Source organism: Nocardia alba NBRC 108234 (genome assembly GCF_001612665.1).
Classification (GTDB): Bacteria; Actinomycetota; Actinomycetes; order Mycobacteriales; family Mycobacteriaceae; genus Nocardia; species Nocardia alba.
In genome coordinates this window covers 1-57671 of the sequence record NZ_BDAX01000007.1, presented here as the reverse complement: position 1 = coordinate 57671, position 57671 = coordinate 1, and the positions used below count along the sequence as shown (strand labels likewise).

Here is a 57671-nt window from a genome sequence, read left to right as displayed (position 1 = left end):
CGGGTGAACGAACGGGTTCCCTCCGGCGCGACCCCGATCGAGAGCCCGGCACGCAGGGTCGAGACCACCGGGGCCAGTGAGGCTTTCGCGCGCTCGGTATCGGTGCGGTCGATGAAGGTGACCCCGACGAACCGCATCAGCGGGCCGAACAGCGGGTGGTTGGCGAGTTCCTTCTTGCCGATGCCGGTCACCGCGCCGTCGAGGACCTTCGGGACGATGATCACGTCGAACTGGCTCTGATGGTTGAAGAGGAAGACCGCGGGCCTGGGCGCGCGGGCATTCTCGGCGCCGACCACGCGCAGTTGGACGCCGATCGCGCGCAGGGTGGCGGTGGTGGCGTCGTGCATGAGCGCGTCGGCCATCGACTGGCGTCGTCCGGTGTAGGACTTGCGGAGTACGCCGATCAGCGCGCCGCCGATGAGTCCGGCGAAACCGGCGACGGTGCGCAGGTAGTCGACGGGGCGTGGGGCTCGGCGCGGGCGGAAGGTCAGGGTGCGCCAGTCGTTGCCGATGGCGATCGCGGCCAGGGCGGGGTCGGGGTTTATCACGGTCGGCCGCGTGGCGAGTTCCAGCAGGGGCAGGTCGGTCACGCTGTCGGCATAGACGTAGCCGACCTCCAGGTTCGCGGCGAATTCGACTACCGCCGTCGCCTTTGCGCTGCGCCACAGCGGGGCGCCCGCGGGGTGACCGGTGAGGACACCGTCCTCGACGGCGAGTTCGGTGCACAGCACGGTGTCGATGCCGAGTCGCTCGGCGACCGGCTGGACCTGGAACCGCGTGAGCTCGCTGACCAGGAGCACCGTGTGCCCGGCCGATCGGTGCGCCTGAACCAGCTCCCATGCCTCGGGGAACAGCCGCCCGTAGATCTGCTCGGCGAAGGCCTTGCGACCCAGCCGATCCAGCTCGGATTCAGCGACGCCCGCCCACGACTGCTCCACGGCGTGCAGAAAGCGGCTGTAGTCACCGTCGTTGCCGCCGCGCTGGATGCCGCCGAGCAGGGTGGCCGGCCGGCGCTCGCCTCGGCGCGACGCTCTGCGCGCCAACCCACGTCGTGGCAGACCGTCGACGACGGTGCCGCCGAAATCGAACACCGCGGCGACCTGTGCGCCCTGCGGGCCCGATCGGATCGCGGCCACGGCTTCGGCGAGTGAGCTCATCAGTTCGTGTTCCTGTTCGACGGGTCGAGCGAGGCCGCGCGGGCGATGCGGTCGCCGAGCTCACGCAGTCGGTCGGCGAATTCCTGTCTCTTGTCGCGCAATTCGGCCTCCGCACCCGGGGCGGCGGGCGCGATGAGGCCGTGGTTGCCCGCCAGTTTCCACGCGCTGGTGAACAGTTCCGACGATACCGATTCCGGGCTGTGCAGTCGCTGCTGCAACAGCATCTGCTTGCCGACCGCCACGCACTCGTCGATGAACTCCTTGCGATCGATCGGCTCGTCGGCAGGGCGGGCCACCAGCCGCTCGGCCACCACCAACTGCGCGTCGAAGAACGAGCGCAACACCCGGTGCGCCATCACGAACCCGGATTCGGTGACGGCACCGAGGAATTGGCGATCGAGCCGGTCGTCGGGGGTGTGCTCGTCCCATTCGGGCACGATGAGGCGCACTTCCTCGATGATCTGCGCGGCGAACTCCTGCCGTTCCGGGAAGAAGAATTCGAACTTGAGCAGATCGCGCAGCGCGAAGGCCGCCTTCCACGCCGCCCGCAGCGGGTCGTCGCCCGGCTGCTCCACCGCGGTCAGCGCGGCCAGTTCGAGGATGGCGCGGTTGACGAACCAGTGCACCGCGCTGTTGCGGTAGAAGGCGGCCTCGAGATGCGCGCCGGGTTCGATCGCGTAGACCGGTTCCAGCCCACCGCGATACACGGTGACCACGCCCGCCAGCGCGAGCTGCTCGAGCACCACCCGCAGGCCCTGTTCATCGCGCAGCGTGGAGAGTTCGCCGCTGGGCAGCCCGCGCCCGGCGATATAGGCGAGCACCGGGTCGAGCACCGTACGCACCTGGCCGAGGGTGAGCGCGCGTACGTGCACGCCGAGTAGGGCGAGGGTGACCAGCGCGTTGACGGTGATCGGGGTGACCTCGTTGATCCCGACGGCGACGTCGAAGGCCAAGCGCTGCACGGCTTTGTGCTCGGCAGCGGCGAGTTCGGTCTCATCAGGGGTGCTGGCCGTTCCGGTCTCGGCGTCGCGCAGCGGAATGGTCACGGGCCGCAGATCCAGCGGGTCGCCGTGCACGCCGAGCCGTTCCCGCGCCGAAATCGCCGCGCCGAAGCGCACATACACGCGTCCGGCCGAATGTTGCTGAAGGCGAACGTATTTCGCCAGCCAGCCGATGCCCTCGGCCTTCTTTGTGCCGCCCGCCTGTTCGCTGGCGATCGCGCCGAGCTCGTTGAGCCGCTCGTAGGTGATCGATACCGGCACCAGCATCACATCGTCGACGCGCCGCGAACGCACCGCGGCGGCGAGATAATTGAGTAGTCCGTAGCGCGGCGGGCGAAGCTTCCCCGTTCTGGTGCGCCCGCCCTCGAAGTACCACTCCATATTGAATCGCTTGGCCAGCAGATAGGCGAAGTACTCCTCGACGACCGCCTTGTAGACCTCGTCGTCGCCGAAGCTGCGCCGGATGAACACCGTGCCCGTGCGTCGGGCGATCGGTCCCATCGGCCAGAAGTTGAGGTTCGCGCCGCCGATCACGTGGTTGGGCGGAAAATCGTTGCGCGCCAGCACGTCACCGAGGACGAACGCGTCGACATAGGAGCGGTGCGAGGGCAGGAACACCAGTGGGTGTTTGCGGTTGAGCTTGCGCAGCGCGTCGAGGCCGCCCAGATCGGTGTCGACCTTCCAGGTCGAGGCGTGTACCGGGCGCATCGCCTGGGTGAACAGGTCCGAGACCAGCCTGCTCTGCGCGGCGACCAGTTCGCGCAGTGCCCGCTCCGCGTTGCGATACACCTGGTCGGGTTCGGAGCCGATCTCGTCGGCGATGTAGTCGAGCTTGCGCTGGAATTCGGGGGAGTCGAGGATCTCCTCGGCCACCAGCTGGGGCACCTTGTACCGATCACCGATGACGGTGCGTTCGGCGCGTTCGAGCGCGACCACCGCGGCGCGCACCACCGCGCGCGCGAACGGGTCGGCCGAGCCGGCGCGCAGCAGGGCCGCGGCCTCGGGATTGTTGGCGCGCAGGGCGCTGAGCCGGGCGGGAGCGCCGACGAGCACGCGGTGGCGGTCGGGTTCGGTGCGCAGCAGTCTGCGCTGAACCAGCCGGTTTGGCTTGCGTGGATTGGTGAGCATCGCCAGATCGGCGAAGGTCACCCGGCGCACGCCGTCACGTTCGGGCGGCAGCCACAGCACCCGGACGGGCACCACCAGCGGGTCGTCGTGCCTGCCGACGAGTCGCTTGGTGATGGCTTTGGCGTCGAGGTCGAGCTGGGTCACCGGGGCCGTGGTGTCGATCTCCGCACCGAGACCACCGCGGGCGATCCAGTCGCCGATCACTTCCCGTTCGACGGCGGAGGCCGCGTCGACGAGGGCGACTACCGAGTCTGCCTGCGGGCCGCTCCGCCCACCTGTGTCGATCATTGCTCCATTCAAGCCGCAGATACGGTTCGGTGTATCGAACTTGGTCCACAGCGCGTTGCGCGGCGTGTGCGGGCAACGCGATATCCGGCGTGTGCGACGGTGCTGGCTATTTGCTCGATAGCGCGGAAGTGGTGAAGAATACCCAACACCGGTCTGCTCTAACGGCGAGGTAATGCTAACCTAACTCAGAATAGTTAGGTCAGCTTTACCTTGGAGGATCGTTGTCGTCGACGGAACAACCCGTGCGGGTGGAGTATGTAACCGACCCCGCGGCAGCGATGGCACGCCTGGCCATCTCGGATCGATTCGGTGAGTACGTGATGTACGAACAGCCCGGTGTGTGGGTGTTCGCCGCCGACCCGCTCGGCAGTGTGGAACTCGATGCCGGCGAGTTGCGCACCGTCTGGGATGGTGAAACCACCGCTCGCGCCTGGACCGGCAGCCCGGCTACGGCCATCGACGCCGCGCTGGCCGCGCTGCCGCTCGACGGCCGTAATGCCTACGGCTGGATCGGATTCGAGTTCTGCGCCTACTCGCTGGCGGCGACCCACTACCTCAATCCGCTGACCTCGCTGGCGCACCTGATGATCCCGCGGATCGAGGTGCGCGTCGACGCCACCGGCGTGCGGATCAGCGGCGCCACCCCGAGTGAGGCGTGCGACATCCACGACCTGATCGCCGGCTCGCAGAATGCCGAGCTGCCCACCGCGACGCCGATCGACGTCCGCGCCGACCCGACCGACTACGAAGGGCGCGTGGCCAAGGCCGTCGCCGAAATCCGTTCCGGCAGCTATCAGAAGGTGATCCTCTCCCGCAAGGTCGACCTGCCGTTCCCGGTGGACGTGCCGGCGACCTATCGCCTCGGCCGGGCCGGCAACACCCCCGCCCGTTCGTTCCTGCTGCGGCTGGGTGGGCTCGAAGCGGCCGGGTTCAGCCCCGAACTGGTGGCCTCGGTCGACGACGATCGCATCGTCACCACCGAACCGCTGGCGGGTACGCGGGCGTTCGGGCTCGGGGCCGAGGCCGACGACGCCGCCCGCGCCGACCTGCTCGCCGACCCGAAGGAGATCGTGGAGCACGCGATCTCGGTTCAGACGTCCTTCGCCGAGATCACCGAGGTGGCCGTGCCCGGCACGTCCGCGGTCTCCGACTTCATGGCGGTGCGCGAGCGCGGCAGCGTGCAGCACCTGGCGTCCACCGTGCGCGGCACCCTGGCGCCCGACCGCACCGCGTGGGATGCCCTCGAAGTCCTGTTCCCGTCGGTGACCGCCTCCGGTATCCCCAAGCGCGCGGGCGTCGACTCGGTGTTCCGCAACGATCACGACCCGCGTGGGCTGTATTCCGGTGCGGTGGTGTGTGTCTCGCCGACCGGCGCGCTCGAGGCGACGCTGGTGCTGCGGGCGATCTACCAGACCAGCGAGGGCGCGTGGTTGCGCGCCGGTGCGGGGATCGTGGGCCAGTCGCGTCCCGAGCGTGAGTTCGAGGAGACCTGCGAGAAGCTGGGCAGCGTGGCGCCCTACGTGGTCAAGGCGTTCAAAGCCTGACATCGGATTCGATACGGCGGCTCACCCTTTCGGGGCGGGCCGCCGTATCGCGTTTCCGGTGTCAGCTGTGTGAGGCGCGCAGGGCCTTCTTGTCGATCTTGCCGACCGCGGTGATCGGCAGGGCGTCCGCCCGGCGGATCAGGTCGGGGAGCTTGTAGGTGGCGAGGCCGCGTTCGGTGAGGAAGACCTTGATCTCGCCGAGGGTCGGCAGTTCGCCGGTGACGACGAGGACCACACAGGCCTTCTCGCCCAGCGAGGCATCGGGCAGGCCGACCGCGGCGGCATGGCGGACGGCGGGGTGGGCGAGCAGGTGCTCCTCGAGTTCGTCGCAGGAGATGTTCTCGCCACCGCGGTTGATGACGTCTTTGATCCGGCCGCTCACGACGAGGTGGCCGCTGGGTAGTTGTCGGACGAGGTCGCCGCTGCGGTAGAAGCCGTCGGCGGTGAAGGCGCGCGCATTGTGTTCGGGCGCACGGTAATACCCGCGCAACGTGTAGGGGCCGCGGGTGAGCAGTTCGCCCTCCTCGCCCTCGGCCACGTCGTTGCCGTCGGCGTCGACGACGCGCAGCTCGTCGGCGGGGGACAGCGGTCGGCCCTGGGTGGTGTAGACCAGTTCCTTGTCATCGTCGAGACGGGTGTAGTTGAGCAGCCCCTCGGCCATGCCGAACACCTGCTGCAGGGTGCACTCCAGCGCGGGCTCGACCTCGCGTGCGTTCACCTCGGCCAGGCGCGCACCGCCCACCTGGAGCAGGCGCAGCGAGCTCAGGTCGGCGTCTTCCCAATCCACCGCCGCACTCCACAATTGGGCCAGCGGCGGGACGACGCCGGTGACGCTCACCCGGTGCCGCTCGATCGCGGCGAAGGCGGCCTCGGGGCTGGGGTCGAGCGTGAAGGCGACGGCGCCGCCGGTCGCGATGGTGCCGAGGATGCCGGGGCAGGCCAGCGGGAAGTTGTGGGCCGCGGGCAGGGTGGTGAGGTAGACGTCGTCGGGGGTGAGTTCGCAGACCGCGGCGCTGGCGGTCGCGTTGTAGACGTAGTCGTCGTGGGTGCGCGCGATCAGCTTCGGCAGGCCGGTGGTGCCGCCGGAGACCAGCATCACCGCGATGTCGGACGGGTCGACCTCGGGCAGCGAATCACCTTCGCGAGCAACCGAATCGAGGGCGAGGAACCCGGCCGTGGCGCCACTGCCCTGGTCCGGATCGCCTGCGACCAGGACATGGCGCAGGCTCGGCACCGCCTGGCGCACGGTCGTGGCCAGCTCGCGGTAGTCGAAGTCGCCGAGGCGGTCGGGGATGAGGTAGGCGACCGCTTCGGACAGCGCGGCCAGGTGTTCGATCTCGGCGCGGCGGTGCGCGGGCAGTGTGAGGACGGGGATGATCCCCGCGCGCAGCACGCCGAACAGGGCCGTCGCGAACTCGGGAATGTTCGGCAGCTGGACGATCACGCGGTCGCCGGGAGCGATGCCGAGGGCGAGCAGCCCGTGCGCCATCCGATCGGCGGCGGCGTCGAGTTCGGCATAGGTCCGCGTACCGGCGTCGCTGAGCACGGCGGGTCGGTGTGGGCGGTTCCGCGCGGTGTCGCGCAGGAGGTCGCCGAGCGTGCGCCCGGTCCAGTAGCCCGCGCCTCGGTACTCCCGCGCGGCGGCTTCGGGAAAGGGGACATAGCCATCGCGGTGGCCGGTTGCCGATGTCACGTACTGCCTCACTGGATTTCGGCGGCTGCTGCCGCAGGTTCGCCGCGGTCGGACCGCAGATATTGCTGCATAGGTTAGGCAACCCTATCTCAATGGAGTAGGCTGCCGCCGGGGAGTACCGAATTCGCCCCGTGACGGGGCGGCGAGCAAGGAGTGATCGGCAGATGCAGACAGCACCCGCAGGCGGCGCCGGGATCGACCGCACCGAGATCCGTGCCGCGATCGCCCGCCATCTCGACATCACCCCCGATGCCGTCGCCGGGGCCGACGATCTGATCCAGCTCGGTCTCGACTCCATCCGCACCATGAAGCTCGCGGGCGCCTGGCGCAAACGCGGCATCGCCGTGAACTTCGCGCTCCTGGCCGCCCACCCCACGGTCGACGCCTGGTACGCCCTCCTCAACGGGGCCGACCCCGAAAACCTGTCATTAGACGGTGCCCTACCGGGCGTCGTCGACTCGGCAGCTCTCCCGAACCTCGTGGACTTGCCAGACGGTGTCCGACCGGGCCCCGTCGACTCGGCCGCCGGGCACGCCGCACCCACGGACGACACCGCCGCGAGCGAACCGGCGATCGTTCCCGACGACGGCACGCCGTTCGCCCTCGCCCCCATGCAGCACGCGTACTGGATCGGACGCTCCGACGCGCAGGAACTCGGTGGCGTCGCGGCGCACCTCTACGTCGAATTCGACGGCGCCGACGTGTATCCCGAGCGGCTCGAGCAGGCGGTCGGGCAGCTGCTGTCGCGCCATCCCATGCTGCGCACCCGGTTCCTGCCCGACGGCACCCAGCAGACGCTCGACCGGCCCGGTCGCGCGGTGTTCGGCGTGACCGATCTGCGCGAGGTACCAGCTGTCGAGGCGCAGCGGCGGCTCGAGGAGCTGCGTGGCGCGCGCACGCATCAGCGGATGGCGGTGGAGGACGGCCAGGTGATCGATATCGCGCTCACCCGTCTCGCCGACGGCCGCACCCGCCTGCACCTCGACGTAGACATGCTCGCCGCCGACGCGATGAGCTATCGCATCCTCATCACCGACCTCGCCCGGCTCTACCACGGCGAACAGCTACCGCCGCAGGACTACACGTTCCGTCAGTACCTGGCCGAGCACCGCCACGACAGCACCGCGACCCAGCAGCCGGACACGGTCGCGGGCGCAGGGCAGGGCGCGAGCGCCATCGCCGACGAGCGAACCCGTGACCGCGCCTGGTGGCAGGACCGCCTGAGCGAGCTGCCGGGTGCGCCGGAACTGCCGCTGGCCCAGCACATCTCGGAGCCCAACCGGACGATCCGCCTGCACCGCTGGCTCTCCCCGCAGGCCAAGGCCCAGGTCTTCGACGCTGCCCACGCCCGGGGCATCACCCCGGCGATGGCGCTGGCCTCGGTGTTCGCCGAGACCATCGGCGGCTGGTCGGCCCAGCGCCGCTTCTTGCTGAATCTGCCACTCTTCCACCGCGAACCGGTGCACCCGCAGGTGGACGGCGTCGTCGGCGATTTCACCTCCTCGGTCCTGCTGGAAGTCGACGTCACCGAGCCCGCCACCGTCGCCGACCGGGCCCGCGCCCTCCAGCAGCGCCTGCACGAGGCGGGCGCGCACTCGGCGTACTCGGGTCTGGAGGTCCTGCGCGATCTCGGCCGTCATCGCGGGGAACCGGTGCTGGCTCCCATCGTCTACACCAGCGCCCTCAACCTCGGCGAACTCTTCCCCGACACCGTCACCGCCACCTTCGGTGACCCCGTCTGGATCATCTCCCAGGGCCCGCAGGTCCTGCTCGACGCCCAGATCACCGAGGTCCGTGGCGGTCTGCTGCTGAACTGGGACATTCGCGAATCGGCCTTCCCCGCCGGCGTGGTCGACGCCATGTTCGCGCGCTACATCGAAGCGATCGAACGGCTCGGCGGCCAGCCTTCCGAGTTCGCCGAGGCCGGTTCGTCGGAGTCCGGCGGTGCCCAGCCGAGGGAGACCGAGCAGGTCTCGCCGGTGGTGCCCGCCGACGCGGCCGGACGCGCTCGGTTCACCGGGGGAGCCGGGTGGCAGGCCGAGGCCGGGGTGCGAATCCCGGTGGAGCAGGCAGCTACTCGGGCGCGCGTCAACGCCACCGGGGGGCCGGTGAGTGGCGGACTGTTGCACACCGGGTTCTTCGCGAATGCTGCCACCAACCCGTCCGCGCCCGCTGTGCTGTGGGAGCCGACCGGGCAGCTGACCTACGGCGAGCTGGCCGCCGACGCGCTCGCGGTGGCCGGTGCGTTGCGGGAAGCCGGTGTGACACCGGGTGATTCGGTGGCGGTGCAGCTGCCGAAGGGGCCCGATCAGATCGTCGCGGTGCTCGGGGTGCTCGCGGCGGGTGCGGTGTACGTGCCGATCGGGTTCGATCAGCCTGCCGCTCGTCGCGCCGAGATCCTCGGCACCGCGGGTGCCCTCGCCGTGCTCACGGTCGGCGGTGCACGGATTCCCGACGTGCGCGCGATCGACCTCGCCGAGGCCCGCACACACCGGGAACCGTTGGCGCGCCCCCTCTTCGGTGACCCGGAGAACATCGCCTATGTGCTGTTCACCTCCGGCTCCACGGGTAAGCCCAAAGGTGTCGAGGTGTCCCATCGCGCCGCGATGAACACGATCGACGACCTCAACGAACGTTTCGCCCTCGGCCCGGCCGACCGCGCGCTCGGCCTGTCGGCCCTCGAATTCGATCTCTCCGTCTACGACATCTTCGGCCTGCTCGCCGTCGGTGGCGCGGTGGTCACCGTCGACGAGGCGCAGCGCACCGACCCCGCCGTCTGGGTCGAACTCGTTCGCCGCCACCAGATCTCGATGCTCAACTGCGTTCCGAGCCTGCTCGACATGCTGCTCACCGCCGCGCCGAGCACCGAGTCGCAGCCGCTTGCCTCGCTGCGCGCGGTGATCCTCGGCGGTGACTGGGTCGACGTAGCCCTGCCCGCACGGCTGGCCGCGGTGGCCCCGAACAGCCGTTTCGCCGGACTCGGCGGCGCCACCGAGACCGCGATCCACTCCACCATCTGCGAGGTCGTCGACGCGCGGGTGCCGGTCGAATGGACCGCCGTTCCCTACGGCACCCCGTTGCGCAATGTGCAGTGCCGCGTCGTCGGCCCGGCGGGCAACGACTGCCCCGATTGGGTCAGTGGTGAGCTGTGGATCGGTGGGGATGGTGTGGCCACCGGCTACCGCGGCGATCCCGAACGCACCGCCGACCGCTTCGTGACCCACGAGGGTCTGCGCTGGTACCGCACCGGCGACCTGGCCCGCTACCTGCCCGACGGTGGCCTGGAATTCCTCGGCCGCGCCGATCACCAGGTCAAGATCCGGGGCTACCGGGTGGAACTGGGTGAGGTGGAGAGCGCGCTGCGCGCCGTGCCCGGTGTCCGCCACGCGGTCGCCGCGGTGGTCGGCACGGCCGCGCCGAAGCTGGTGGCGCTGGTGGTGCCGACTCCCGGCACGGCCATCGATGTCGACACGGTGCTGGCCGCGACCGCCGAACTGGTCCCGGTCTACATGGTGCCGACCCGGCTCGAACTGCTGGCCGAGTTGCCGCTCACCTCCAATGCCAAGCCCGACCGCAAGGCCATTCGCGCGGTGCTCGACAAGGGTGAGGGCACCGACGAATTCGTCGCTCCGCGTACCGATCTCGAACGCGCGCTCGCCGCGGTCATCGCCGAGGTGCTGGTCACCGAGCAGATCGGTGTCACCGACGACTTCTTCGCGCTCGGCGGCGATTCGGTGCTCGCCACCACCGCCGTGGCCCGCATCCGCGAATGGCTCGACGCCCCCGACACCATCGTCGCCGACCTGTTCACCGCCCGCACCGTCGAAGGTCTCGCCGCGCGCATGTCGCAGCGGGAGGCCGAGTCCGGTGACACGGGCAGGTTGGCCGCGGTCGCCGCGCTGTATCTGGAAGTCGCGGCGATGACCGATGACGAGATCCTCGCGCAGTCCTGATGACCTGCGACGCTGCGGCGAACCCCGTACCGGCCCTTGTCGATTCGCGTATCCGCCCAGCGTCGCTACACTTTCGCCAGTGAGCAAGTGGACTACCGCGAACCTGCCGGACCAAACCGGCCGCACGATCGTCGTCACCGGTGCCAACAGCGGTCTCGGCGCCGCCACCGCGCGGGCGTTGTCGACGGCGGGTGCGCGCGTGATCCTGGCCTGCCGCGATACCGCGAAGGCCGAGCGGGTGGCCGCAGGGCTGCCCGGTGCCACCGAAGTGCGTGAACTCGATCTGGCGAACCTGAATTCGGTGCGCGCCTTCGCCGACTCGATCGAGCGGGTCGACGTGCTGATCAACAACGCCGGCGTCATGGCCCTGCCGTTGCGCCGCACCGCCGACGGTTTCGAAATGCAGTTCGGCACCAACCATCTCGGCCACTTCGCGCTCACCAACCTGTTGCTCGACCGCATCACCGATCGCGTGGTGACGGTGTCGAGCGTCGCGCATCGCACCGGCAGGATCGATCTGGCCGACCCCAACTGGGAGCAGCGTCGCTACGACCGCTGGCTGGCGTACGGCCAGTCCAAACTGGCCAACCTGATGTTCGCCTTCGAACTCCAGCGTCGGCTGGCGGGTGAGGGCGCCGCGGTGATCTCGGTGGCCGCGCATCCCGGTTACGCCGCCACCGACCTCATGTCGCACACCGAGTCCATCCAGGACGCGATCATGTGGGTGGGCAATCGCACGCTCGCCCCCACCGCCGAAGCGGGCGCGCTGCCGACGCTGTTCGCCGCCACCGCCGCCGTGGCGCCCGGCGCGTTCTACGGTCCCGACGGCTTCCTCGGTCTGCGCGGCTACCCCGCCCGCGCGGGCAGCGCGCGCTCGGCGCGGGATCGCCGGGTCGCCGCCGAGTTGTGGGAACTCTCCGAGAAGCTCTGCGGCCTGATCTGATTCGGTGATCGGCGTCACACGCGCCGATGTCACACCGTGTGCGGCTGCCTCGTCGTCTCTGTGAACCCCACGACGAAGGAGTCATCATGGAAGCGCGCTTCAACCTCTACGGCAACCCCATCACCGCGAGTTTCAGCAAGCGAATGGTCATGGCGGGCAAGGTTATCGACGATTCACCGCTGCCGAAGGCCACCTACGAACTGGTGAAGATCCGGGCCTCGCAGATCAACGGCTGCAGCTACTGCGTCGACATGCACACCAAGGACGCCGCCCACGCGGGCGAATCCTCGGTGCGGATCAACCTGGTCGCCGCGTGGCGCGAGACCAATGTCTTCACCGAGGCGGAACGGGCCGCGCTGGCCCTCACCGAGGAGGCGACCCGCACAGCCGACGGCGGCCACGTCAGCGACGACACCTTCGCCCAGGTCCGCAAGCACTACGACGACGACCAGATCGCCGGTCTGATCGCCGCCATCGCGATGATCAACGCCTGGAACCGGCTCAACGCGATCGCCCACACTCCCGCCGGTGACTACGTCCCCGGGCAGTGGGGCTGATCAACAGGTACTCGTGCTCGGCCGCCCCACCACGAGGGTCGGCCGAGCATCCGGCGCTAACGTCGGGGGCGGTATTCCAGCTGTTCACAGCGCCCGCGTCGGCCTTCGACCCCCGAACGTCGCGAGCCGTTCGCGGGGGCGCGATGTGACGGTCCACACGTCGGGCGACCGTAGCTCACCTTCCGCTCTTTCGCCGGTGGTAAGGTTCCCTCATGCAGCGCGCATATTTCTGGTTTAGCGGTCCGGCCCTGGGTGGGCCGGTCAGCGACCCTGCGCGCTGACTTCTTCCACCTCGAGCCGGATAACGCCCGGCTCGACGGTAGCGATTTCCGTGGGTCGGCCTCTCAACGCAAAGGACCCACATTCTCATGACCACCGCAGCTGATGTCGATTCACGCCATTCCGATCTCGACGACCAGCGCACGCTCAGCGTCAGCCCCCTGCGCTCGCCCGCCGAGGTCCGCATGGTCCACCGGATCACCGACGACCTCGCCGACACCGTGCGCGCGGGCCGCAAGGCCACCGTCGACGTGCTCAACGGCGGCGACGACCGCCTCATGGTGATCGTCGGCCCGTGTTCGGTGCACGACCCCGCCGCCGCGCTCGAATACGCCCGCAAGCTGGCCGAGAAGGCCGAGGAGCTGAGCGACCGGCTGCACATCGTGATGCGCGTGTACTTCGAGAAGCCGCGCACCACGCTGGGCTGGAAGGGTCTGATCAACGATCCGCACCTGGACGGCTCGTTCGACGTGAACACCGGCCTCGGCATCGGTCGCAAGGTGCTCGTCGACATCACCGCCCTCGGCCTGTCGGTGGCGTGCGAGTTCCTCGACCCGATCACCCCGCAGTACATCGCCGACCTCGTCTCCTACGGCGCGATCGGTGCCCGCACCGCCGCCAGCCAGGTGCACCGTCAGCTGTCGAGCGCGCTGTCGATGCCGGTCGGCATCAAGAACGGCACCGACGGTGACGTGCAGGTCGCGGTCGACGGTGTGCGTGCCGCCGCTGCCAGCCACGTCTTCCCCGGCACCGACCTGGACGGGCGCTCCGCGCTGATCCGCACCACGGGCAACCCCGACTGCCACGTCATCCTGCGCGGCGGCAGCAACGGCACCAACTTCGACGCCGCCTCCTGCGCCGAGGCCAAGCTGCGCCTGGAGAAGTCGTCGCTGGCCCAGCGCCTGGTCGTCGACGCCAGCCACGGCAACAGCAACAAGGACCACAACAAGCAGGTCGACGTGGTCACCGATATCGCCGACCGGATCGCCGCCGGCGAGCAGGGCGTGGTCGGCGTGATGCTCGAGTCGTTCCTCGTCGCGGGTCGCCAGGACCTGACCCTCGGCAAGGCCGACGACCTGACCTACGGCCAGTCCATCACCGACGCGTGCATCGACTGGAACACCACCGCCACCCAGCTCGACCGGTTGGCCGACGCCGTGGCCGCGCGCCGCGGCTAGTTCCTCGATCGACAGTGCGGGCCTCGGATTCCGGGGCCCGCACTGCTGTGTCTACTGGTTCTGCACCGCGAGGCGTCCCGCGAGAGCTACGAAGGAGACCCCGAATACCCGCCGCATCCACCGGACCACCACCGGGCGGGACAGCACATAGGTGCGCATCGCGGCGGCGACTGCGCCATAACCCGCGAACACCACGAACGTGACCAGCATGAACAACCCGCTGAGCTCGAGCATGCGACCCAGTGCGTTCGGTGCGCCGGTCGGTACGAACTGGGGCAGGAACGCGAAGAAGAAGATCGTCACCTTCGGGTTCAGGATATTCAGCAGCACCGCCGAGGTGACGACCTGCCGCGCCGACGGCTCCACCTCGGTGCCTTCCTCCGGGATCGCGAGTGCGCCTCTGTCCCGCAACGTATTCCACGCCATGTACAGCAGATACGCGACACCGAGATACTTCAAGGTCTGGAACGCGACGGCACTGGTGTTCAACAGCGCGGCCAGCCCCGTGATCGCCGCGAGCATGTGCGGAACGATCGCCACTGTGCACCCGAAGGCGGCGATCACGCTCGCCTTCGTTCCCCGGGAAAGTCCGGCCGCGAGCGTGAAAAGGGCGCCCGTCCCCGGCGTGGCGACGATGACAAGCGTGGTCAATGCGAACTCGATGCTCATCTCCCGCAGCGTAACTGCCGTTCGACCGTGGGAAAATACCTCGCGGCGTCGGTTCGGAACGGGGCCGTCGGGCCGCTTCGCACCGCGATGACATGGTCGGCCGCCGTCGGGCGGTGGAAGTGTCGGGCCTGCGGAGCGGCAGACTGAGCGGTGATGAAGCTTCCCGAACTTCCCGACCTTCCGGTGCGACCGGAGCTGGCGCGGATCACCGCGACGTTGGCTGACCGCGGGGTCGCGGTGCTGGTCGCGCCGCCGGGTACTGGTAAGACCACGTTGGTGCCGTTGGCGCTGGCGGCTGAGTCGGCGGGTCGGATCGTGGTGGCCGAGCCGCGCCGGTTGGCGGCGCGCGCGGCGGCGGCGCGGATGGCGGCGTTGCTCGGGGAGCGGGTGGGCGAGACCGTGGGGTACGCGGTGCGGGGCGATCGCAAGGTTGGCGCACGGACCCGGATCGAGGTGGTGACCTCGGGGTTGTTGGTGCGGCGGTTGCAGAGCGATCCGGAGTTGGCCGGGGTCGCCACGGTGGTGCTCGACGAATGTCACGAGCGGCATCTGGACGCCGACCTGTTGCTTGCGCTGTTGCTCGACGCGCGGTCGGGGTTGCGTCCGGATCTGCGGGTGCTCGCCACCTCGGCGACAGTGGCCGCCGATCGGTTGGCACAGTTGCTCGTCGCCGGTGAGAGCGGGACCGGCGCGGCGGCCGGCCGGGACGGAAGCGGAGCTCCGGATGTCGTCGGTGGCGACGGGGACGGGCTGGGTGGAGATCCGGCGGCGCGACGGAGGGGGCCGCGTGCCCCGGTGCTGGAGGTGCGGGGGCGGACGTATCCGGTCGAGGTCGACTACCTGCCCGCGCTGCCCCGCGAGCGGATCGAAGCGCAGGTCGCGCGGGCCACCCGCGTGGCGCTGGCCACTATCGACGGTGATGTGCTCGTCTTCCTGCCCGGCGTCGGCGAGATCAACCGCACGGCAGGGCTTCTACGTGACCTCGACGGTGTCGACGTGGTCCCGTTGCACGGCAGGCTCGCGGGCGCGGCGCAGGACCTGGCACTGCGGCCGGGATCACGGCGGCGAGTCGTCTTGTCCACTGCCGTAGCCGAATCCAGTCTCACCGTTCCCGGAGTGCGTGCTGTGGTCGACTCGGGTCTGTCCCGCGTGTCCCGGGTCGATCACCGGCGCGGCCTCTCCGGCCTGGCGACAGTGCGGGTTTCGGCTGCCGTGGCCGAACAGCGCGCGGGCCGCGCAGGCCGGGAAGCGCCGGGGCATGCCTGGCGTTGCTGGCCCGAATACGAGCACCAGACCCTGCCCGCCTATCCCGAACCCGAGATCCGCACCGCCGAACTCACCCGTCTCGCACTGGAATTGGCCTGCTGGGGTACGCCGGACGGCACCGGCCTCGCCTGGTGGGATGCCCCGCCGGAAGGTGGTCTGGCGGCAGCTCGCACCGTCCTTCGCGCCCTCGGCGCGCTCGATGAAGCCGACCACATCACCCCACGCGGCAAGGCCATGGCTGCCCTCGGCCTACACCCGCGCCTGGCCCGCGCCCTCCTCGACGGCACGGCCCGAGTGGGTGCGAAGGCCGCCGCCGAAATGGTCGTACTGATGGACGACGACTCCCTCGCCGACACCGTCGACGCGGCGGCGGCCCTGCGCGCCCTGCGCGCCGAACAGCCGACCCGGTGGGTCCGCGAAGTCCAGCGCCTGACCCGACTCGTCACGAACCTGTCACCCGGTGAAGAGCCCGACCGACCGGGCGCCGACGGCCCGCGCGATGGGGTCGCGCCCGAGCCGGGGCGACGCGATCGGTCGGGTTCCGCTGGCCCGCAGACCGATGTGCCGCACGGGGTGGGTCCGCGTACGGTGTCCGGCTCGGCGCACGGGCAGCCGGGTGGACGTGACCGTGGCGTCGGCCAGGTCGGGAACGAGAGTGGGGGCTCGGGAACGGATGTCGCCGCACTGTTGATCGCGCTGGCGCAGCCGGAGCGGTTGGCTCGGCGGCGGTCGAATGGGTCGTCCACCTATCTCCTGGCGGGCGGTACCGCGGTGACAGTGCCGCCGGGGTCGGGGCTGGCGGCGGCGGAGTGGCTCGCGGTGGCGGTCGCCGATCGTGACCCAGGGCGAGCCGAGGGACGAATTCGATTGGCGGCCATCGCCGATGAGGATCTCGCGCGGGCAGCCGCGCCGGGGTTGGTGGTTGCGGCCGATGAGGTGCGGTGGGACGGCGGTGACGTGGTGGCTCGACGGGTGATGCGATTGGGCGCGATCATGCTGTCGGCGAAGCCTTTACGTCAGCCCGCACCGGCTCTGATGGAACAGGCTGTGCGGCAAGGGCTTCGAGCCGAAGGCCTCGGCCTGCTCCGCTGGAGCGATGACGCGCGAAACCTGCGCAGGCGCCTGGACTTCCTGCACCGCACCCTGGGCACGCCGTGGCCCGCCGTCGACGACGACACCCTCCTCGCCGACCTCGATACCTGGCTCGGGCCTGAACTGTGCACCGCCCGAAGCCGTTCCGATCTCGCCCGGGTCGACGCGGGCACCGCGCTGCGCCGCCTACTCCCGTGGCCCGACGCCACCCGGCTGGACGAACTGGCACCCGAACGCCTGGAGGTCCCCTCCGGTAGCCGCGTCCGCCTCGACTACTCCGCCGATCAGCCGATCCTCGCGGTCAAGGTCCAGGAGATCTTCGGCTGGACCGACCCGCCCACCCTCGCCGACGGTCGCGCGCCCCTGCTGCTGCATCTGCTCTCCCCGGCCCAGCGTCCCGTCGCCGTCACCGCCGACCTGGCCTCCTTCTGGAAGACCGGCTGGCCCCAGGTCCGCGCCGACCTACGCGGCCGCTACCCCAAACACGCCTGGCCCGAAGACCCGACCACGATCTCGGCGCACCGAGGAACGGCTCGCCGAGCCACCAACCGCCCGAACTGACTGTTCACCACACCGAGCTGTGCCCGCCGCTGCTGGGAACGGATCCCCGGCAATGCGACAGGCCTCGCCCAGGCGCTCGCCACGAACGCGACGGTGATCTCACCCCCGTGGGAGCGGGATGGCTCGGGCGGCGATGCGATCGGCGTCCAACTCGGTCGGCCATCCGTCGGCTGGTACGGCAGGGTCTGCCCGGAGCCGCGCCGCGACCCATTCGTCGACCCGTTCTCCGCGCTGCACGCCGCCCGATCGAGCCAAGCCCTCGTAGTGGAAACCGTTGCGGCGGACGGCGGCGGCCGAGGGAATGTTGCCCACGATCGCGCGCCACATGATCCGGTCGAGCGCCAGACCGTCGGCGGCGAAACCGAACTCGCAGACCAGGTTGATCGTGCGCGACATCAGGCCGCGCCCACGGTGCGCGGGCGCGAGCCAGAAGCCGATCTCGCAGGCGCCCGGCCCGCGCGCATGCAGGCCGACCATGCCTTCGACCCGGCCGTCCTCGGCGGTGCGGATGGCCCAGACCGGGGTGTTGTCCGCCCAGCCGGGGGCCACGATCCGGTCGAGGAATTCCTCGGCCTGGCTGCGGTGGTACGGGACGGGGATCGTGGTCCAGCGCTGCACATCGGGGTCCTGGCAGCACTCGACGATGCGGTCGATATCGGCCCCGGTCGGGCGGATGAGCCAGACGGTGCCGTCGGTGAGCGTGTGCTCGTACATGCGGCCAGCTTGACAGCTCACACCGAATTTCTCGCCCGGATTTTCACGGCCTGCCCGCACCCGGCGCGGGCGCGGGAAAGACCACGACCTGTCCGGTCGGGCCGGTCGCCTCGGTGTCGCCCCAGCTCTGCCCGACGACGAACAACCGCGGATCCCCGTCCCGGCTGAGCGTGCACGAGAACGCCCCACGGTCGAGCCGGACCCGCGCCGACACCTCGCCGCCTTCGCGGACCCGCACACAATGCTGGTTGCCCACATCGGCGTACCAGACCTGGCCGTCGGCATCGAGGCAGATTCCGTCGGGATGATCGCCCGGCGTCGCCGCCCAGACCCGGCGATCGCTGAGCCCGCCGTCGGCCGCGATCGTGTAGGCGGTGAGCTGATTCGCGTACGACTCGGCCACGATCAGCGTCGCGCCGTCGGCGGTGATCGCCATGCCGTTGGGGAAGGCCAACCCGTCGGCGACCTGCCGCACGTCACCGTCGGGCGTGACGCGCGCGATGATGCCCGGCACGAACTCCCCACCGGGGAAGTCGAAGCCGATGTTGTCGACATAGGCATTGCCGTGGTCGTCGATGACGATGTCGTTCCATGGCTTGTCCGAGACCGGCGCGAGATCGGCGTAGGCCACCAGCGACCCGTCGGGATCGCGGCGCAGGAGCCGCCGGCTCGCGGAGTCGACGATCACCAATCGCCCGTCGGGGAGGAAGTCGATACACATCGGGAACGACGGAACCTCGGCGACGACCTCGGCGCGACGATCCGCGTCGAGCACGATCACCTGGTTCGCGCCCCAGTCCGCGAACCACAGTCGACCGTCGTGCCAGCGCGGCGACTCGCCGAACATGATTCCGGTCAGCACAACCTCGGGTGTAGTCACGCGGCGCCGTCCTTCGGGTAGGCAGTAGTAATTGTGTAGACGACGCGACGTGCTCGAAATCACCGGTGCCGACCCGTTGGGCCGAGCGCGAGTGGGTACTCCGTAGGATCGAGATCGATGGTTTCCCCGTTTCTCGCAGACCTGTTCGAATCGCATCGAACGCACTTGCTTTCGGTCGCCTACCGGCTCACCGGAAGCGTTGGCGACGCCGAGGACGCGGTGCAGGAGAGCTGGCTGCGGATGGCGGGGGTGCACCAGTCCGAGATCGACGATCTGCGCGCCTGGCTGACGATCGTGGTCAGCCGCATCTGCTTCGACCACCTGCGTGGCGCCGCGGTGCGTCGCGAAACCTATGTGGGGCAGTGGCTTCCGGAGCCGATCGTCTCGGCCGCCGTGTCGTCGCGCACATCCGATCCCTTGAACGTGGTGGTCCGCGATCGGGACAGCCGGATGGCGGCGATGGTGGTGCTCGACGCGCTGACGCCGCAGCAGCGGGTCGCGCTGGTGCTCCACGAGGGGCTGGGAGTGTCGTTCGCCGAGATCGCCGAGATCCTCGGCGTTTCCGACGATTCGGCGAGGCGATCGGCGGTGCACGCGAGTCGGGTGGTGGCGGGCGCGCCGGAGCCGGTCACCGACGAGGTGCACGATCAGGCCGTGCGGCGGTTGCTCGCCGCACTGGCCACCGGTGATGTCACCGCGACAGCCGCCACGCTGCACTCGGAGGCGACATTCACCGCCGATGCGGGTGGGGCCGTGGGGGCCGCGCTCGATGTTGTCGCCGGACAGGAGAACGTCGCCCGCCTGGCGCTCGAACTCTGGAGCAGACATCAGGCGGAATCCGGGCTGGAACTGGTCGTTGCCAGGGTGAACGGGCAATCCGGGCTGGTGATCACCGACCCGAACTCGCCGTTCGGACGGCCGGTACGGGTCATGGCCTTCGCGGTGCGAGACGAAAAGATCTGGGCGACTTACGATTTCGCGAACGTGGCGAAACTGTCCGGCGCCCGCCTGCGCTGACCCCGCAGCGCGGTGAAGCTCGCGGGATCAGCGTGTGCCGCGGTGTTTACGGGTAGGTGGAGCCCCAGTTGTGATCGCCGGTCGACGATCCGAGGTTGAAGTCCCCCGTCGAGGAACCCAGGTTGTTGTTCGGCGTCGCCGAGCCGGTGAACCAGTCGACGATCGGACCGGCGACGTGATCGCTGATGAACCGTAGGGCGGAACCGGCTACCTCCGACGCAGCCGGTTGCAGGATGAACTCGAGCAGAGGTGAGGCCATGTGAGCCCCCCTTTCGATATACCACCACGCTGTGGTGTGTGAGGTAGAACACGGCGAGGCTAGCTGAGGTTGGGGCAACGCACAATAGCCCAGGTCAAAGCGTGAAAACGTTTGTGAAACATGCGTGTTCGCTATCGCTCGGCAACGTCACCGAATGGTGGGATACGCTGCGGAGATGCCGCCTGTGCCGCCCACCGTCGCCCGCCTGCGCCCCTTCGGATCGACCATTTTCGCCGAGATGACCGAATTGGCCGTCCGCCATGACGCGGTGAATCTGGGCCAGGGCTTTCCCGACACCGACGGGCCCGCCGGCATGCTCGAGGTGGCCCGCGCGGCCATCGCCGACGGCCTCAATCAGTACCCGCCCGGCCGTGGGATGCCGGTGCTGCGGCAGGCGATCGCCGACGACCGAGCCCGCCGCTTCGGCACCGCCTACGACCCGGCCACCGAGATTCTGGTGACCGTCGGCGCGACCGAGGCGATCAGCGCCGCCGTGCTCGGTCTGGTCGAGCCCGATCAGGAGGTGGTGCTGATCGAGCCGTACTACGACTCCTACGCCGCCGCGATCGCGCTCGCGGGCGCGCGGCGACGAACAGCTCGCCTGGTGCCCGACGGCGACCGATTCGTGCTCGACCTGGACAGTCTGCGGGCCGCGCTCACCTCGAAAACCCGCATGCTGATGATCAATTCGCCGCACAATCCCACCGGCGCCGTGCTCGACCGCGCCGACCTCACCGCGATCGCCGAGTTGGCTGTCGAGCACGATCTGCTCGTGCTGGCCGACGAGGTGTACGAGCACCTCGTCTACGACGGCACCGAGCACATCAGCATCTCCACGCTGCCCGGGATGCGTGAGCGGACGGTGGTGGTGTCCAGCGCGGCGAAGACGTTCAATGTCACCGGGTGGAAGATCGGGTGGGCGTGCGCGCCCGCGCCGCTGCTCGACGGTGTGCTCGCGGCCAAACAGTTCCTCACCTTCGTCGGCGGCGGGCCGTTCCAGCCCGCCGTCGCGTACGCGATCAACGAGGAATCGGACTGGGTGCTCGCCCAGCGTGCCGGATTGGCGGACAAGCGAACGCGGCTGTCGCGGGCGTTGCGCGACACCGGTTTCACGGTCTCGGCCAGCGACGGCGGCTACTTCGTCTGCGCCGACATCCGAGCGCTCGGCGCCGACGACGGACTGGCGTTCTGCCGCGAACTCCCGGCCCGGCTCGGCGTCGCCGCCGTGCCGGTGAGCGTCTTCGCCGATCGCCCCGCGGACTGGAAACACCTGGTGCGCTTCACCTTCAGCAAGCGCGACGAGACGATCGACGAAGGCATCCGCCGGCTCCGCGCCGACACCACGGTGCCCTGACCCGGTGCCGTCGATGCGCCGCTCCACCGGGAAACGACCGGCCGTGGTCACCGACGGGACGGGTCAGTCGCGCGCGTGACGGGCCAGCGGTGCGTGCCACTGATAGCGCCGGGCCAGCAGCCGGAACCCCACCGCCGCCGCTGCGGCGAGGAGCCCGGTCCAGGCTCGGTACAGGTCGAACGAGAGCAGCGCGGCGGTCGCGGCGGCGCCGAACAGGGCCGGGATCGCGTAGAGGTCCTGGTCCGGGCGAAGGACGGTGGGCACCTCGCCGCTGAGCACATCGCGAATCACCCCGCCGCCGATGGCGGTCGTCATGCCGAGCAGGGCGGCGGTGGGTGCGCCGAGCCCCGCCGAGTCGGCGATCACGGTTCCGGTGACGCAGAACAGTCCGAGCCCGATCGCATCGGCGATCTCGAGCGGTCCCTTGGTGAGCCGGCGCGACGGTGCGATGAAGTACAGGACCAGCGCGGTCACGATCGACGCGCTCAGATAGGTCAGGTCGGTGAACGCGGCCGGGGGAGTTCGCCCGATCAGCAGGTCGCGCACGATGCCGCCGCCGAGCGCGGTCGCGCACGCCAGCACCACCATCCCGAACAGGTCGAGCCGCTTGCGCACCGCGACCAGGGCGCCCGACGCCGCGAAGGAGACGACCCCCATCATCTCGCCGCCCCGATGCACCGCGCTCACCGCCGAATCCAGCTCGCTGACCGAAGGCCCGGCCAACGTCACCAGCACGCCTACGTACACCCCGTGCTCCTCTCGCCTCGCCACTGCGAAGCAGCGTGACACGCGGGAGCGCGGCGACGGTGCTCGACCCACGCGCCGACGTGGATCCGATTCGATGTGGTGGCGCGCCGCTCAGGCGGGGGTGGGGCGGGCCTTGTCGGTGGCGAGGAGGACGGCGATCGCGCCGAGCGCGGTGCCCATGAGGTAGCGCTGGGTGCGCAGCCACAGCGGGCGGGCCGTGAGGAACGTGGCCAGCCCGGCGGCGCCGAGCACGATCATGGCGTTGACGGTGAGGGCGACCGTGATCTGGATGGCGCCCAGAGACAGGCTCTGCAACCAGAGCGCGCCGCGAGCCGGGTCGACGAACTGGGGGATCAACGCCATGTACATGATCGCGATCTTCGGATTGAGCAGGTTGGTGACCAACCCCATCGTGAACAGGCGCCGCGCGGGGTCGTGCGGCAGGTCGGCGGGCGCGAACACCGAAACCCCACCGGGCCGGATCGCCTGCCAGGCCAGCCACAGCAGATACGCCGCGCCCGCCAGCTTCACCGCCAGATACACACCCGGAACGACCGCGAACACCGCCGTGATCCCCGCGGCGGCCGCCAGCAGGTACACCCCGAACCCCGCCGCGACCCCGAGCAGCGAGATCATCCCCGCCCGCCGCCCCTGCGCGACGGTGCGCGAGACCAGGTACATCATGTTCGGCCCCGGTGTGAGCACCATGCCGAGCGCCGCCGCCGCGACCCCGAGAACCGCCGTCGTCTGAAGCATCCACCGAGTTTGCCCCGGTCAGGAACGCCTTGTCGCGGTCCAGTCGACACCTGCTGGACCGGCTGACCATCGCAGTCCCTCCTTGTCCGCCCAGGTCATGTCGGTCCTGGTCCGTACAATCGGCAAAGCCACGTTTCCTCACCCCGGGGAAACGGGGTTCCCTCACGAGTGGAACGCCCGCACCCGACGAGCCCACCTACGGACTCCCAACTCGCCCACCACGTTTTCGGCCGCCCCGGATCCGAGGGGCGAGACGTAACGGCGAAGCCGGAGTATCGCCCCTCGGATCCGGGGTTACGAGGCCGAAAACCCGCGGCGCCAGCCGCCGACCAGCACAGGAGCAACGTGTGACCGACGGACCGCTGATCGTGCAAAGCGACAAGACGCTGCTGCTCGAAGTCGACCACGAGCTGGCGGGCAATGCCAGGCAGGCCATCGCCCCGTTCGCGGAGCTGGAACGCGCGCCCGAGCATGTGCACACCTATCGGATCACCCCGCTGGCGCTCTGGAACGCTCGCGCGGCGGGCCACGACGCCGAACAGGTCGTCGACGCGCTGGTGAATTTCTCGCGGTACGCCGTGCCGCAGCCGCTGCTGGTCGACATCGTCGACACCATGGGCCGCTACGGCCGGTTGCAGCTGGTGAAGCATCCCGCGCACGGGTTGTGCCTGGTCAGCCTGGATCGCGCGGTGCTCGCGGAAGTGCTGCGGCACAAGAAGATCGCACCCATGCTCGGCGCCCGCATCGACGACGACACCGTGATCGTGCACCCGTCCGAGCGCGGCCACATCAAGCAGATGCTGTTGAAGATCGGCTGGCCCGCGGAGGATCTGGCCGGTTACGTCGACGGTGAGGCCCACGACATCGGCCTCGACTACACCGAGGGCAAGTGGCACCTGCGCGACTACCAGGAGATGGCCGCCGACTCGTTCTGGGCGGGCGGGTCGGGCGTGGTCGTCCTGCCGTGTGGCGCGGGAAAGACCATGGTCGGCGCGGCCGCGATGGCGAAGGCGAAGGCCACGACCTTGATCCTGGTCACCAATACCGTGGCGGGCAGGCAGTGGCGGCGCGAGCTGCTGGCGCGGACCACACTCACCGAGGAGGAGATCGGCGAGTACTCCGGCGAGCGCAAGGAGATCCGCCCGGTCACCATCGCCACCTACCAGGTCATTACGCGCAAGTCGAAGGGCGAGTACAAGCACCTCGAGCTGTTCGACAGCCGCGACTGGGGCCTGGTGATCTACGACGAGGTGCACCTGCTGCCCGCGCCGGTCTTCCGGATGACCGCCGACCTCCAGTCGCGCCGCAGGCTCGGCCTCACCGCCACGCTGGTGCGCGAGGACGGCCGCGAGGGCGACGTGTTCTCGCTGATCGGCCCCAAGCGCTACGACGCGCCGTGGAAGGACATCGAGGCACAGGGCTGGATCGCGCCCGCCGACTGCGTGGAGGTGCGGGTGACGCTCACCGACGCGGAGCGGATGGCCTACGCCACGGCCGAGCCGGAGGAACGCTACAAGCTGTGCTCCACCGCGCGCACCAAGATCCCGGTGGTCGAGTCCATCCTGGCCCGGCACGAGGGCGCGCCGACCCTGGTGATCGGCGCCTACCTGGACCAGCTCGACGAGCTCGGCGTCGATCTGAACGCTCCGGTCATCACCGGCGCCACCAAGAACCGGGAACGCGAGGCGCTGTTCGACGCGTTCCGCTCCGGCGAGATCCCGGTGCTGGTGGTGAGCAAGGTCGCCAATTTCTCCATCGATCTGCCGGAAGCCTCGGTGGCGGTGCAGGTTTCGGGCACCTTCGGTTCCCGGCAGGAAGAGGCCCAGCGCCTCGGCCGACTGCTGCGGCCGAAACAGGATGGGGGACAGGCGCACTTCTATTCGGTGGTCGCGCGCGACACCCTCGACGCCGAATACGCCGCGCACCGGCAGCGTTTCCTCGCCGAGCAGGGCTACGCCTACCGTATCGTCGACGCTGACGACCTGCTCGGTCCGCCGATCGGGGACGGCGTGTAGCGCTGTTGGCCAGGTCGGAGGGGGGTAGCGTGCGGTGTGCGAACCCCTCGGCAGATAAGTGGAGGCAATTCCTCCGCAACTTGTGCTAGGAAGGAAGGCGTGCGCCGCTTCGAATTCGTGGTCGACCGTGAACACGCCCACGCGGTGAACGAGACGTTCACCGGATTACGCAGGTTGCGTCTGGTAGCCCTGCTGGCCGCCGGTCTCGCCATCGCGGCCACGGTGGCGCTGGTGTGGAGCGGGCAGGCGTGGGGGTTTCTGCTCGCGGTGGTGTGCGTGCTCATCGCGGGCATCGCGCTGTGGGTGGCGTTGTGGACACCGCATCGCTCCAGCATCGAGAAGCTCTACCACGACGGTGTGCTCGTGCCCGCCGTCGTCAGCGATGCCGAGCCGGGCGCCATCGTGCTGCTCGCCCTGGTCGACATCGCCGAACCGGCTGCGCCGGAGCGCAGTTGGGCGCTGATCACCCGCAAGGTACGTACCCTGCCCGGCCACGCGCCGCGCCGCGGTGAGCAGGTGCCCGCCGTCGCGGTGCGCACCGATCGCGCGCCGCGCCAGGTCGGCGAACGCTGGCAGCTGGTCACCGCGATGCCGATCGCCTGGGGCACGCGCGACGACACGGTGATCGAGCGGGCGCGCGAGGCCATCAACGAGGTGGAATGGCGGCTGCTCGCGCAGAACCTGGCACTGGCCGCGCGAGTGAAACGCACCGCGACCAAACGGCTGCTGCTCGACCCGCAGCAGTTGCCCGCCGACCTGGGCAAGGCGGGCGCGGGGTAGACCTGCGACGATGGTCGCGTCCTGCGATCCGGTCGACGAAAGGTGTCTTCGGCATGCGATGGTCGGCCGGGCTGTGCGCGGTGCTCGCGCTGGTGACGCTGGGAGTTCGTCCGGCAGCGGCGGATTCGGCCCTGATCGGGGCCCCCGGGCTCGGTGATCCGTACTATCCGCTCGACGGGAACGGCGGCTACGACGTCACCCACTACGACGTCTCCATCGCCTACGAGCCCGGTACTCACCTGCTGCGCGGCACGGCTCGCATCGATGGCCGCGCCACCCAGCCGCTGGCCCGGTTCAACCTCGACTACAGCGGGCCCGAGGTGCTGATGGTGACCATCAACGGTCAGCCCGCGGGGTTCGCGCACGACGGCGAGCACGAGCTGGTGCTCACGCCACTACTACCGCTGCCGCCGGGGCTGCCGATGCGGATCATCGTCGACTACGCGGGCCCGGCCGCCGATACCGCGGGTGAGGGTTGGACGCACGCGCCCAACGGTGGCGCGTTCGCCGTCGGCGAGCCGCACAGCGCCAGCACCTGGTACCCGCTCAACGACACCCCCATGGACAAGGCGACTTTCACGCTGCACGCCACGGTGCCCGCCGAGTGGGAGGTGATGTCGACCGGCGATCGCACCGAGCACGTGGTGCGCGAGGGCAGACTGCACACCACCTGGGAGACGCGACAGCCCACGATCGGCTACCTGACCACGGTCGCGGTGGACCACTTCACCTTCCTCGAACAGCGGCGCGCGAACGGAACCGCGGTACTGAGCGCGTTCGCGCCGAAATCCGACGGCAATCGCGAAGACGAACAGCGGCTGCCCGAGATCCTCGACTTCCTCGAGAACCTCTACGGCCCCTACCCGTTCGACGTGGCAGGCGGAATCTATGTGGATACCGAGCTGCCGTTCTCGCTCGAAACCCAGACCCGGCCCACCTACGCGCCGTGGACCGACCTGAACACCGTGGTGCACGAGCTGGCCCATCAGTGGTGGGGCGACACGATGTCGGTGCGCCAATGGTCCGATATCTGTCTCAACGAATGCTTCGCCAGCTACACCGCCGACTATCTGTGGCCGGAGCGGATCGACAAGGCCGATGTGGACACCGAGTACCGCGAGACCATCGCGGAGAACCTCGACGATGCCGGGTTCTGGAAGATCGCGCTGGCCGCCCCTGGCGCGGGCAACGAGTTCACCTCCGTCTACTATCGCGGGCCGCTGTTCCTGCACGCCCTGCGCAAGCTGCTCGGTGAGGACGTGTTCTTCACCGCCATCAGGGATTTCGTGAACGCGCACCGCGACGGCCATGCCTCGATGCCCGAGTTCCGCGCGTTCCTGCAGAGCCGGACCTCGATGCCGCTGGGCGAGTTCCTGACCGAATGGCTGGACGGGACCAGGCCACCGCGTGACGCGTTCCTCTACCCGGGCACCCTGGGCTCCTAGTCCTCGCTGAGCCGGGCCCCGGCACGCTCGACCCAGCGCCGCATGCGATCGAATTGACTACGCGCGGCGTTGAATTCGCCACGCGCTCGATGCTCGGCGGTGTGGGCGAAGTGGCGTCGCTGTTCGGCCCGTTCGAGTTCGGCGCGCAGGTCGCTGATGTGGGCTTCTATCTCGTCGAGGTCGGATTTCGCCTGTGCGGCAGCCGTTTCGGCCGCATCGCGATCGGCCCGCGCGGTCGCCAGTCCGGCTTCGGCGTCGTCGAGTTCTTGCCGGGCCCGCGCACGACGTTCCGTGTCGGTGTCCTTCGTGGTCGAGCGGGGTTTGCTCGCGCGCGCGGCGGTGGCCTTGCCGCCGGTGATCGCGACCAGGCCGGCCGGGCCGAAGCCGTCATAGGTGACGGTGCTCGCCAGCACGCCGGCGCGCAGCAGGTCGGCCACCTCGGGGTCGGCCAGCGCCGCGGTGAGGGTTCGACCCACCTCGCGCAGCACCTGCTCGCTCGCCGGGCGATCGTGCTCGGCGGCCAGTTCGGCGGCGCGCTTGGTCATCGCGTTCACGACCTGCTGACGCTGGGTGCCGAGCGCGCGCAGCTTGTCGCCGGAGAGTTGACGTTGCGCCGACCGGAGCGCGTCGCCCAGATCCAGCAGCGCGGCGATCTCGCGCGGCGCGTGGCGGGCCAGCAGGTTGACCGTCCAGGCGGCGAGGGTGGGTTTGCGCAGCGCGGCGATGGCCTCGGCCAGGTCGCGGTCACCGTCGGCGCGGGCCTGGGCGGCGCGCTCGGCCCGGGTGGACACGAAGTCGCCGGGGTCGAGGGTGTACAGCTCGCCTGCGACGTCGTCGAGGGTCATCTTGGTGATGGTAGCCAGGTTGGCGGATGGGGGAGCGCGGGCGCGAGGCACTTGGGTATCGTCACCGGCGGTTGTGTTCACCCTGAACCGTTCGGTGAGTGAGGTTTTCAGTGAGTTTTCCGGATAAGCGGCTGGCGGCGCGGCTCGTGCTCGGCCCGATGGCCGCGATGGCCCTGGTCGCGGCGGTGGTTTCGTGCTCGTCCGATGACTCGTCGTCGGTCGGCGCCGTCGCGGCGGGGTCGTGCGTCGAGGTCGGTGACAACACCGCCGACGCGATGAAGGCGACGGTCGGCGACTGCTCGTCGGCGAAGTCGAACTACCGGATCGTGCGGGTCGGGGCGGACTGCGCGGCCGACAACGCCGCGTTCAACGGCACGGTCGGGGACGCGAAGAACACGCTGTGCCTGGCACCGAATTTCGCCGAGGGCAGCTGCTACGCCGACGCCGGGAAGCGGCCGGCGAAGGCGGTCGACTGCACGGCGGCCGGGGCCTCGTTCAAAGTGGTCAAGCGGATCGACGGGCAGACCGACGAGTTGCTGTGTGGAATGGACGCCACGCAGTTCCGGACGGTTCCGGACCCGAAGACCACGTTCTGCATGGCCAAGCCCTGATCGGCCCTAATCGAGCAGAGCCACCGACGCGATGCGATGGAGCGTGAAGTGCCGGGTGGCACCGCTGACCGGGTCCACCGCGTCCAGCTGGCCGTTGCCCACCCGCAGCGGCTCGACCACACGCTGGGTGGCCACGCCCTGGGCATCCACGTAGCCGATGTTCACCGGACGGCCCACTCGCGCCGCCAGCTGGAGCAGCGCGAGGGTGGCCGCGGTACCGGTGCGGGTGCCGTCGGTGCGCACCGAGTGGCCCGTGCGGGCGCCCGCGGCGCGTTCGCCCGCGCGGAGCTCGGTGACCAGCTGGGCGAGCTGGTCGTCATTGGGCGGGGTCGGGCGGTAGGGCCTGCGGGCCAGCGGGCGAACCGAGATCCGCGCACCGCGAGGGCGCAGGTCGACGATCGCCCCGCCGGAATCCTCGCCGGCGGGGGCGAAACCCGCCGCGCGGAGCTGGTCGAGCATCTCGGCCAGGGGCGCCAGCGCGATCGCGACCGTGGGTGCGATCGCGCGTAGCGCCAGGGTTTCGGCCACGGGGGCGGCGAGGACCTGGGCCAGCAGTGTCGGGTCGTCGCTGCGAAGAAAGGACTGGGCCATGCCGACCCGGAGCTGGCCGTGGCGCCGGGCGACATCGTCGATCAGGTAGGTCAGCGACTGCGGCACGGGCGTGCGGGAGCTGGTGGCGAACAGCGCGTGCAATTCGGCGGCGGTGAGACCGGCGTCGAGTGCGCGGCGAACCGTGGCGTCGCTGACCCGATACACCGTCGCGGCGCCCGCTGATTCGACATCGGCGACCAGGGCGATCTTGGCGCGTAGTTCCGGCACCAGCGGGCCGGGGGCTATCACCGTGAGGTCGGCCTGCACCAGGACGTGGTCGACCGGTTTCGGCAGCGCCGCGGTCATTTCCGATTCGGCGTCGGCCACCGAACCGTGCAGCAGGGCCCGGCCCGCCGAGTCGAGGGCGCCGCGCCCGAGCAGCCCGACGACCGCCGCTTCGGCGAGGGTCGAGGTGACGGCGTCGAGACGAAAGTGCCTGCGGCGACGTGGCATTCGCCAAGCCAGCGTCTTTCCGATATCGGCGGGGGTCACCGCGGTGCCGGTCGGGTACTCCGCGAGCAGGCCGAGGATCGCCGCCCGGTCGCGCACCGCGTGCGGCACGCGCAGCTCCGCCGACAGCGCCGCGATCGGCTTGTCGGCGGCGTCGCGCAGGCCGATCATCCACGGCATCCGATCCAGCTCCAGCCACGCCTGCGCGAGGGTCACCCAGCGGGTCGAGGACGGGGCGTCGAGCCAGGAATCCGCGGCGGGCGTCGGGGCCCAGAAATCGTCGGTGGAGTCGAGGTCCGGCGTCGGCTCGGGCAGACCCTTCTCGATCAGTTTCGCGGCGGCCAGCAATTCGAGCAGCAGGCCGGTGCGCTGTTCCTCGATGCCGGTCTGTTTGGCCAGTCTGCGCGCTTCACGCACGCCGAGTCCGCCCGCGCGCAGGGCGGGGGCGGGTAGTCGGCCGAGCGCTTCGATCAGATCGCCCGCGTCGCGCAAGAGCTCGCCGACCTCGCCGGCGCCGACGGCGTTCACCTCGGTGGCGGCGTTCTTGACGAGTGCGGGTTTGGGCGGGGCGAGCGCATGCGGGTCGGTGACGGGTTCGCCGCGCAGCACCTGGCCGACGGTGACGGGCAACTCCACGGTCTCGTCGTCGATCCGGTGCAGCAGCCGGACGGCGAGCAGGCGCGGTACGGGCCGGGCCGGGTCCGTACCCGGTGCGGCGTCCCTGGTGCGTCCACGAGGGCCGGTGGTGGCGAGTTTGTCCAGCAGCGCGCGTTCGGGCGGGCTCACCGTGGCCAGCGCGGCGTTCACCTCGGGTTCGGTGAGGGCGTCGGGCAGCGCGGTCGTCGCGCCGAGGGGCCAGGGGAGGGCTTCGGCGGCGCTGGGTGTGAGGTCGAGGTCGGCGCCGACCTGCCAGACGAGCGCGCGGTCGAGCAGACGCGTCAGCGCGGCGTTGAACGCGGTCTTGGTGACGCGGTCCGCGAGCTGGGCGTGCAGGGTGACGCGGGTCAGCGGCGTGAGTTCGGCGCCGATCGTGCGGGCGTCCTCATTGGCCGTCAGTGCTTCGATGATCGCGAACTCGAGCGTGTCCAGATCGTCGGCGGCACGCAACACCGACGCGCGCTGCTGGGCGCGAACCGCGAGCACCGACATCGACGCGGGCAGTGGCACCGCCAGGTCGGGTCGCAACTGCAGCAATGTCACCAGCTGGGCATCGGTGCGCGCACCCAGCCAGTCGACGAGAGAGTCTGTCGCGATCACCGATCGAGCCTACAGTTCTCGGCCACTTCGATCCGGACTGAGCGCGGGGCGCGAGATCATCCGTATGCCAGAATGAGCCGGTGGTGAACAAATCGAAGAAACCCTACGTCGACAACGGCTGGCCCGAGGTGGCCGACGGCGAGCACGCCGTGACCGAACTGTCGTCGACCCGCGCCGGTAATCTCTCGCCTTTCGGCGAGGACACCGAGTTTCCCGTCCCGGCCGCGACGCTGCCGTACGTGCACCCCCAGACCACCATCAACCGGGTGTAGTTCGGACGAGAAAGACAAGAGCCCGCATCCTCGAGGATGCGGGCTCTTGTTGTGTCAGTGGGCGATCAGGAGGGCAACAGACCCTTGTTCGCCTGGAAGAAGTCGATCACGGCCGGGTCCAGCGGGGCACCCTTGGCGGAGTTGACGAAGTCGAGAGCCTGCTGCGGCACGGCGATGCCCTGCTGCTGCACGACGGTGAGTGCGCGGTCGACGGCCGAGAACACTTCCTGGCTCGGATCCTGGACCTGCGGCACGTTGACCTGCGGGGCCCAGCTCGGCGTCGAGGGAGCGACACGCTCGGACGGTCCGCTGCTCAGACCCAGCTTCGAGGAGCAGGAGGGCCAAGCGCCCCAACCCTGGGAAGCGAGAACCTTCTCGGCGACCACGATCTGCTGTTCGCGGCTGGCCTGGTTTGCGGAGGCGGCGTACTCGCCACCACCGTGTGCGGTCCAGGTTGAGGGCGAGAACTGCAGCCCACCCTGGAAACCGTTGCCGGTGTTGATACCCCAGTTGCCGCCGGCTTCACACTGTGCGAGGCGATCCCAGTCGGAGTCAGGGGCCGCGCTGGCGTTTCCTGCGAGGGCAGCGGCTGCGGTGCCGAAGATCGCGCCGGTGACGGCGACCTTGGCAGCGGTGCGCCCGGTGGAAGTCGGCTTGCGGTGGCGTCCACTCATATCGGGTTTCTTCCTCTCGTTCGCACCTGCATGTGGCCCGGATCGAGAGGTCTCCCGGTCCGCCCTCATCCCGTGTTTCCAATCGGGGTCCGGTACCCGCGGGGTGAGGTTCGGTGCGACGGGCCGGTGGTTCCGGGGGTTACCCCGGCTGAGAGAAACGGTACGACGGTCGGCGTCGAATGTCACTATTTGGTAACCGGCGGGTCCCGACGGGTCTCGGGGTCGTCTCAGGGTGATCCCTGATGTCCGCGCAGGTAGTCGCGGTGCCACCGGTACGCCGCAGCTGTGCGCTCACTTCGTGACCGGACCGTTATGTGACGAAGGTCACATGTTTGAGCGGATGGGATTCAATGGGTACTCCGTTGATGCATCAACGCACGCGTCGGCCCGACCACAACGCGAAAACCAGCGCGAGCAGGAACCCGACCGGTGCGAGCATCGCCAGGCAATAGAGCCACAGCCCCGGCTCGCTGTCGGACACGATCGGCGTCAAGAAGATCCCGATCACCGCCAGAATCCCGATACCGAACAGGGCGAGGGCCACGTGCAGCAGGCGATCGCCGGAGCGTCGCGGACCGGGCGAGGCCGGATCTGGTGAGTTCGTCACCGATGAACCGTAAAACTGATGTGCTCGCGATATAGCCACCGGGGTAGACTCGCACCACATCGCGTCCCGCCTTGTTGGGGGGCGCGTTCTTTTCGCGACAAGCAAAGTTGTGTAACCCGGGCCACAAGGGTTCGGGTACCGAATGATGAACGGGTGAGCGCAGTGCCGACCGGCCGGGTGAAGTGGTACGACGTCGAGAAGGGCTTCGGCTTCCTGTCTCAAGACGAGGGCGAGGACGTCTATGTCCGCTCGTCCGCGCTGCCCGAGGGCGTCGAGGGACTCAAGCCCGGACAGCGTGTCGAATTCGGCATGGCCGCCGGCCGCCGCGGGCCGCAGGCGCTCAGCGTGACCGTCCTGGAAGCGCCGCCGACCGTCGCCCGCGAGCGTGACCGTGGGCAGGCGCCCGCGCGCAAGGACGCCGGGCCGCGCAAGTCGCCCGACGAACTGCACGGCTTGGTCGAGGACATGATCACGCTGCTCGAGAGCACGGTGCAGCCGGACCTGCGACGGGGCAAGTACCCGGATCGCAAGATGTCCCAGCGCATCTCCGAGGTAGTCCGAGCGGTAGCCCGCGAACTCGATCACTGAGTTTTTGGAGCGCTGGCGCGCTCGGGTTCGCGGCCCCTGCGGTCCCGTCGATCAGGCGCCGGTGCTTGCTCCTTCGTCGCCTACGCACCGGCACCTGATCGACGGGACGGCCGCGAACCCGGCCGCTGCGCGGCCGGCCCCTCCCTAGGGGTCGGGGGTTCGGTGTTGGGTTTGCTTTGTGAGCTCGGCCGCGAAGTGTTGCTTCGTGGCCGAGCTCTTTTTTGGGGGGTGCGGGCTAGTCCTGGGGCTCCGGTGTGACGATCGACCAGGCGGCGTGGGGGATGTAGGTTTCGCGGCCGGTGGCGATATCGCGGGCCAGGATCGGTAGCTGTACCTCGATGCCGATCAGGCGTAGTCCGGGCTCGGGCTCGGAATCGATGGTGAGTGCCCTGGCGCGTTCGGGGTAGTCGGCGAAGCTGAGTACCCGGTCCACCTGTTCGCCGCTGGGGCGTTGGTAGATCAGTTGGATGAGCCAGGGTGATTCGGCTACCGCGTCGGGCAGCGAGAGCTGGACGGGTTCGCCGGAGGGGACGACCAGCGGCGCGGTCTCGCCGTACTGGCAATCCTGCATCTTGACGGTGCAGTACATGAACGGGTCGACGGTGATGGTCGTACCGTGCGCGTACGCGGTGAGCTTCGGGTGGTGCGCCGGTGCCTTCGACACCGCCAGCGCGACCAGCCCTGCGGTCACCAGGACGACGGCGAACAGTCCGGCCGCGACCAGCGCGACGATCGTTCGAGCGTTGAGCTTGCTCACCAGGTGGGGTCTCCTGTACCTCTCGGATGGGTGCTCGGCACTTCCTGCTCGACGTGCTGGGGGCGATTGCCACCAAGGCCCGGCAGCAGTGAGTGCCCGGTATAGCTGACGAACGTCTGGAGCAGTCCGGCCAGCAGGATCACGCTGATCAAGGCGAAACCCTTCCAGTACTCGATCGGCATCAACACACCGGCCGCCCCGCCCACGACCCAGCTCAGTTGCAGCACGGTCTCCGAACGGCCGAATCCGGACGCGATCGACTCCGGCGGGAGGTCGTCCTGAATGGCGGCGTCGAGGGACACCTTCGCGAGCGCGCTCGCCGCCGAGGCCACCAGCGCGGCGACGGCGGCGCCGAACAGATTCCCGGTGAACGCGGCGAACAGCGCCACCACCGCGCACGCGCCGGTGCAGCCGAGAACCACCGGCGACGGCCTGCCCAGTTGCAGTCTTGCGCCGGTCGCGTTGCCGCCGAAATTACCCAGCCCCGCCGCCGCGCCGACGAGGCCCAGCATCGCCGCCTGCTCGGTGGGACTACCGCCCGAGCCTTTGGCGACGAAGGCGATGTAGAAGGTGAGAAAGCCGGTGAGCACGCGGATCGAACTGTTGCCCCACAGGCCGGTGACCACGGCTCGGCCCAGTGGCTGCCGTCGTTTCCGTGGCGGCACCGAGGACGGCTGACCGCGTTCGATAACCTCGGTGTTGGCGTCGGGGCCGTGATAGGTCAGCGTCGCGGGGACCTCGCCCTCGGTCACCTCGACCCAGCGCGGGATGCGCAGGCTCCGATACGCGCCCGTGATCGCGATGCCGGTGGCGAAGATCAGCGCACCGGTGGAACCGGCGATCAGGGCGGCGAGCGCGGCCAGCGCGCCCGCGCCGAGAGTGCCGCCGACCAGGCCGAATACGGTCAGCCGGGAATTGGTGCGGACCAGGTCGATATCCGGTGGCAGCACGCGCGGGGTCACCGCGCTCTTGAGTACCGCGAAGGATTTCGAGCCGACCATCATGCACAGGGCCAGCGGATACAGGCCCCAGGTGTCGATGTTGAAGATCAACAGCAGCGCGAAGCCCGCGCGCAGCCCGAAGGTCGTCGCCAGCGCCAGCCTGCGCCCGCGTTGCAACCGATCCAGCAGCGGGCCGATCAGCGGCGCGATCAGCGCGAACGGCGCGATGGTGATGAGTAGGTACAGCGCCACCTTGGTTTTGGACTCGGCGGTGGCGCTGGCGAAGAACAGGGTGTTGGCCAGGGCGACGGCGATCGCGGCGTCGAGCGCGAAGTTCGCCATGGTGGCGTAGGTGAGCGCGGTCAGACCGGACTGGTCGGCGCCATCGGCCTTGGCGGCGCGCTGAAAGGTGGCGATGCCGCGTTCGGTGAGTTCGCGACTGCGCATGGCGGCGACGCGGGTGACGGTGAGCTTGCGAGGGACACGCTGGTGGGGCTGGTCGTCCACCGGGTCTTCGCCGCTCGGGAAGGGGCGGGTGCCGTCGGGGCCGAAGCCGTCGTCGGGCGGTGGGCGGTGCGGGGCCGACCACTCGGGCTCGGCACGCGCCGAGTTGGGCCGCCGCTGCTCGTCGCGGGGGGTGACAGGGGCGCGATCGTCGGCAGGCGAAACGGCTCGGTCTCGTGACTCGGTGGGCGCGTCGCGCCGCGGTACCGGGCGTTCCCGCTCCTCGGACGGCGGAACCTGCCTGCCCTTCGAGTACGTTCCCGCGTTCGGTACGGGTGTGGTGGGGGCGGCGGGGTCGACGTGACGGTGGCGACGGAACAGGCTTCTCGACCGGGCCGTCGGCGGCTCGGGGGACAGCGGCCGTTCGGGCCGGGGGAAGACCTTGCGCGGCGCGCGCGGCGGGTACTGCCCGTAGCCGGGGTGGGGGTCGGCGGCGGTACCGTCCCGGCGACCACGGTCAGGACCGGATGGATCGCGGGGCGTAGTCACAAGTCCAATTCTGTCGCACTCAGGCGGCGCGTGTTCACTCGCGCCGCGGCAATGTCGGCCATACCGGGGTTATTTCCCCACGAAACGCACTTCGAACATGCGCGGCCAGTACTTGCCGGTCAGCAGGAAGCGGTCGGTGCCGGGCAGGTGGGCGATGCCGTTGAGCACATCGGTGCTCGCGCGTTCGGCGGGTGTGAGCAACCCGCTCGCGTCGATGACGGCGAGAATCCGGCCGGTCTGGGGATCGATGCGCAGAATCTCGTCGGTCGGGTAGTTGTTCGCGTAGACCGTGCCGTCTTCGGCGCAGTCCAATTCGTTCGGCTTCGGATCGCGGTAGCCCGACAGCGTCACCGAACCGGTCTGCGCGAACGTCACCGGGTCGCGGAAGGTGAGCTCGCCGGTGCCGTCGCTCATCACCAGCCGCTGCGGCTGCGCGCACAACCCCCAGCCCTCACCCTGATAGTCGGCGCGGCCGATTTCGGCGAGAGTCACCGGGTCGCGGGCGATGGCGAAACCGTCCTGCCAGGTCAACTGCCAGACGATCGAGCCCGCCCTGGTCATCCCCTCGCCGAACAGGCGGCCGGGCAGGTCGACGCGCGCGGTCTCCGTGCCCGTGCGCTGATCGGTGGCCCGCGCGGTCGACACGCCCCACATACCGGTGCTCTCGTAGCGGACGCCGTCGACCACCTCCAGACCCTGGGTGAAAGCCTGCGGATCATGCGGTGACGAGCCGATCACCTCGACTCGCCACCGCGATGGTCCGGGCTCCGCCGATGCGCTACAGGCCCCCGCGCCGAGCACACTGACCAGCACTGCGACGGCCAACGAACTGCGATTGCACTTCATACGGCAAAATGTATGCCGTGAGCGCAGTATCTGTTTCGGAGTCCGGCGTGCGTCCCGTTCTGGCCGAGGCGGCCGAGGTCGCACGTCGTGCGCTCGTCGCGTTGGAGCCCGACGGGGTAGGAGCCCATCTCGGGGTGAGCGCCGAGGACGACACCGCGGCCACCCACCGGTTCGAGGCGACGCTGCCCGGCTACCGCGGCTGGCAGTGGGCAGTCGTGGTCGCCGCGCCCCCCGGTGCCGACCACGCCACGGTGAGCGAGTCGGCGTTGCTGCCGGCCCTCGACGCCCTGATCGCCCCCGCCTTCGTGCCGTGGGAGCAGCGGGTTCGTCCCGGCGACCTCGGCCCCGGCGACCTGCTCGCCGCCCCCGCCGACGACCCCCGCCTCGTCCCCGGCTACGTCGCCACCGGTGACCCGGTCATCGACGAGGTGGCGCGCGAAGTCGGCCTCGGCCGCGTTCAGGTGCTCAGCCTCGAAGGCCGCGCCGACGCCGCCCAGCGCTGGTTCACCGAGTTCGGCCCCGACACCGAGATGGCCAAGGCCGCCCCCGGCACCTGCGGTATGTGCGGCTTCTACCTACCGCTGGCAGGCGCGCTGCGCGAGTCCTTCGGCGTCTGCGGCAACGCGATGGGCGCCGACGGCCATGTGGTTCACATCGAATACGGCTGCGGCGCCCACTCCGACGTGGTCGCCCCCAGCGGCAACGGATCCCCGCTGTACGAGGCGTTCGACGACCACGCGGTGGATTTCGTCGATATCGTCCGCCCGGCTGTGGAGGCCGCGATCGACACGGCAGCCTCGCAGACTGCCGCCGATGACGCGGCAACAGCGCCCCAAGCGCCTATCGAAGACGCGACAACGGGGCTTGCACCCCAGGCGCCCACCGAAGACGCGGGAACCGGCACTGCGCCCCCAGCGACTACCGAAGACGCGGCAACAGCGGCTGTGCCCCAGGCATCTACCGAAGACCCGGCCACCGAGGCCGCGCACCCGGCGCACACCGAAGATCCGGCAGCACCGGGCGTGTCCCAGACGTCTGCTGAGGGCCCGGTATCGGAAACTGCGGCCCAGGCGCTTACCGAGGACGCGGCGACAGCGGTCGACCAGGACGTTGCCCGACCCGCCGACACCGACTCCGTGACGGCGGTCGTGGAGGTTGTCGCCGAGGTGTCCGCCGACCCGGCTATCGAGGTCGTGGAGGTAACGGCCGAGACGTCCGCCGCTGTCCCGGCGCCTTCGGACACCGAGGCCGAACCCGAGCCGATCTCCGCCGACGCGTTGACCGAGATCAGTAAGGCCGCGGCGGAGCGAGCAGGCGACCAGCAGGAAACCGCCGAGGCCGAAGCGGTCGCCGCCGCGGCGGCAGTGCGTTCCGCGCTCGCCGAGGGCACCCTGCCGGAGTCTGCCGACGAGGTCGTCACCGCCGAAACGGCTCCGGACAGCGATATCGCCCCCGGAAATGACTCGGCCGAACCCGTCGCCAAGGCCGAACCGGTGGCTGGCGCGGAATCTGTGGCCGAACCGGTGGCCGGTACGGAATCTGCCGCTGTGGCTGAACCCGTGGCCGGTACGGAATCCGTCGCTGTGGCCGAACCGGTGGCCAAGGCTGAACTCGTGGCCGGTGCGGAACCCGTCGCCGGGGCCGAACCTGCCGCCGAGGCGGAATCCGCTGCTGGGGCCGAATCCGCTGTCGAGGCTGCGTCGGGAGCAGCGGCTTCCGACGAGGAGAACGCGGCGGTGGGTGCCGAGGTGTCCGCGGAACGCGATAGTGCGATTTCGGACGACGCGGCGGAATCGGCTGATCTGCGTGAGCACGGATCGTCGGTGTCGCGCTGAACGGAGCGGATGACCCGTTCGGCACCGCGCAGCTGCGTGCCGGAGTACTTGCCGCGTGGCGGGATTCGCCGACGCGGCTACGTGAGGACAGTGCCAGCGAGGCGGATCTGGTGGCCGCGGGCTACCGGGATCGGTTGCTCACCGAGCTCGCGCAGAACGCGGCCGACGCCGCGGCGAAGGCCGGTGTCGCGGGTGAGCTGATCGTGCGGGTGCTCGACGGTCGGCTGCACGTCGCGAATACCGGCGCGCCGCTGAGTGTTTCCGGTGTGCACGCGCTCACGGCACTGCGTGCCTCCGGAAAGTCCGGCGCCACCGAGGTGGGTCGCTTCGGCGTCGGCTTCACCGCGGTGCGATCCGTCGGTGACGAGATCGAGATCCGCTCGACCACCGGGTCCCTGCGTTTCTCCCGTGTCGCCACGCTGAACGCCTTGCACGACACCGGCATCGACGTCCCCGACGACCTCGCGACGATCGCGCCCCCGGTTCTGCGTCTGGCCTGGCCGGTACCGACCACCCCGCTCGCGGGCACCGACACCGAGATCGTCGTACACCTGCGCGAGGACGTCGACCCCGACGCCCTCCTCGACGCGATGCGAGCCGAGGCCCCCGACCTCCTCCTGGAACTCCCGGCCTTGCGGCGCATCCGAATCGAAGCGGACGAATTCACCAGCACGCTAGCCATTCTCGCCACCACCCACTCGTCTGACGCCATTCATTCCCGCGCCGCCCGGTCCGACGCCGCTACCGCCGCCACCACCGACGCTGCCGCTGCCATCGACACAGCCACTGATTCCGCTTACGTCGCTGCCGAAGACGCCGCCATAGCCACAGCTGACGGACTCGACGCCCCAGACGAACTCGGTGTCGATGTGTCCGGTGCCGACGAGCCCGGAACGCTGTCCCAGCTGACGATCACCCTGCCGTCCGGCGCACACCGAATCTGGTGGCAGTACCGCACCCCCCGAGCTCGCTGGCTACTCCCACTCCGCCACGGCCGCCCCGTCGCGGCCGCCCCGGACGTGCTGCGCGCGCCCACCCGATCCGATGAGGAACTCTCCCTCCCCGCGATCCTGGTCGCCGATATCGCGATGCAGCCCGACCGCCGTCGCCTGCTGCCCGGCGCCCGGATCTCCGAATTGGCCACGGGCTACGCGGATTTCGCCCGCGTGCTCCCGCCTCGGGACCGTCTGGTCCTGGTTCCCACGCCCGGCTTCGCCCGCGGCGAAGCGGACTCGATCCTGCGCGAAGCCGTCATCGCCGAGCTGCGCGCCAACCCCTGGCTCCCGGTGTGCGCCACGGCCGACCTGTCGGACTTCTCGGAGCAGGACTCGTCGGCTGAGAATCTGCGCCTGTCAGAGCAATTCGACACCGACGATGTCGCACAGAACAGCGTTCCCGACCTCGGGGATCTCTTCGCATCGGAGGAACCCGCCACCGCCGGCCACGGCACATCGACTACGGCTGATCTCCCGGACCTGGCGGCTCTGTTCGCCGCCGACGATTCCGAGGCGACGGCAGACGATGGATCACACCTCAGCTGGGGTGAATCCGCGCCGCACAGCGATCTTTTCGAGGCGCGAGAGCCCACCTACGAGCCAGCCGCGGTGGACTCGCCGTGCAGCACGCCGACCCGGGCGAGCGTATATCCCGATCTCACCCCGGAATCGGCCGCGATCCTCGCCGAGTTCACCGGACCGCTGGTGATTCCGGAGCTGTCCGGCCGTGCCGGCCAGGACAAACTGGCCGTGCTCGATGTCCATCGGCTCGGCCCGGCCGCACTGGCCGACCTGTCCAGCGGACTGGAACGTGAACCACGGTGGTGGCGGCGGTTCTACGCTGCCGTGGAACCTTTCGTGGTCGACACCAGGACCGCCGAGGAATTCGGCGCGCTGGCTGTGCCGCTCGCCGACGGGCGACTGGTCACGGGCCCGCGGACCGTGGTGCTCGACGACCAGCTCACAGTGGCCGTGCCGGTGCACTGGGCGCGCCTGGTGCACCCGGACGCCACCCACCCGCTCCTCGGTCGGCTGGGTGCCCGCAGCGCTAGTTCGGACGACCTACTCACCGATCCGGCCCTGCGCGACTTGCTCGAGCACGATCCGGCCGACCCGGACACGGTCGCCGCGGTACTCCAGCTGGCTCCCTTCGCCGCCCCGAGTTCACTGCCCGACTGGCTCGGCCTCGTCGAATTGCCCGACGACACCGGCGAACTGAGTCCCGCCGACGAGCTACTGCTGCCGGGCGCACCGCTGGCCGAGCTCCTGGCCCCCGACGCGCCGTTCGGCACCATCGCCGACAGCGCCGTCGCCGAGTACGGCGAGCAGGCCCTGCGCGCGATCGGTGTCGGTTGGGGTTTCGCGGTGCTCACCGATCCGGAACCGACCGGCCCCGACCACGACCTGGCCGACGAACAGGCCTGGTGGGACAGCCTTTCCGCGGACCCTCGCGAGCTCACCGCGGTTCGTGACCTCGACCTGGTCGACGAAGACCGCTGGCCGCAAGCGCTGCGCCACTTGCTGTCCGAGCCGCGCACCCGCGCCCTGCTCGCCGATCGCGACGGCTACACCGGCTGGTGGCTGCACCGCCACGCCCACCTCGACGGTATCCCGCTCGGCCGGCTCCGCCACCCCGACGACAACGAATTCGACGGTCTCCTGCCGGTATTCGCGGCGACCGGGATAGCGGGCCCCGACCTCGACGCCTTGCGTCCCGTGCTGGTCCGCCCCGACGTCATGTCCGCCGCGCTGGCCGAGGAACTTCTCGACGCGCTGGCCGATCCGTCGAAATCGCCTGCCCCCGAGATGATCGCCCGCACCCATGCCCGACTGGCCGCCGCGGTCGCCACCGGCGTCCTCGACCCGCGTGAACTCGATCTCCCCGAACAGGTCCGCGTGCTGTCCGGGGATGTCGTCGATGCGAGCACCGCCATGGTGCTCGACGAGCCCTGCTTCGGCCTGGTCATCCCGGCGCGACGCCTCGTCGTCGGCGACACCGCGCACGCGCGAGCCTTGGCCGGCCTGCTGGATCTGCCGTCGGCCTCGGCGCAGGTGAGCGCCGAGGTGCTCGGCGTCGGCCGCCGAACTACTTGGGCGGCAGAGCCTTTGGGTGTGGTGCTGCGGCAGCTGTGGTCACCGCCGGACGTCACCGGCGAGCTGGTGGTGCACGAGACGCTCGAAGTGCATCTGCGCGGGGCGATCTCGGGTACCGTCCACGTCCCCTGGTGGTGTGCGGACGGCGTCACCCACGTGCAGGCGCCGCGCGGCTGATCCGCCGTGCGCGGGCCTATTCCGCGTGCGCGATGACCATCTCGGCGAGCAGGTCGAGCTGAACCTGCACGGACTCGCTGTCGTCGTCGACCAGCCATCGGAGCACGATGCCGTCGATCACGTTGAGAATGAACCGGCTCAGCGTCGACACGGGGGTGTGCCACTGTGTTTCGGTGACTTCGCGGCAGTGGTCGATCACATCGGCGACGGTGTTGTCGTTGAACCCGTACTGCTCGCGCGCGATCATCAGTTTGGCCGGTGTGGACTCACCCTCGCGGAGCGCGTAAGTGGTGGTCTCGTAGGTGAGCAACTGCCGTTCGGGGGTGGCTTCGATGTTGCGCCACATCAGTTCCAAACCACGACGCACCAATTTGTGAAGTGCTTCTTTTCCTGTTCCGGCATCTTCCCATACTGTTTCATCGGCATCGACGGAATCGCGCAATTCCATCGCGAGCGCCTTGACCAGCTCGGTCATCAGCGCGTCCTTGTTTTCGAAACAGTAATGCACCACACCGAGCGAGACACCGGCCGCTTGGGCGACATCGCGCGTGGTCACGCCCGCTACGCCCTTTTTCTCGGCGAGACCGATCGCTGCCTCGATCAGGTGGGCTCGTCGTTCTTCGACGCTCAATCGGGAGGACACTGTGCGAGTTAAGCGCCCGCGTCACGAACAGTCAATTCGCCGGTCCGCCAGAAAATGCTGGACATTTGACCAGTTGATGTGGTTGTCTCCGGAATGGAAGTTGCGAAGGAGTCGCCCGATGTCCCTGTCCCGCCGCACCGTGCTCGCCGCCTCGGCACTGGGTGCCACGGTTGCGCCCATCATCTTCAACACGGGAATGCCGGTCGCGCAAGCGAATCCCGATGGATTCGAATTCGGGCTGGGTAGTGCCGACCTCACGGGCCCCGCCGCGGAATGCGGGATGATGGGCTACTCCCAACTCGATCAGACAACGGCGGGAATTCATCTGCGCCCCCGCGCCCGCGCGTTCGTGATCGGCGCGCGGGGATATCGGATCGCGTTCGTCGCGGTGGAGAACGGCGCGGTGTTCGCCTCGGTGCACGGGGCGGTACTGCTAGCGCTCGCCCGCCGTTTCGGCGACCGGTATTCCGAGCGAAATGTCGTGCTCACCTCCACCCACACCCACGCCAGTTGCGGTGGATCGGCGCACGACTACGCCTACACCCTGGCGACGCTGGGTTTTCAGCAGCAGGTCTTCGACGCCGAGGTCGACGGGATCGTCGAGGCGATCGTCGCCGCCGACGCCGACTTCGCGCCGGGCTCGGTCACCCTGGGCCGCGCGGAACTCCACGATGCCAGCGTCAACCGCTCGCGGGTGGCCTTCGATCGCAACCCGGCCGCCGATCGCGCGGTCTTCCCCGAGGCGATCGACCCCGCGGTGACCACCTTGGCGTTCGCCAGAAACGGTCGTCAGGTCGGGGCGCTCACCTGGTTCGCCACCCACAACACCTCGATGACCAACGCGAACCGGCTGATCAGTTCCGACAACAAGGGTTACGCGAGCTACGCCGCCGAACACCTCGAGCACGGCGTCCGCCACCTCGACGGCGCCGACTTCATCGCGGCGTTCGCGCAGACCAACGCCGGTGACATGTCGCCCAATCTCAACCTCACGCCCGGCAACGGACCGACCACCGACGAGTTCGACAACACCAGGATCCTGGGCGAACGCCAGCAGCACGCGGCGAAAACGGCGGCGGCGCGGGGAGTCGCGCAGCAGGCCGAGGTCGCCTCGATGCTGTGCTACATCGACCTCGCCGCGCTCGCGATCGACGGCCGCTTCACGCCCGACGGCGCCCCGCGACGCACCTCCCCGGCCGCGGCGGGCGTCTCGCTGGCCGCGGGCAGCGTCGAGGACGGGCCCGGTCTGCCCGGCGGCCCGATCCCCGAGGGCGTGCGCAACCCGATGGTCGACTTCCTCGGCGGCATCGACCAGCCGCACCCCGCCTGGCTCGCCGACGCGCAGGCCCCCAAGGCGATCTTCGCCCCGCTCGGGCTGATGCCGCCCGTGCCGTGGGTTCCGAATGTGGTGCCGATCCAGCTGATTCGCATCGGTGGCCTTTACCTGGCCGCCGCGGGCGCGGAGTTCACGATCGTGGCCGGGCTGCGCGTGCGCCGCGCGGTGGCCGAGGCGCTCGGTGTCGACCTGGAACAGGTCCTGCTCCAGGGCTATTCGAACAGCTACCACGAATACGTCACCACGCCGGAGGAATACGACGCGCAGCAGTACGAGGGCGCCTCGACCCTGTTCGGCCGCTACACGCTGTGCGGGTATGTGCAGGAATTCACCAGGCTGGCGCGGGCGTTCGCCGCGGGACAGTCGGTCGAGCGCGGCCCGGCGCCGCGCGATGTCTCCGCGCTGCAACCGAACTTCGCCGTCGCGCCGGGACCCGACGCGACCCCGCCGGGCCGTGGCTTCGGTGATGTCCTGATCCAGCCGACGGCCTGTCGCCGCGGCGAACAGGCGGCCGTCGAATTCGTCTCTGCCCATCCGAAACACAATCCGCGCCGCGGTGACACCTTCCTGCACGTACAGCGCGAGACCGCGGCGGGCTGGGTGCGGGTGGCCAACGAAGGCGAATGGGACGTCCGCTTCCACTGGCGTTCGGCGGGCGCCGCGGTCTCGGTGGCACGCTTCACCTGGGACATCCCCGCGAAGGCCGAACCCGGCCTGCACCGATTCGTGCACTACGTCGACGCGTTGGGCGCCGATGGCACGCTACGTCCCGTCACCGGCACCAGTGCCGAATTCGCGGTGACCTAGTCGGTGTCGAGACCCACCTGGGCGCCTTTGTCGCCCCGGCGCGCGGAACGCCGCTGCGCGAGGAAGATCGACGACCCCAGCACGCCGACCACCAGCCCCATCAGGCACACCGGGCGGGCATCGGACCAGCTCGCCGTCATCCAGACGACCGCGGTCGCGATGATCCAGAGGGCGAAGCCACCCAGCACCACGGGGCGTGGGTCGACCAGGATTCGGGGCAGTTGAGGTATCTCGGGACTGACAGGTCCGGCATCCATACCCAAACAGTAGCGGTGCGAAACCCGTCAGCACAGCCGGATTTACCGTAGAGTTCTGCACTGTGACAATGCCATCGGACGTCCGCGCCCTGGCCGGTGACCTATCACTGGCCGTCGTGCGGCTCACGAGACACCTGCGCGGACGCCGTTCCGATGCGCAGATCTCGCTTACCCAGCTGTCGGCTCTGGCGACGCTGGCTCGTGACGGCGCGATGACGCCCGGCGCGTTGGCGGGCAAAGAACGCGTGCAACCACCGTCGATGACCCGCGTCATCGCCTCGCTCTCCGATCTCGCCCTGGTCCAGCGCCGCCCACACCCGACCGACGGCAGACAGATCATCGTCTCGCTCTCGGCCGCCGGTCGCGCGTTGATCGCCGACGAGACCAATGCCCGCGAGGTGTGGATGACCGGTCAGCTCGCCGGCCTGCGCCCCGAGCAGATCGCGGTGCTCGGGGAAGCCGTCGGCATCATGAACCAGATCGTCGCCGAATCGGAGTGATCGGCTCGATTATCGAACCTCGTCGGCAGACACCACGTCATGGCCGAGCGGGAACAGCGACAGTGGCACCAGCTTGAGATTCGCCCACGCGAACGGCAGGCCGATGATCGTCACCGCCAGCGCGATGCTGGTGAACACATGGCCCAGCGCCAGCCACCAGCCCGCGAAGATGAACCAGATCACATTGCCGATCAGCGAGCCCGCGCCCGCGCTCGGTTTGTCGACGACCGTGCGACCGAACGGCCACAGGACGTACCCGGCCAGGCGCAGCGAGGCTATCCCGAACGGGATGGTGACGATCAGGATGAAGCAGATCAGCGCCGCGAGCAGGTACCCCAGCGCCATCCAGAACCCGCACAGCACCACCCAGAGCACGTTCAAGATCAACTGGACAATTTTCATGCTTCCAGCATGCCAGGATTGACCGGTGGCCGAAGTGATCGATATCGAGGACCCCACCGACCCGCGCGTCGACGACTTCCGTGACCTGTCCAATGCCGACCGCAGGCCGGACCTGCCGGGCCGGAAAGGCCTGGTCATCGCCGAGGGCGTAGTGGTCGTGCAGCGGATGCTCGACTCGCGTTTCGCGCCGAGCGCCCTGCTCGGGGTCGGCAAGCGATTCGAGACCCTCGCCGACGATCTCGCCGATCGCGATGTGCCGTACTACCGCGCCAGTGCCGAGGTGATGGCGCAGGTGGTCGGCTTCCACCTCAACCGCGGCGTACTCGCTGTGGCGCCGCGTCCGGCCGAACTCACCGTCGACGACGTGCTCGACGGCGCGCGCACGGTGGCGATCCTCGAGGGCGTCAACGATCACGAGAACCTGGGTTCGATGTTCCGCAACGCCGCCGGGCTCGGCGCGGACGCGGTGCTGTTCGGCGACCGGTGCGCCGACCCGCTCTACCGGCGGGCGGTCCGGGTGTCGATGGGCCATGTGCTGCGGGTGCCGTTCGCGCAATTGCCGCAGTGGCCGGCGAGCCTGGACCTCGTGCGGAACCGGGGCTTCCAGCTCATCGCGTTGACGCCGAATCCCGCGGCGGTGAATCTGGCGACGGCGATGACGGGGGAGCGGGTGGCGCTGCTGCTCGGCGCCGAAGGGCCCGGACTGACCGAAGAAGCCATGCGCGCCACCGATGTTCGCGCGCGTATCCCGATGTCGCCCGGAACCGATTCGCTCAATGTTGCGACCGCCGCGGCCATGGCGTTCTACGAGCGGGTGCGCACCGCATGAGTCAGGAATGTGAGGGACCGTATCGGGCGCAGGCGGATTCGGTGCCATGGGCGGCGGGCGGCACGGTTGTCGTGCTGGTCGCGCTGCTCGGCGGGGTCGCCGTCTACGCCTTCGGCTGTGCGCTGGCCGCGGTCAATCCGCTGCTGGCGATCGGGGTGAACGTGGTGGCGGCGGGCGGGGTGGCGCCGACGGCGTGGCGTTGGCGGTTCACGCCGGTGGTGCGGTGGGTGCTGGCCGGGGCGGCCGCGGCGGTGGTGCTCGGCTGGATCGCCGTGATCGTCTACCAGCTCAGCTGAGCGTCACAGCACCCGATCGACGCCGCGCCACCACCCGAGCAAGAGCCCGCGCTTGCGCCGCGTCGCCGCACTCCGACTGTCCACCAGCGCGCGCTGCTGCGGCGCCTGGCCCTTCGGATAGAGCGTGAAACCGCAGACCGACAACTCGCCTGCGGCGAAACCGCCGGGGGCTGCCGGGGCGAGGTAGCGGAAACCGAGCCACTGCGCATTGGCGGCATCGGCGAAATCCGGTGGATCGAACGGCAGCGACTGCGGTTCGGGATGGTCCGAACCCCGCCATGGCACCGGATGCTCACCCGCCCAGAAGGTGCGTTCCCACACCATCGGCAGCCCTTCGTTCTCGAGAATGTCCACCCGGGTGGAACTGAACGAGCGCCGGAATTCGCCACGCTCCCAATGCGCGAACGCACCCCAGTGCAGTGTCGCGTCGTAGGACACGAGGTAGGTGTGCTCGGACGCGAGCGGGCGCACCAGCAGATCGGGCAGCTTCGTCGGGTGCACCAGCGCGGCCTCGGCCGTGCACACCACGGTCAACCCCGGATAGCACCCGATGTAGACCTCGTCCCGATCCGGTGCGGCACACCCGGCCAGCGTTCCGACCATGTGTGGCCGAACGTCGTGGTCGGCGTACAACTGTCCGGCCAATGCCGCCGCGGCGACAGGATCGGACTCGACCTGTCCCCGCAGCACGGCAACGGGATCCGGGGTATCCACATACCACAGCGTGGAAGCCGCGGACATCAGCCACCTCCCATCCAGACCGATGCTGTTCCGCTGCCCGAAGATTCGGGCAGCGGAACACCTAACGTCGGCGCCCAGCGGTTTTCAGATTGCGTGAGGTGACTCGCCGGTGCGTTACCCGAGTCCTCGCAGGCGCGACGTCAGTTGCCGGAGCTGCGGACGCCCAGCAGAACGTCTTCCCATGACGGCATGGGCGCCTTGCCGCGTTTGGTACGCGCGGGTTTCGGTGCGGGCTTCTCCGCTACCGGCTCCTCGGCGGGCTTGTCCACCATCGCCGCGGGCTGGCTCGGCACGGGGGGAACAGCGGGCTTCGGGGCAGCGGGCTTGGGAGCGGCCGGGATCGGTGCCGTGGGTATCGGCGCCGTGGGGATGGCCGCGGCCGGAATCGTCGCTGTCCCACCGCCTGCCGCGACCTGGCGCTGCTCGTAGTACTCGTCCATGGTCGGCGCCGGACGAGTCTGCGCACGCGCGGCGATCTGCTCGCGCGGACGCGGCTCCACCGGAGTCGGTGGTTCGGGCACCGGCGAGGCGGCCGGAACCGGTGTGGGCAGGATCGTCGCCAATCCGCGCAGCGCCCGGCCGAAGTCGGGATCGATCAGGTCGTTGGCCGGATCGTCGAGCGGGGACACCGAGCCGCCGTGCGCGTCGGGCTGGTAGCGCCAATGCGCGGCGATCTCGGAATGACCGTGCCGCCACTGCAATTGGGCGACCCAGAAACCCTTTTCGTCTTTCCAGGCGTCCCACTCGGCCTGTTCGATGGTGTGGCCACGCTCGGCGAAGGCCGCCGTGACGATCTCGTGCAGCGTTTCCACCGAGGGGCCGTCGGGGCGCACCGGGTGCGCCTTCTGCGCCAATTCGGCTGCGCGCGCACGCTCGAGCAGGACGGGGTAGGCGAATCGTTCGACTTTGGATTCCGGCATGCCGGACTCTGCGGTGACCTGCTCGACGGACGCTCCAGCGCGAATACGGGCCTGGATATCGCGAGGACGCATAGTCGCCTCCGTTTCGATTTCGATCTGGCCGAATCGTGCGAGGTCGCCGCGCGCCGCCGCGCGGAGCTTGTCGTCGGCGGGCAACCGGAACTTGGTACCGGACTCGGTGTCGCTGCACACGATGTGCGTGGAGTCGGGCGTCACCCCGATCACTCGAAGTTCACGCACCGTTACCTCCTTATCGCGTCGGCTCCGTCTGTGAGGACACCGCCCACTTTCCTAGACAGTAGTGCACATTACTTGGCCGCCGCAGCAGACACGCACGACTTAAATCGCGCGCCAGCCGTGCCCAGGGGGCTAATCTGAGCGGCTCACCCCCCGAATTCCGCTTGTGTGCAGGGGTTTTAGTGATAGATCAACATCAAATATCGGTACCGAGATCTGTCAAAACTCGGCGAATGTTGCGAATGTGTGCAGTCTGACAAAGAAGAGCCGGCGCCCCGCGAACCGAATGTGTTCGCGGGGCGCCGGCCCTATCGCGGTCTTATCTCAGAGCTGACCGACGACCCAGTCGATCGAACGGGTCAGCTGCGAAACATCTTCCGGGTCGATCGCCGGGAACATACCGACGCGCAGCTGGTTACGGCCCAGCTTGCGGTAGGGCTCGGTGTCGACGATGCCGTTGGCGCGCAGGATCTTGGCGACCTGGGCCGCGTCGACCGCGTCGTCGAAGTCGATGGTGCCCACGACCTGCGAGCGGTGCGCCGGGTTCGACACGTACGGGGTGGCGAAGGAGCTCGACTCGGCCCACGAGTACAGGCGCGAGGACGAATCCAGGGTGCGCTTCACGGTCCAGTCGAGGCCGCCGTTGGCGTTCATCCACTCGATCTGGTCGGCGAACAGCAGCAGGGTGGCCAGCGCCGGGGTGTTGTAGGTCTGGTCCTTGGAGGAGTTGTCGACCGCGATCGGCAGCGAAAGGAACTCCGGGGTCCAGCGACCCGATTCCTTGATCTCGGCGACTCGGGCCAGCGCGGCCGGGCTCATGATCGCGATCCACAGGCCACCGTCGGCGGCGAAGCACTTCTGCGGGGCGAAGTAGTAGACGTCGGAGTCGGCGATGTTCACCGGCAGACCGCCCGCGCCCGAGGTGGCGTCGATGGCGATGAGGGCGTTCTCCGAACCGGCCGGACGCGACACGGGGATGGACACGCCGGTGGAGGTCTCGTTGTGGGCCCAGCCGATGAGGTCGACCGACGGGTCCGACACGGGCTCGGGCGCGCTGCCCGGCTCGGCCTTGACGACGATCGGGTCGCCGATGAAGGGGTTGCCCTTGGCGACCGAGGCGAACTTCGAGGAGAACTCGCCGTTGGTCAGGTGCAGCGAGCGCTCGCGGATCAGGCCGAAGGCGGCGGCATCCCAGAACGCGGTGGTGCCGCCGTTGCCGAGCACGACCTCGTAGCCGTCGGGCAGGGAGAACAGCTCGCGCAGGCCGTTGCGAACGCGGGCGACCACGTCCTTGACCGGCTTCTGGCGATGCGAGGTGCCGAAGACCGAGGCACCGACAGTCACCAGGGACTGCAGCTGCTCCGGGCGGACCTTGGAGGGGCCGCAGCCGAACCGTCCGTCGGCGGGCTTGAGGTCAGCGGGAATTGTCGGGAACGCACTGGTCATGGGGGCGAGTTTAGTGGTCAGCCGAAGCTCCCACGCGCACGGGGGCGGGTCGGGAAGCGGCTGTGAGGCGGCCCACTCGCACGCGCCGCCGATCCTCAGGAGACACCTGTCATGAAGTCGACCAGTCCGAACGGCGCGCTATCGCCGACGCACAGGTCGAGGATGCGGTGCGCGTCCGAGGCCGCTGTCGCGCCGCGGGGGAACAGCGCCGCCTCGTAGGCGGTGAGCGCGGCTTCGCCGTCGCCGGGGTGCGCGGCGATCGCCGAGGCGAGTTCGGCGCCGTCGAGCATGGCGAGGTTGGCGCCCTCGCCCGCGGGCGGCGCCAGGTGCGCGGCGTCGCCGAGCAGGGTCACGCCGGGGGTGCGGTCCCAGCGGTGGCCGGTGGGGAGGGTGTTGATCGTGCGCGCGACCGGCGGGGTGTCGCCGTCGGTGATCAGCGCGGTGAGTTCGGGCGCCCATCCGTCGAATTCGGCCGCTACCCGGGCGAGTGCGGCGGTGGGGTCGGCGAAGTCGATACCGTCGAGCCAGTCGGCGGGACGGGCGAGTTGGGCGTAGGTGTGTACGACACCGTCCGCTTCGCGGTGTGCGGAGATGCCATGACCGGGGGCCAGGGCGAACATCGCGCCGTCGCCGACCACTTCGGCGACCGCGGGGTGCCGCTCATCGACGTCGTGGAGGTAGGTCTCGATGAAGACCGCGCCCGCGTATCGGGGCCGCGCGTCCGAGAGCAGCGGGCGGATGCGCGACCAGGCGCCGTCGGCGCCGACGAGGAGTTCGGTGCGAGCGGTTGTCCCGTCGGCGAAAGTCAGCTCGTGACGGCCGTCGCCGAGGGCGGTGACCTCGGTCAATTTCTTGCCCCACCGGACCGTGTCCGCGGGCAGGGCGTCGAGCAGGATCCGTCGTAGGTCGCCGCGCAGTACTTCGGGGCGCCCGGTGTCGCCGTCGTCGGGCTCGTCGAGAAGCAGTTTCGCGTGCCGGTCGAGAATCCGGGAGGCCGCGCCGCCCTGGTGGATGATCGCGCGGAACTCGGCGGTGAGGCCCGCTTCGGCCAGCGCGCGCTGACCGTCGTGTTCGTGGATGTCGAGCTGGCCGCCCTGGGTGCGAGCGCCCGCCGAGGGCTCGGCCTCGTAGACCGTCGCGGCGATGCCGTGGACGTGGAGGACTCTGGCCAGCGTGAGGCCGCCGAGACCTGCGCCGATGATCGTGACTGTGGTGGTCATGGTGATTCCTTTCGTTGTATGGAACGACGTTCCATACGTCCAGTTTGGAACGTCGTTCCATAAGTGTCAAGATGGTGTGCATGGCGACACGTGCTCAACGGACCACCCGGCGCGCCGACGCGCTGACGAAGCAGCGGATCGTGGACGCCGCGATCGAGATCCTCGACGCAGACGGCGAACGAGCGCTCACCTTCCGCGCGCTGGCTGCGCGGCTGGAGACCGGCAGCGGGGCGATCTACTGGCATGTCGAGAACAAGAGCGACCTGCTCGTCGCCGCGTCCGACGACGTCATCGCCGGTGTCCTCACGAGCTCGGACAACAGCGCGGAGCCCTTCGCCGCGATCCGTGCCGTCGCGCTCGGGATGTTCGACGCGATCGACGCCCACCCATGGGTCGGCGCCCAGCTCGTCCGGGAGCCGTGGCAGTCCGCCATGCTGCGGATCTACGAGCGCGTCGGCGCGCAGTTGCGGATACTCGACGTCCCCGAGCGGTCGCAGTTCTATGCCGCGTCCGCGCTGGTGAACTACATCCTCGGCGTCGCCGGGCAGAACGCGGCGAACGCTCGACTCGATACGCACCAGGGCGACCGCTCGGCCTTCCTCGCGGTCGTCGCCGCCCGCTGGACACAGCACGACCCCGCGGAATTCCCCTTCGCCCATCAGATCGCCGAGCAACTGCGTGAGCACGACGACCGCGAACAATTCCTCGCCGGAATCGATTTCATCCTCGCCGGGATCGCCGCCCTCGCCTGATCGCGCGGATGCGGCGGGCGCGGGGAATTTGCCCCTGCGCGAAGGGCGTTCGCATTACCCTGCTGCCATGAGCCTCGTTGTGGTCGACTCGGGTCCGACCCTGCTCGACCGGTGCGCGTGGGCTTTCGGGCGGCGGCCGAGGAAGCTGTCGGAGGGGGCGGCGCGGGAACTGCTGATCAGGGGGCTGCCCGCGATGGCGAGCGTGCTGTCGGTATGGACGCGCCGCGGGGAGGGCGGCTACCGGTTCAGCGTGCGCGTGTCGGTGCCGGGACAGCTGGCCTACGACGCGCGAGTACGGCAGCGGGTGCGTAGCCAGGACCTGGAATGGATGCAGGTCGGCGACGTGGTCGGCTGCCGGGTGGACCCGGGAGACCGGGAGCGGGTGGTGCTGTTCGTGCCGGCGGCGCCGGAATCGGGGCGCAAGGCCGCGGCCAAGATCCTGGCCGACGGTCGGCGAGCGGAAGCGACCGTGCTCGCGGTGGCGCCGATCGCGGCGGACTACACCGGTCGCGAGGACCCGGTGCTGCGGCTCGATCTCGAGCTGCGGGCCATCGACGAGCCGTCGCCGTGGCGGGTGCGCCTGATCCAGCCGGTGCCGCTCTCGGCGATCGGCCAGATCGACCTCGGAACACGGTTGACGGCGGCGTTCGTCACCGTCGACCGTGGCGCCTCGGTCGCGATCGACTTCGCGTCGCTGACCCGCTAGGCGCGTGCGGTCACGGGCCGTGCTCCGCGTTCGCTACAGGTGCACGAACGTGAAGCCCGCCGCGCGCAGCGCCGGGAGCGCCGCGGCCATCCCGGCCGCGGTACCCGATCGGGGGCGGTGCATGTGTCCCAGCGCGATGCCGCCGGGCGCAGCCGCGCTCATCGCGCGCTGGACCTGTGTCGCGCCGGCGGTCGCCCCGAAGTCGGCGTTGACGGTGAAACCCAGTGGGGTCTCGCCCAGTTCGCGCACGATCTCGACCGCGACCTCGTCGTAGTGCGCGGTGCCGGCGCGAAAGAATCGCGGTGCGCGGCCGGTGAGTTCGAGGATCCGCTGGTGGTTGTCCCAGACCTCGTAGACGGCCTCCTCGGCGGAGGCGGTGCCCGCGACCTTGTAGGCGGACCGCCCCGACACCGAGAGCGGCTTGTGGGCGCCACCGTGATTGGCCAGCTCGAACAGCGGATTCGCCGCGAGTCGCTGGACCCGGGCCGGGTCGGCGTCGATCCAGCGCTTGTTGAGGAACAGGGTGGACGGGATCCGCTCGGCGATCAGCAGGTCGATCAGCGCCTGGTCGATGTCGCTGTTGCCGGGACCGCCGCACGCGTCGAACGTGAGCGCGAACTGTTTGCCTGCCGCGGGAAAGCTACTGGTGATGCCCGGCAGGTCCACGCCCCACGACTGCGGGTGCGCACCGGCGTGGCGGGCGGCGACAGCGGCGGGGGAGACCGGTGGCGGGGGCATGACATTCGAGATCGGGCGGACCGGCGCGATGTCGTCCGCTACTCGTGGTGTGGCCGAATCACCTTGCGCCACAGTGCATCCCGTGAGAACGCCCATCGCGAGCGCGGCGCCGACGCCGAATATCGCGCGTCGGGAGATACCCGCGTTGTGCACAGCCCACCTCTGTCGATCAACTCGACAGAACCGTACCGCCGAGAACTACCACCCATCCGGATTTCAGCCCATCCGGACGGCGTCGGCAGATCATCACGCCGCGAGTTTGCCGGCAGCCGAACTGCCGGTAGCTCGAAAACGACCGGGCGTCGACAGCCGAGATGGCTGTCGACGCCCGGTCGCGAGTCGGAAGGGTCAGTTGCCGACGATGGCCGCCCAGCCCGGAACCTCGGCGGGGGTGCGGGGGCCGGGGCCGGTGTAGATCGCCGCGGGGCGAACCAGCTTGCCCAGCTGCTTCTGCTCGAGGATATGGGCGCACCAACCGGCGGTCCGGCCACAGGTGAACATCGCGGGCATCATGTGGGCGGGGACCTCGGCGAAGTCGAGGATCACCGCGGCCCAGAACTCGACGTTGGTCTCGATGGCGCGATCCGGGCGACGCTCGCGCAGCTCGGCCAGCGCGGCCTGCTCCAGCGCGGCGGCCACCTCGAAGCGCGGCGCGTCCAGGCGCTGGGCGGTGGCGCGCAGCACGCGGGCGCGGGGGTCCTCGGCGCGGTACACGCGGTGACCGAAGCCCATCAGCTTCTCTTTGCGATCCAGGATGCCCTTGACCAGCGCACGCGCGTCACCGGACTGCTCGACGGCCTCGATCATCGGCAGCACGCGCGCCGGGGCGCCGCCGTGCAGCGGGCCCGACATGGCGCCGATCGCGCCGGACAGCGACGCCGCCACGTCGGCGCCGGTGGAGGCGATGACGCGGGCGGTGAAGGTGGAGGCGTTCATGCCGTGCTCGGCCGCGGACACCCAGTAGGCGTCGATCGCCTCGGTGTGGCGCGGGTCCGGGTCGCCCTTCCAGCGGGTCATGAAGCGCTCGGTGACGGTGTCGCACTCGTCGATCTTGCGCTGCGGAACTGCGGGCTGATAGATGCCGCGCGCGGACTGCGCCACGTACGACAGCGCCATCACCGAGGCGCGGGCGAGATTCTCGCGGGCGGTCTCGTCGTCGATGTCGAGCAGCGGCTCGTAGCCCCAGATCGGGGCGAGCATGGCCAGGCCCGCCTGCACGTCCACGCGCACATCGCCGGTGTGCACCGGCAGCGGGAAGGGCTCGGCGGGCGGCAGGCCGCGCCCGAACTCACCGTCGACGAGCAGGGCCCACACGTCGCCGAAGGTCACTCGGTCGGAAACCAGATCCTGAATGTCGACGCCGCGATATCGCAGCGCGCCACCGTCCTTGTCCGGCTCGGCGATGTCGGTGGTGAAGGCCACCACGCCTTCCAATCCGCTGACGAAATCCTGTGGTACCGAGCTGGTAGTCATGGTGACTCTCCTTGCAGGGGCATGCCGATATTTCTGAACCCTAGACCCGGACGTACCGCGGAGTAATCTCGCCCCTATGCGTGACCTGGACCCCGCCGCGACCTCCGCGTCCGACCTCGCCGCGATGCGTGTCGACTACGGCGACCCGCTGGTGATTCCGGCCGAGGAAACCGATCTCGACGAGACCTGGGTGGCCGGTGGCTGGGAGCCGTTGTTGCGCGGCTGGATCGAGCAGGCGCGAGCGGTCGGCGTCGCCGAACCCAACGCGATGGTGCTCGCCACGGTCTCGCTGACCGGACCCGCGCCGCGACCGGTGGCGCGCACGGTCCTGTGCAAGGGCCTCTCGCCCGAGGGCGTCACCTTCTACACGAACTACGACTCGGCCAAGGGCACCCAGCTCGCCGCCGACCCGTACGCGGCGGCGAGTTTCGTCTGGCCCGCGCTCGCCAGGCAGGTACATGTGCGCGGCGTGACCGAGCGGGTGTCCGCCGAGGTGACCGCGGCCTACTGGGCGGCGCGCCCCCGCGAGTCGCGGCTGGGCGCGTGGGCTTCGCGGCAGTCACGGCCGGTGGCCTCGCGCGCGGAGCTCGATCGCGTGCTGGCCGAGACGACCGCGCGGTTCGCCGATGTCGACGACATCCCCGTGCCCCCGTTCTGGGGCGGCTACCTGCTGCGCCCCGACGAGGTGGAGTTCTGGCAGGGCAGGCGCGGCAGACTGCACAACCGCATCGTGGTGCGGATCGACGGACAGACCACAACGGTCGAACGTTTGCAGCCGTAACGAGCGGTGGTCTATGTCACTGCGCCCAAACATGGGATGACCGGCCGGTAGTCGCTAATCTGCGGCGAGTGAAGCTGCTCGCCGACACCGAACCCCTGCGAAATCGTGACTATCGCCGGTTGTGGACCACCAATATCGTCACCGTCATCGGCGCGCAGCTCTCGGTGGTCGCGGTTCCGCAGCAGATCTTCCAGATCACCGGCAGCTCCGGCTACGTCGGGCTGGCCGGTCTGTTCGGCCTGGTTCCGCTGGTGGTCTTCGGGCTGTGGGGTGGGGCGCTCGCCGATGTGATGGACCGTCGAACCCTGCTCGTCTTCACCACCGCGGGCACCGGTCTGACCGCGGTCGCGTTCTGGGTTCAGGCGGCGCTCGGCCTGAACAATGTGTGGCTGGTGCTCGGGCTGTTCGCCACCCAGCAGGCGTTCTTCGCGGTCAACCAGCCCACCCGCAGCGCCCTCATCGCCCGATTGCTGCCGCCGGAGTTGATGGCCTCGGCCAGTTCCCTCAGCATGACCGTGCAGAACGTCGGCATGATCGCGGGGCCGGTGCTGGCCGGTGTGCTGATCCCGGTCATCGGCCTGCCGATGCTGTATCTGATCGACTCGATCGCCCTGCTCGCGACGCTGTGGGCGGTGTGGCGACTACCCGCCTTCCCGCCGACCGGCGAGCAGCGCCGGGCCGGGCTGCGCGCCGTACTCGACGGTTTCCGCTATCTCGGTGCCCAGCGCATCCTGCTCGCCTCGTTCGTCGTCGACATCATCGCCATGGTGTTCGGCATGCCGCGCGCCCTGTTCCCGCAGATCGCCCACGAGACCTTCCACGATCCGGCCGAGGGCGGGGTGGCGCTGGGCCTGCTGTTCGCGGCCATCGCCGCGGGTTCGGTGATCGGTGGCGTGTTCTCCGGGTGGATACCCCGGGTGCGCAGGCAGGGGCTGGCGGTGATCGTGTGCATCGCGCTGTGGGGTGTGGCGATGGTCGGCTTCGGGCTCGCGGTGGGGTTGGCCGGGCACTGGTTCGGGCTGGGCGTGTGGCTGTGGATCGCAGTGGCCTTCCTGGCGTTCGGCGGCGCCGTCGACATGGTCTCGGCGGCCTTTCGCACGGCGATGTTGCTCAACGTCTCCACCGACGAGATGCGCGGGCGGTTGCAAGGGGTGTTCATCGTGGTCGTCGCAGGTGGGCCGCGGATCGGTGACGTTGCCCACGGTTTCGCCGCGGCGAGCATGGGTACCGCTGTTGCGGCGGCCGGTGGCGGCGTTCTCGTGGTGATCGGCGTGGTGATCGCCGCGTTGGCCTTTCCCGCCTTCGTTCGCTATCGGGTGACTCGCTCGCACACCGAAATGGCCACGAAATGACTTGTGCGCGAACGCAATACGTGAGATCGGTGCGCATCGGCGCAGGGTGTGCGCAGGGCTCGGAGATCGACCCGGTTCCGGCGGCGGCAAAGCCGGGATCGCCGCTGGTCGGCCGGTCGCCGACCACCTCACCGCCCGGTGGATCCGGTGTGAGAACAGCGCACGGCAACCCTGATTGCTCATCCGCGCCCAACAAGAGTTAGCGTTACATCCGAGCGTGCCTGTGCCGACCGCATAGGTGCCTACGGTTCGGCGCCGGGTTTCAGGGCCTGGCGAGAATCTCAACTAGCCTGAGAGGGATCCTTCCGTGCCCGCTGAGAACATCACCAACGTCACCGAAGACGCCAAGGCGGTACTGCAGTACCCCGGTGGCGAGTTCCCGATCTCGGTCACCAAGGCCGCGGAGGGTAACGACGGGCTCGACTT

At 69.5% G+C, this 57671-nt stretch carries 48 protein-coding genes and 2 pseudogenes (1 of these 50 running past the window's edge); 25 read left to right on the top strand and 25 right to left on the bottom strand.

The window, feature by feature from the left end; all coding sequences use genetic code 11:
* On the bottom strand, nucleotides 1–1157 hold the 5' portion of the coding sequence (locus NA12_RS09680) for an HAD-IB family hydrolase (RefSeq protein WP_067448540.1). Its footprint begins 262 nt before the window's first position; 1157 of the gene's 1419 nt are visible here — the first part of the coding sequence; its start codon is at nucleotides 1155–1157; the stop codon falls past the left edge of the window.
* Nucleotides 1157–3574, bottom strand: a complete 2418-nt coding sequence (locus NA12_RS09675; protein ID WP_067448538.1) for a glycerol-3-phosphate 1-O-acyltransferase — start codon at nucleotides 3572–3574, stop codon at nucleotides 1157–1159. The genes NA12_RS09680 and NA12_RS09675 overlap by 1 nt, the downstream gene beginning before the upstream one ends.
* Nucleotides 3575–3822: 248 nt before the next feature.
* Here NA12_RS09675 and NA12_RS09670 point away from each other — a divergent pair, with 248 nt between their 5' ends.
* Nucleotides 3823–5118: a salicylate synthase gene (locus NA12_RS09670; RefSeq protein WP_307188343.1), complete on the top strand. Its 1296-nt coding sequence runs from the start codon at nucleotides 3823–3825 to the stop codon at nucleotides 5116–5118.
* A gap of 61 nt (nucleotides 5119–5179) precedes the next feature.
* Here the strand turns inward: NA12_RS09670 and NA12_RS09665 are convergent, their stop codons facing one another.
* Nucleotides 5180–6811 (bottom strand): (2,3-dihydroxybenzoyl)adenylate synthase, encoded by a 1632-nt coding sequence (locus NA12_RS09665; protein ID WP_067448534.1) that lies wholly within the window; start codon nucleotides 6809–6811, stop codon nucleotides 5180–5182.
* Between the two features lie 164 nt (nucleotides 6812–6975).
* Here NA12_RS09665 and NA12_RS35035 point away from each other — a divergent pair.
* The 5 genes and pseudogenes from NA12_RS35035 to NA12_RS09645 form a co-directional block, all read left to right on the top strand.
* Nucleotides 6976–8715 (top strand): annotated as a pseudogene (locus tag NA12_RS35035) (condensation domain-containing protein); the annotation flags it as partial.
* 108 nt (nucleotides 8716–8823) lie between these two features.
* Nucleotides 8824–10764: pseudogene (locus tag NA12_RS35030) on the top strand (non-ribosomal peptide synthetase); the annotation flags it as partial.
* A 79-nt stretch (nucleotides 10765–10843) separates the two neighbouring features.
* A complete protein-coding gene (locus tag NA12_RS09655; protein ID WP_067448530.1) occupies nucleotides 10844–11707 on the top strand; it encodes an oxidoreductase in 864 nt (287 codons plus the stop codon).
* A gap of 86 nt (nucleotides 11708–11793) precedes the next feature.
* Nucleotides 11794–12264 carry a carboxymuconolactone decarboxylase family protein gene (locus tag NA12_RS09650; RefSeq protein WP_067448527.1) on the top strand — a complete coding sequence of 157 codons (471 nt, stop codon included), beginning with the start codon at nucleotides 11794–11796 and terminating at the stop codon, nucleotides 12262–12264.
* 368 nt (nucleotides 12265–12632) lie between these two features.
* Nucleotides 12633–13721, top strand: coding sequence for a 3-deoxy-7-phosphoheptulonate synthase (locus NA12_RS09645; RefSeq protein WP_067448526.1), 1089 nt, complete (start codon nucleotides 12633–12635; stop codon nucleotides 13719–13721).
* 51 nt (nucleotides 13722–13772) lie between these two features.
* Here NA12_RS09645 and NA12_RS09640 read toward each other — a convergent pair whose 3' ends face one another.
* On the bottom strand, nucleotides 13773–14390 hold the full coding sequence (locus NA12_RS09640; RefSeq protein ID WP_067448524.1) for a LysE family translocator: 618 nt from the start codon (nucleotides 14388–14390) through the stop codon (nucleotides 13773–13775).
* A gap of 153 nt (nucleotides 14391–14543) precedes the next feature.
* Between NA12_RS09640 and NA12_RS09635 the strand changes: the two genes are divergently transcribed.
* Nucleotides 14544–17309: an ATP-dependent RNA helicase gene (locus tag NA12_RS09635; RefSeq protein ID WP_067448522.1), complete on the top strand. Its 2766-nt coding sequence runs from the start codon at nucleotides 14544–14546 to the stop codon at nucleotides 17307–17309.
* Nucleotides 17310–17408: 99 nt separating this feature from the next.
* Here NA12_RS09635 and NA12_RS09630 read toward each other — a convergent pair whose 3' ends face one another.
* Both NA12_RS09630 and NA12_RS09625 read right to left on the bottom strand, forming a co-directional pair.
* Nucleotides 17409–18023, bottom strand: a complete 615-nt coding sequence (locus NA12_RS09630) for a GNAT family N-acetyltransferase (protein ID WP_067448520.1) — start codon at nucleotides 18021–18023, stop codon at nucleotides 17409–17411.
* A 43-nt stretch (nucleotides 18024–18066) separates the two neighbouring features.
* Nucleotides 18067–18903, bottom strand: coding sequence for an SMP-30/gluconolactonase/LRE family protein (locus NA12_RS09625; protein WP_207905650.1), 837 nt, complete (start codon nucleotides 18901–18903; stop codon nucleotides 18067–18069).
* 117 nt (nucleotides 18904–19020) lie between these two features.
* Here NA12_RS09625 and sigJ point away from each other — a divergent pair, with 117 nt between their 5' ends.
* Nucleotides 19021–19920 carry an RNA polymerase sigma factor SigJ gene (sigJ, locus tag NA12_RS09620; RefSeq protein ID WP_067448518.1) on the top strand — a complete coding sequence of 300 codons (900 nt, stop codon included), beginning with the start codon at nucleotides 19021–19023 and terminating at the stop codon, nucleotides 19918–19920.
* Nucleotides 19921–19966: 46 nt separating this feature from the next.
* Here sigJ and NA12_RS09615 read toward each other — a convergent pair whose 3' ends face one another.
* The gene (locus NA12_RS09615; protein ID WP_067448516.1) at nucleotides 19967–20179 is read right to left on the bottom strand and encodes a hypothetical protein; all 213 of its coding nucleotides are present in this window, start codon (nucleotides 20177–20179) and stop codon (nucleotides 19967–19969) included.
* A gap of 175 nt (nucleotides 20180–20354) precedes the next feature.
* Between NA12_RS09615 and NA12_RS09610 the strand changes: the two genes are divergently transcribed.
* Complete coding sequence (locus NA12_RS09610; RefSeq protein WP_067448665.1) at nucleotides 20355–21533, top strand: pyridoxal phosphate-dependent aminotransferase; 1179 nt, start codon at nucleotides 20355–20357, stop codon at nucleotides 21531–21533.
* A 63-nt stretch (nucleotides 21534–21596) separates the two neighbouring features.
* Here NA12_RS09610 and NA12_RS09605 read toward each other — a convergent pair whose 3' ends face one another.
* Nucleotides 21597–22193, bottom strand: a complete 597-nt coding sequence (locus NA12_RS09605) for a trimeric intracellular cation channel family protein (RefSeq protein ID WP_067448664.1) — start codon at nucleotides 22191–22193, stop codon at nucleotides 21597–21599.
* Between the two features lie 198 nt (nucleotides 22194–22391).
* Entirely contained in the window at nucleotides 22392–23036 is a 645-nt protein-coding gene (locus NA12_RS09600; RefSeq protein ID WP_067448514.1) for a LysE family translocator, read from the bottom strand.
* Between the two features lie 347 nt (nucleotides 23037–23383).
* On the opposite strand from NA12_RS09600, the gene NA12_RS09595 reads away from it, so the two are divergent.
* The 3 genes from NA12_RS09595 to NA12_RS09585 all read left to right on the top strand — a co-directional run bounded on the left by NA12_RS09595 (nucleotide 23384) and on the right by NA12_RS09585 (nucleotide 27276).
* Nucleotides 23384–25051: a DNA repair helicase XPB gene (locus NA12_RS09595; protein ID WP_067448512.1), complete on the top strand. Its 1668-nt coding sequence runs from the start codon at nucleotides 23384–23386 to the stop codon at nucleotides 25049–25051.
* Between the two features lie 99 nt (nucleotides 25052–25150).
* Nucleotides 25151–25831 (top strand): DUF3239 domain-containing protein, encoded by a 681-nt coding sequence (locus NA12_RS09590; RefSeq protein ID WP_067448510.1) that lies wholly within the window; start codon nucleotides 25151–25153, stop codon nucleotides 25829–25831.
* Nucleotides 25832–25884: 53 nt separating this feature from the next.
* On the top strand, nucleotides 25885–27276 hold the full coding sequence (locus NA12_RS09585; protein ID WP_067448508.1) for a M1 family metallopeptidase: 1392 nt from the start codon (nucleotides 25885–25887) through the stop codon (nucleotides 27274–27276).
* On the opposite strand, the gene NA12_RS09580 is transcribed toward NA12_RS09585, so the two are convergent.
* The gene (locus NA12_RS09580) at nucleotides 27273–28121 is read right to left on the bottom strand and encodes a hypothetical protein (RefSeq protein ID WP_067448662.1); all 849 of its coding nucleotides are present in this window, start codon (nucleotides 28119–28121) and stop codon (nucleotides 27273–27275) included. The genes NA12_RS09585 and NA12_RS09580 overlap by 4 nt on opposite strands.
* A 110-nt stretch (nucleotides 28122–28231) precedes the next feature.
* On the opposite strand from NA12_RS09580, the gene NA12_RS09575 reads away from it, so the two are divergent.
* Complete coding sequence (locus tag NA12_RS09575) at nucleotides 28232–28732, top strand: LppU/SCO3897 family protein (RefSeq protein ID WP_084472590.1); 501 nt, start codon at nucleotides 28232–28234, stop codon at nucleotides 28730–28732.
* Nucleotides 28733–28738: 6 nt separating this feature from the next.
* Here NA12_RS09575 and NA12_RS09570 read toward each other — a convergent pair whose 3' ends face one another.
* Complete coding sequence (locus tag NA12_RS09570) at nucleotides 28739–31030, bottom strand: helicase-associated domain-containing protein (RefSeq protein ID WP_067448506.1); 2292 nt, start codon at nucleotides 31028–31030, stop codon at nucleotides 28739–28741.
* Nucleotides 31031–31110: 80 nt separating this feature from the next.
* Between NA12_RS09570 and NA12_RS09565 the strand changes: the two genes are divergently transcribed.
* On the top strand, nucleotides 31111–31302 hold the full coding sequence (locus tag NA12_RS09565) for a hypothetical protein (RefSeq protein WP_056818634.1): 192 nt from the start codon (nucleotides 31111–31113) through the stop codon (nucleotides 31300–31302).
* A gap of 65 nt (nucleotides 31303–31367) precedes the next feature.
* On the opposite strand, the gene NA12_RS09560 is transcribed toward NA12_RS09565, so the two are convergent.
* Both NA12_RS09560 and NA12_RS09555 read right to left on the bottom strand, forming a co-directional pair.
* Nucleotides 31368–31976 (bottom strand): transglycosylase family protein, encoded by a 609-nt coding sequence (locus tag NA12_RS09560; RefSeq protein ID WP_067448503.1) that lies wholly within the window; start codon nucleotides 31974–31976, stop codon nucleotides 31368–31370.
* 370 nt (nucleotides 31977–32346) lie between these two features.
* Nucleotides 32347–32583, bottom strand: coding sequence for a hypothetical protein (locus tag NA12_RS09555; protein WP_067448501.1), 237 nt, complete (start codon nucleotides 32581–32583; stop codon nucleotides 32347–32349).
* Nucleotides 32584–32745: 162 nt separating this feature from the next.
* On the opposite strand from NA12_RS09555, the gene NA12_RS09550 reads away from it, so the two are divergent.
* Nucleotides 32746–33171, top strand: coding sequence for a cold-shock protein (locus tag NA12_RS09550; protein ID WP_067448499.1), 426 nt, complete (start codon nucleotides 32746–32748; stop codon nucleotides 33169–33171).
* A 235-nt stretch (nucleotides 33172–33406) separates the two neighbouring features.
* On the opposite strand, the gene NA12_RS09545 is transcribed toward NA12_RS09550, so the two are convergent.
* The 3 genes from NA12_RS09545 to NA12_RS09535 form a co-directional block, all read right to left on the bottom strand.
* A complete protein-coding gene (locus tag NA12_RS09545) occupies nucleotides 33407–33928 on the bottom strand; it encodes a DUF2771 domain-containing protein (protein WP_067448497.1) in 522 nt (173 codons plus the stop codon).
* Nucleotides 33925–35862, bottom strand: coding sequence for an MFS transporter (locus tag NA12_RS09540; protein WP_132370146.1), 1938 nt, complete (start codon nucleotides 35860–35862; stop codon nucleotides 33925–33927). Before NA12_RS09540 ends, NA12_RS09545 begins: the two co-directional genes overlap by 4 nt.
* Before the next feature lie 69 nt (nucleotides 35863–35931).
* Nucleotides 35932–36708, bottom strand: a complete 777-nt coding sequence (locus tag NA12_RS09535) for a glutaminyl-peptide cyclotransferase (RefSeq protein ID WP_067448495.1) — start codon at nucleotides 36706–36708, stop codon at nucleotides 35932–35934.
* A 17-nt stretch (nucleotides 36709–36725) separates the two neighbouring features.
* On the opposite strand from NA12_RS09535, the gene NA12_RS35130 reads away from it, so the two are divergent.
* Together NA12_RS35130 and NA12_RS09525 are read left to right on the top strand one after the other, a co-directional pair.
* Entirely contained in the window at nucleotides 36726–38543 is a 1818-nt protein-coding gene (locus NA12_RS35130; protein WP_443093712.1) for a DUF3027 domain-containing protein, read from the top strand.
* Between the two features lie 32 nt (nucleotides 38544–38575).
* Nucleotides 38576–41809, top strand: a complete 3234-nt coding sequence (locus NA12_RS09525; protein ID WP_132370148.1) for a sacsin N-terminal ATP-binding-like domain-containing protein — start codon at nucleotides 38576–38578, stop codon at nucleotides 41807–41809.
* 16 nt (nucleotides 41810–41825) lie between these two features.
* Here the strand turns inward: NA12_RS09525 and NA12_RS09520 are convergent, their stop codons facing one another.
* Nucleotides 41826–42452: a TetR/AcrR family transcriptional regulator gene (locus NA12_RS09520; protein ID WP_067448491.1), complete on the bottom strand. Its 627-nt coding sequence runs from the start codon at nucleotides 42450–42452 to the stop codon at nucleotides 41826–41828.
* Between the two features lie 118 nt (nucleotides 42453–42570).
* Here NA12_RS09520 and NA12_RS09515 point away from each other — a divergent pair, with 118 nt between their 5' ends.
* Complete coding sequence (locus tag NA12_RS09515; RefSeq protein WP_067448489.1) at nucleotides 42571–44595, top strand: neutral/alkaline non-lysosomal ceramidase N-terminal domain-containing protein; 2025 nt, start codon at nucleotides 42571–42573, stop codon at nucleotides 44593–44595.
* Here the strand turns inward: NA12_RS09515 and NA12_RS09510 are convergent.
* Nucleotides 44592–44852, bottom strand: a complete 261-nt coding sequence (locus NA12_RS09510; RefSeq protein ID WP_067448487.1) for a DUF2530 domain-containing protein — start codon at nucleotides 44850–44852, stop codon at nucleotides 44592–44594. The two genes, NA12_RS09515 and NA12_RS09510, sit on opposite strands and share 4 nt — an antisense overlap.
* Nucleotides 44853–44920: 68 nt before the next feature.
* Here NA12_RS09510 and NA12_RS09505 point away from each other — a divergent pair, with 68 nt between their 5' ends.
* Nucleotides 44921–45352, top strand: a complete 432-nt coding sequence (locus NA12_RS09505; RefSeq protein WP_067448484.1) for a MarR family winged helix-turn-helix transcriptional regulator — start codon at nucleotides 44921–44923, stop codon at nucleotides 45350–45352.
* Nucleotides 45353–45361: 9 nt separating this feature from the next.
* On the opposite strand, the gene NA12_RS09500 is transcribed toward NA12_RS09505, so the two are convergent.
* Nucleotides 45362–45754 carry a YccF domain-containing protein gene (locus NA12_RS09500; protein ID WP_067448482.1) on the bottom strand — a complete coding sequence of 131 codons (393 nt, stop codon included), beginning with the start codon at nucleotides 45752–45754 and terminating at the stop codon, nucleotides 45362–45364.
* Between the two features lie 25 nt (nucleotides 45755–45779).
* Between NA12_RS09500 and NA12_RS09495 the strand changes: the two genes are divergently transcribed.
* Both NA12_RS09495 and NA12_RS09490 read left to right on the top strand, forming a co-directional pair.
* On the top strand, nucleotides 45780–46583 hold the full coding sequence (locus NA12_RS09495) for a TrmH family RNA methyltransferase (RefSeq protein WP_067448480.1): 804 nt from the start codon (nucleotides 45780–45782) through the stop codon (nucleotides 46581–46583).
* The gene (locus NA12_RS09490) at nucleotides 46580–46879 is read left to right on the top strand and encodes a DUF2537 domain-containing protein (RefSeq protein WP_067448478.1); all 300 of its coding nucleotides are present in this window, start codon (nucleotides 46580–46582) and stop codon (nucleotides 46877–46879) included. Before NA12_RS09495 ends, NA12_RS09490 begins: the two co-directional genes overlap by 4 nt.
* Before the next feature lie 3 nt (nucleotides 46880–46882).
* On the opposite strand, the gene NA12_RS09485 is transcribed toward NA12_RS09490, so the two are convergent.
* The 4 genes from NA12_RS09485 to NA12_RS09470 form a co-directional block, all read right to left on the bottom strand.
* On the bottom strand, nucleotides 46883–47620 hold the full coding sequence (locus tag NA12_RS09485) for a DUF6928 family protein (protein ID WP_067448475.1): 738 nt from the start codon (nucleotides 47618–47620) through the stop codon (nucleotides 46883–46885).
* A gap of 140 nt (nucleotides 47621–47760) precedes the next feature.
* A complete protein-coding gene (gene sepH / locus NA12_RS09480) occupies nucleotides 47761–48780 on the bottom strand; it encodes a septation protein SepH (protein WP_067448473.1) in 1020 nt (339 codons plus the stop codon).
* A 321-nt stretch (nucleotides 48781–49101) separates the two neighbouring features.
* On the bottom strand, nucleotides 49102–50223 hold the full coding sequence (gene serC, locus NA12_RS09475; RefSeq protein WP_067448472.1) for a phosphoserine transaminase: 1122 nt from the start codon (nucleotides 50221–50223) through the stop codon (nucleotides 49102–49104).
* Nucleotides 50224–50318: 95 nt separating this feature from the next.
* On the bottom strand, nucleotides 50319–51443 hold the full coding sequence (locus NA12_RS09470; protein WP_067448470.1) for an FAD-dependent oxidoreductase: 1125 nt from the start codon (nucleotides 51441–51443) through the stop codon (nucleotides 50319–50321).
* A gap of 80 nt (nucleotides 51444–51523) precedes the next feature.
* On the opposite strand from NA12_RS09470, the gene NA12_RS09465 reads away from it, so the two are divergent.
* Nucleotides 51524–52195: a TetR/AcrR family transcriptional regulator gene (locus NA12_RS09465; protein WP_243655034.1), complete on the top strand. Its 672-nt coding sequence runs from the start codon at nucleotides 51524–51526 to the stop codon at nucleotides 52193–52195.
* Between the two features lie 67 nt (nucleotides 52196–52262).
* Nucleotides 52263–52901, top strand: a complete 639-nt coding sequence (locus NA12_RS09460) for a hypothetical protein (RefSeq protein WP_067448466.1) — start codon at nucleotides 52263–52265, stop codon at nucleotides 52899–52901.
* A gap of 33 nt (nucleotides 52902–52934) precedes the next feature.
* Here NA12_RS09460 and NA12_RS09455 read toward each other — a convergent pair whose 3' ends face one another.
* A complete protein-coding gene (locus NA12_RS09455) occupies nucleotides 52935–53792 on the bottom strand; it encodes a polysaccharide deacetylase family protein (protein WP_243655035.1) in 858 nt (285 codons plus the stop codon).
* A 195-nt stretch (nucleotides 53793–53987) separates the two neighbouring features.
* Nucleotides 53988–55112, bottom strand: coding sequence for a citrate synthase 2 (locus NA12_RS09450; protein ID WP_067448464.1), 1125 nt, complete (start codon nucleotides 55110–55112; stop codon nucleotides 53988–53990).
* 76 nt (nucleotides 55113–55188) lie between these two features.
* Between NA12_RS09450 and pdxH the strand changes: the two genes are divergently transcribed.
* Entirely contained in the window at nucleotides 55189–55893 is a 705-nt protein-coding gene (gene pdxH, locus NA12_RS09445) for a pyridoxamine 5'-phosphate oxidase (protein WP_067448462.1), read from the top strand.
* A 68-nt stretch (nucleotides 55894–55961) separates the two neighbouring features.
* The gene (locus NA12_RS09440) at nucleotides 55962–57245 is read left to right on the top strand and encodes an MFS transporter (protein ID WP_371855983.1); all 1284 of its coding nucleotides are present in this window, start codon (nucleotides 55962–55964) and stop codon (nucleotides 57243–57245) included.
* Nucleotides 57246–57671: the final 426 nt, after the last annotated feature.

Bases quoted from the DNA above. Each gene is read 5' to 3' on its own strand.
- NA12_RS09585 (WP_067448508.1), top strand. From the start codon at position 25,885: ATGCGATGGTCGGCCGGGCTGTGCGCGGTGCTCGCGCTGGTGACGCTG.
- NA12_RS09485 (WP_067448475.1), bottom strand. From the start codon at position 47,620: ATGTCCGCGGCTTCCACGCTGTGGTATGTGGATACCCCGGATCCCGTT.
- NA12_RS09615 (WP_067448516.1), bottom strand. From the start codon at position 20,179: ATGGCCTCACCTCTGCTCGAGTTCATCCTGCAACCGGCTGCGTCGGAG.
- NA12_RS09560 (WP_067448503.1), bottom strand. From the start codon at position 31,976: ATGAGTGGACGCCACCGCAAGCCGACTTCCACCGGGCGCACCGCTGCC.
- NA12_RS09535 (WP_067448495.1), bottom strand. From the start codon at position 36,708: ATGAAGTGCAATCGCAGTTCGTTGGCCGTCGCAGTGCTGGTCAGTGTG.
- NA12_RS09500 (WP_067448482.1), bottom strand. From the start codon at position 45,754: ATGAAAATTGTCCAGTTGATCTTGAACGTGCTCTGGGTGGTGCTGTGC.
- NA12_RS09510 (WP_067448487.1), bottom strand. From the start codon at position 44,852: ATGGATGCCGGACCTGTCAGTCCCGAGATACCTCAACTGCCCCGAATC.
- sigJ (WP_067448518.1), top strand. From the start codon at position 19,021: ATGGTTTCCCCGTTTCTCGCAGACCTGTTCGAATCGCATCGAACGCAC.
- NA12_RS09605 (WP_067448664.1), bottom strand. From the start codon at position 22,193: ATGATGGGGGTCGTCTCCTTCGCGGCGTCGGGCGCCCTGGTCGCGGTG.
- NA12_RS09630 (WP_067448520.1), bottom strand. From the start codon at position 18,023: ATGTACGAGCACACGCTCACCGACGGCACCGTCTGGCTCATCCGCCCG.
- NA12_RS09470 (WP_067448470.1), bottom strand. From the start codon at position 51,443: ATGACCACCACAGTCACGATCATCGGCGCAGGTCTCGGCGGCCTCACG.
- NA12_RS09635 (WP_067448522.1), top strand. From the start codon at position 14,544: ATGAAGCTTCCCGAACTTCCCGACCTTCCGGTGCGACCGGAGCTGGCG.
- NA12_RS09450 (WP_067448464.1), bottom strand. From the start codon at position 55,112: ATGACTACCAGCTCGGTACCACAGGATTTCGTCAGCGGATTGGAAGGC.
- NA12_RS09515 (WP_067448489.1), top strand. From the start codon at position 42,571: ATGTCCCTGTCCCGCCGCACCGTGCTCGCCGCCTCGGCACTGGGTGCC.
- pdxH (WP_067448462.1), top strand. From the start codon at position 55,189: ATGCGTGACCTGGACCCCGCCGCGACCTCCGCGTCCGACCTCGCCGCG.
- NA12_RS09675 (WP_067448538.1), bottom strand. From the start codon at position 3,574: ATGATCGACACAGGTGGGCGGAGCGGCCCGCAGGCAGACTCGGTAGTC.
- NA12_RS09645 (WP_067448526.1), top strand. From the start codon at position 12,633: ATGACCACCGCAGCTGATGTCGATTCACGCCATTCCGATCTCGACGAC.
- NA12_RS09640 (WP_067448524.1), bottom strand. From the start codon at position 14,390: ATGAGCATCGAGTTCGCATTGACCACGCTTGTCATCGTCGCCACGCCG.
- NA12_RS09460 (WP_067448466.1), top strand. From the start codon at position 52,263: ATGAGCCTCGTTGTGGTCGACTCGGGTCCGACCCTGCTCGACCGGTGC.
- NA12_RS09610 (WP_067448665.1), top strand. From the start codon at position 20,355: ATGCCGCCTGTGCCGCCCACCGTCGCCCGCCTGCGCCCCTTCGGATCG.
- NA12_RS09600 (WP_067448514.1), bottom strand. From the start codon at position 23,036: ATGCTTCAGACGACGGCGGTTCTCGGGGTCGCGGCGGCGGCGCTCGGC.
- NA12_RS09580 (WP_067448662.1), bottom strand. From the start codon at position 28,121: ATGACCCTCGACGACGTCGCAGGCGAGCTGTACACCCTCGACCCCGGC.
- NA12_RS09505 (WP_067448484.1), top strand. From the start codon at position 44,921: ATGCCATCGGACGTCCGCGCCCTGGCCGGTGACCTATCACTGGCCGTC.
- NA12_RS09650 (WP_067448527.1), top strand. From the start codon at position 11,794: ATGGAAGCGCGCTTCAACCTCTACGGCAACCCCATCACCGCGAGTTTC.
- NA12_RS09465 (WP_243655034.1), top strand. From the start codon at position 51,524: ATGGCGACACGTGCTCAACGGACCACCCGGCGCGCCGACGCGCTGACG.
- serC (WP_067448472.1), bottom strand. From the start codon at position 50,223: ATGACCAGTGCGTTCCCGACAATTCCCGCTGACCTCAAGCCCGCCGAC.
- NA12_RS09490 (WP_067448478.1), top strand. From the start codon at position 46,580: ATGAGTCAGGAATGTGAGGGACCGTATCGGGCGCAGGCGGATTCGGTG.